This is a genomic window from Pseudomonas sp. Colony2, assembly GCF_019382755.1.
In the GTDB taxonomy this organism is placed as follows: Bacteria; Pseudomonadota; Gammaproteobacteria; order Pseudomonadales; family Pseudomonadaceae; genus Aquipseudomonas.
The window spans coordinates 6,326,681-6,375,880 of the sequence record NZ_CP080030.1; the positions used below are offsets into that span (position 1 = coordinate 6,326,681).

The window sequence follows — 49,200 nt, forward strand, 5'->3', positions numbered from 1 at the left end:
AAGCCTTACTTCTCAGGCATCGGCATCGGAAACGGCATGACATTGCTCATGCCCCGGGCCTCGCTGATTTTCGGCGTGCCCAGGCGCTCGACTTCGTCGATGCGCACGATCGAATGCATCGGCACAAAACTGCGCACTACGCCTTCGAACTGAGCCTTGAGTTTTTCCTCGCCCGGGTCGACGACCAGCTGCGTGCGCTCGCCAAAGACGAACTCTTCCACTTCCAGGAAGCCCCACAGATCACTTTGATAGATCTGCTTGGCGTACATTTCGAACACCTGGCCCTGGTTAAGGAAAATCACCTTGTAGATTGGAGCTTCACGTTTGGTCATGGTGGGCGGGTAACACATCGGGGGATTTAAAAGAGGGCGCGAACTATAGCATGGCGTCCGATGCACAGTGCTAGGAACCTATCGGCATGCCCCCTATAATGCGCGGTTCTTTACCACCAGTTGACGATCCCCATGGCCAAGAAGCTTTACATCGAAACCCACGGTTGCCAGATGAACGAGTACGACAGCTCGCGCATGGTCGATCTGCTGGGTGAACATCAGGCCCTGGAAGTCACCGCTCGCGCTGAAGACGCCGACGTGATCCTGCTCAATACCTGCTCGATCCGCGAGCGGGCCCAGGACCGGGTCTACTCGCAGCTGGGCCGCTGGCGTGAACTGAAACTGGCCAACCCGGACATGGTGATCGCCGTCGGCGGTTGCGTGGCCAGCCAGGAAGGCGCCGCCATTCGCGACCGTGCACCGTACGTCGACGTGGTCTTCGGCCCGCAGACCCTGCACCGCCTGCCGGAAATGATCGACGCCGCGCGCATCACCAAGCTGCCGCAAGTCGACGTCTCGTTCCCGGAAATCGAAAAATTCGACCATTTGCCCGAACCGCGCATCGACGGCCCAAGCGCTTATGTGTCGGTAATGGAAGGCTGCAGCAAGTACTGCACCTTCTGCGTGGTGCCATACACCCGCGGCGAAGAAGTCAGCCGCCCGTTCGACGACGTGCTGGCAGAGATCATTCACCTGGCCGAGAACGGCGTGCGTGAAGTGACCCTGCTGGGGCAGAACGTCAACGGCTACCGTGGCCAGACCCACGACGGGCGCCTGGCGGACCTCGCGGAGTTGATCCGCGTAGTGGCTGCCGTCGACGGGATCGAGCGGATTCGCTACACCACCTCGCACCCGCTGGAGTTCTCCGACAGCCTGATCCAGGCCCACGCCGAAGTGCCGGAGCTGGTCAAGCACCTGCACTTGCCGGTGCAATCGGGCTCGGACCGCATTCTCTCGGCCATGAAGCGCAACCACACCGCCCTGGAATACAAATCCAAATTGCGCAAATTGCGTGCGGCGGTGCCGGGGATCTGCATCAGCTCGGACTTTATCGTCGGCTTCCCAGGGGAAACCGAGAAAGATTTCCAGCAGACCATGAAGTTGATCGAAGACGTAGGCTTCGACTTCTCCTACTCCTTCGTCTACAGCCAGCGCCCGGGCACCCCGGCGGCAGACCTGCTCGACGAAACCCCGGAAGCGTTGAAGAAGGAGCGTTTGAACGCCCTGCAACATCGCCTCAACCAGCAGGGTTTCGAGATCAGCCGACAGATGGTGGGCTCGACCCAGCGCATCCTGGTGACCGACTACTCGAAAAAAGACCCTGGCGAATTGCAGGGCCGGACCGAGAACAACCGGATCGTCAACTTCCGCTGTGATAATCCGACGCTGATCGGGCAGTTCGCCGACGTGCACATCGACGCGGCACAACCGCACTCGCTGCGCGGTTCGCTGGTGTAACAATAATTCGGCCACCGGGAACCAATGTGGGAGCGGGCTTGCTCGCGAAGGCGGTGTATCAGGCAACGAACAGGCTGACTGCCCCATCGCATTCGCGAGCAAGCCCGCTCCCACATTAGAACGGTGCCAGCTTCGGGATATATAAGTGCTTTCGCACGCAGCCTGCTGGCGTTATCCTTGATTTCATCTTAATTGCCCCAGGGCGGCTAAAAACGACCTTGAACGCACCCATAGAACCACATCGTTTTCTCCTCGAGCCCTTTGAGGCTCGCCGTTTCGCCAATCTGTGCGGACAGTTCGACGAGCACCTGCGCCTGATCGAACAACGCCTGAGCATCGAGATCCGCAACCGCGGCAATCAATTCGAGCTGATTGGTGAACCCCAGCACACCACCTCGGCAGAAAACCTTCTGCGCCGCCTCTACCGGGAAACCAAAGGTAGCGAGCTGTCGCCGGAAACGGTGCACCTGTACCTGCAGGAATCCGCCGTGGAGGACCTGGCCAATAACCCGGTAGCCGAAGCCAGCGTCGCGTTGCGCACCAAGAAAGGCATGATTCGCCCTCGCGGCTTGAACCAGCAGCGCTACGTCAAAGAGATCCTGGGCAACGACATCAACTTCGGCATCGGCCCTGCCGGTACCGGCAAGACCTACCTGGCCGTGGCCTGCGCGGTCGACGCCCTGGAGCGCGAGCAGGTGCGACGCATCCTGCTGGTGCGTCCGGCGGTGGAAGCCGGCGAGAAGCTGGGCTTTTTGCCCGGCGACCTGGCCCAGAAGATCGACCCGTACCTGCGCCCGCTCTACGACGCGCTCTACGAGATGCTCGGCTTCGAATACGTGGCCAAGCTGATCGAGCGCCAGGTGATCGAGATCGCCCCGCTGGCCTACATGCGTGGCCGTACGCTGAACAACAGCTTCATCATTCTCGACGAAAGCCAGAACACCACCGTCGAGCAGATGAAGATGTTCCTGACCCGGATCGGTTTCGGCTCCACCGCCGTGATCACCGGCGACGTCACCCAGGTCGACCTGCCCAAAGGCACCAAGTCGGGCCTGGCCCAGGTGATCGACGTACTCAAGGACGTGCCGGGGATCAGCTTCACGCACTTCATGCCCAAAGACGTGGTACGTCACCCGTTGGTGCAGCGCATTGTCGAAGCCTACGAGCGCTTCGAACACCGCGACGACCAACCGGCCAAGGACACTCGCCGCGATGCTTGAGCTTGACCTGCAGTTGGCCACCGAAGCGCCCGCCCCCAGCGAAGAACAGTTCCGCCAGTGGTGCACCCTGGCCCTGCGCCAGCGCACCGCCGACTCGGAGCTGACCATTCGCCTGGTGGACGAGCCCGAAGGCCGTGAACTGAATCACACCTGGCGACAAAAAGACTACGCGACCAACGTGCTGTCGTTTCCCGCCGACGTACCCGATGAGCTGCTGGATATCCCGTTGCTGGGCGACCTGGTGATCTGCGTCGAAGTGGTCGAGCGTGAAGCAAAGGAACAGGGCAAGGAACTTGAGGCCCATTGGGCCCATCTAGTCATCCACGGCTGCTTGCATCTCTTGGGTTACGACCATATAGACGATGACGAAGCCGAAGAAATGGAAGCACTGGAACGAACGTTGCTTGCAGAACTGGGTCATCGTGACCCGTATGCAGACGACGAAATTGCAACTACACCTAACTGAAACAATAAAGGATTTAGAGTAATCGCTATGAGCGAAGACCGATCGAGCAACGGGCAAAAGTCATGGCTGGGGAAACTCACCCAGGCCTTTGCCCACGAGCCGAAAAACCGTCAGGAGCTGCTGGAGCTGCTGCGCGAGGCGCATCAGAACAAGTTGCTGGACAGCGAAGCGCTGGCCATCGTCGAAGGCGCTATCCAGGTCGCTGACTTGCAAGTGCGGGACATCATGGTTCCGCGCTCGCAGATGGTCAGCATCAAGGCGACCCAGACCCCACGGGAATTCCTCCCGGCCGTCATCGATTCGGCGCACTCGCGCTACCCGGTGATCGGCGAAAGCCATGACGACGTCATGGGCGTCCTGCTGGCCAAGGACCTGCTGCCGCTGATCCTCAAGGAGAACGGCGACAGCTTCAACATCAAGGACCTGCTGCGTCCTGCCACTTTCGTCCCCGAATCCAAGCGCCTGAATGTGCTGCTGCGCGAATTTCGTGCGAACCACAATCACATGGCCATCGTCATTGACGAATACGGCGGTGTGGCCGGCCTCGTGACCATCGAAGACGTGCTGGAACAGATCGTCGGTGACATCGAAGACGAACACGATGTGGAAGAAGACAGCTACATCAAGCCGCTGCCCAGCGGTGATTTCCTAGTCAAGGCCCTGACGCCGATCGAGAACTTCAACGAGTTCTTCGACAGCGAATTCTCCGACGATGAATTCGACACGGTTGGCGGCCTGGTGATGAGTGCGTTCGGGCACCTGCCCAAGCGTAACGAGACCACCGAGATCGGTGCCTATCGCTTCCGCATCCTGAATGCCGACAGCCGCCGTATTCACTTGATCCGTTTGACACCTATTGCCCGCTAAGGACTGACATGCGCCGTATGATTGCACCCGGCTGGCCCGGTAACTTGCTGGCCGTGGTGGCCGGCGCCATCACCACCCTGGCGCTGGCGCCGTTCGACCTCTGGCCGTTTGCGCTGGTGGCGGCCGGGTTCTTTTATGCGGGATTGCGTGAACTGACACCGCGCCAGGCCTTGTGGCGCGGCTGGTGTTTCGGTTTCGGCCTGTTTGGTGCCGGTACCAGCTGGATCTACTACAGCATTCACCACTTCGGCGGCGCTTCGGTGTTGCTGGCGGGCATGCTGATGCTGGCGTTTACGGCGGCCATTGCCTGGTTCTTTGCCCTGCCCGCCTGGCTGTGGGCGCGCTGGCTGCGCCGCAACGAAGCGCCACTGGCCGATGCCCTGGCCTTCGCGGCCTTGTGGGTTGGCCAGGAAGCGTTTCGCGGCTGGTTCCTCACCGGTTTTCCCTGGCTCTATTCCGGTTACAGCCAGCTCGACGGTCCTCTCACCGGCCTCGCGCCGCTGGGCGGGATGTGGCTGATATCCTTTGCCCTGGCGCTGACCGCCGCACTGATCTGCAACCTGCCGCGTCTGCTGGCGGCTAAGCGCAACCTGTTCATCGGTGCCGGCTTGCTGTTGTTGTTGGCGCCATGGGCCATCGGCCTGGCACTCAAGCATCATGCATGGACCACCCCCGCCGGCGCGCCGCTGACCGTGGCAGCCGTCCAGGGCAACGTCGAACAAAGCATGAAGTGGGACCCGGAGCAGCTCAATGCGCAGCTCGCGCTGTACCGCGACATGAGCTTCAGCTCCAAGCCTGTCGACCTGCTGGTATGGCCGGAAACCGCCGTGCCGGTGCTCAAGGAATCCGTGGAGGGTTACCTGGGCATGATGGGCAAGTTCGCCGCTGACCGGCACACTGCGCTGATCACCGGTGTACCGATCCGCCAGGAAGTGCATCACCACAAGCGCTTCTTCAACGGCATCACGGTGGTGGGCGAAGGCGACGGCACCTACCTGAAGCAGAAGCTGGTGCCGTTTGGCGAGTACGTGCCGCTGCAGGACATGTTGCGCGGCTTGATCGCGTTCTTTGACCTGCCGATGTCGGACTTCGCCCGCGGGCCGTCCGACCAGGCTTTGCTGCAAGCCAAGGGCTATCAGATTGCGCCGTTCATTTGCTATGAAGTGGTGTACCCGGAGTTCGCCGCCGGCCTGTCGGCCCGCAGCGATTTGTTGCTGACCATCAGCAACGACACCTGGTTCGGCCGCTCCATCGGCCCGCTGCAACATTTGCAGATGGCCCAGATGCGCGCCCTGGAAGCCGGGCGCTGGATGATCCGCGCCACCAACAACGGCGTCACTGGCCTGATCAACCCGTACGGGCAGATCACCGTGCAGATCCCGCAGTTTGAACGCGGGATTCTCTACGGCGAGGTCGTGCCGATGCACAACCTCACCCCGTACTTGGAATGGCGTTCCTGGCCGTTGATCATCCTGTGCCTTGGCCTGTTTGGCTGGGCGCTGTTGGCGGGCCGGATGTCGAAAACGGTTTAAAAGAAATACTCGGACGACAATGTGGGAGCGGGCTTGCTCGCGAATGCGATCTGTCAGTTAAAGCACCAGTGACTGACACACTGTATTCGCGAGCAAGCCCGCTCCCACATTTGACCTGCGGTATTACCTGTAAAACATCCGGTAACCCACCTGCCCCACCGCCTCATTCAGCAACTGCCCGCTCTGCCATACCGACTTGAACTCCGGCATCCAGCCCCCCAATGGCCGGGCATTGTCCAAACCAAGAAACCCCACTGGCGCCGGAACAACCGTGAACCCGGCCTTTTCGAAGCTCCAGCGCGAGCGCGGCATATGCCAGGCCTGAGTCACGACCACCACACGCTTGATCCCCTGCGGCAGCAGAATCTCGGCACTCATCTGCGCGTTTTCCCACGTGGTACGGCTGCGCTCTTCCTTCCAGCGCACGCTCACGCCAAAGTCATCCTGCATCGATACCGCCATCAACTCCGCCTCGCTGGGCGGTGTGCCGTAGTGCAAGCCGCCGGTGGTCAGCACCGGCAAGCCCGAAGCCTTGGCCAGGCGGGCTGCATAGCGCTGGCGCTCAAGGCCGATACCCGTCGGCTGATCGGAGCCCCACGCCGGATCCCCGCGCTCACGCCCCGAGCCCAACACCACGATGGCATCAGCCCGCTGCGCCAGGGTCGCCCGTTCATCACGGGCCAGAGGCGGCTCGGTCTCCAGGGCCTTTGCGCCCCATTGAACCGCCACCGGCAGGCTCATCAGCAACATCCCGCCAAATCCCAGGGCAAAGCACACGGCCGCAAGCCGCGGTCGGCTGCGACGAAACCACCAGGCAAGGGCCAGCAACAGCAACAGGATGCCGGGCGGCAACAACAATTGTTTAATGAAATAGCGAATAGGCATCGGGCATCTCCAAAGATGCCCGAAGCCTAAGGTGTAACGGGGTTAAGCGACAATCTTTACAGGAACAGACGCTGAGAAGGCTACAGATCACTAACGCGGTACTTCACTTGAAACGCACGGACCGGAGTTTTTCCGGGCTGCGACCGGCCGAAAAATCCTTGAGCCATACCACCTTGGCCGATCGCGAAAACTCCTGGGCTGGCGGGGAGGCCATGCCATGGGACGCGCGATGCTCATTCAACTCCAGATACACCCTGATCACGTCCAGCTCTGCCTGGCTCAAGCCACGCAGTTCCAACTCCAGAGGCCGTTCATCACACAATCGGCCTGCGGTTTTTGCTGCATCCAGTGCTCGACCCAAACGGTCGATCAGTCCTTCGTACACCTGCGGTTTCGTTAAAGTTCGCTGCGAATCAACCATCCCTCACCTCATTGAAGATAAGACTCACTCCCCACTAAACAGCGTAGTCCTGCTTGCCCTGCCTGCCTGGCGCCGCGACCAACGGCCTCGGCGGCGCAATCAGGGTTTCCCTCGATAGAGTGGGGTCATGTATGCTACGGCGCTTCCTGTAACTCCACTTCCCGCAGGGTTTGGGCACGGACGCGCCGCTTTTTGGTGTCGATCAACCTGAACGTTGCACCGAAGAGGATTAGGCCACCCCTATTCAGTTCAAAAGTAGCCATGCACGAACAATATCAGCCCCGTGAAATAGAAAATGCCGCCCAGTCGTTCTGGGATGAGCAAAAGTCCTTTGAAGTCAGTGAACAGCCAGGCAAGGAGACTTTCTATTGCCTATCGATGTTCCCTTACCCCAGCGGCAAGCTACACATGGGGCATGTGCGCAACTACACCATCGGCGACGTCATCTCCCGCTACCAGCGCATGCTGGGCAAGAACGTCCTGCAACCCATGGGTTGGGACGCCTTCGGCATGCCGGCGGAAAACGCCGCGATGAAGAACAACGTAGCGCCCGCCAAGTGGACCTACGAAAACATCGCCTACATGAAGACCCAGCTGCGCAGCCTGGGCCTGGCGGTGGACTGGTCCCGCGAGGTGACCACCTGCAAGCCTGATTACTACCGCTGGGAACAATGGCTGTTCACTCGCCTGTTCGAAAAAGGCGTGATCTACAAGAAGAGCGGCACCGTGAACTGGGACCCGGTGGACCAGACCGTACTGGCCAACGAACAAGTGATCGACGGCCGCGGCTGGCGTTCCGGCGCGCTGATCGAAAAGCGCGAAATCCCGATGTACTACTTCAAGATCACCGCCTACGCGGATGAACTCCTGTCGAGCCTCGATGATTTGCCGGGCTGGCCCGAGCAGGTCAAGACCATGCAACGCAACTGGATCGGCAAGTCCCGTGGCATGGAAGTGCAGTTCCCCTACAACGTCGACTCCATCGGCGCAGAAGGTGTACTGAAAGTCTTCACCACCCGTCCGGACACCCTGATGGGCGCGACCTACGTCGCCGTGGCCGCCGAACACCCGCTGGCCACCCAGGCCGCACAGAACAACCCTGAGCTGCAGGCGTTCATCGCCGAATGCAAGGGCGGCAGCGTCGCCGAAGCCGACGTCGCCACCCAGGAGAAAAAAGGCCTGCCGACCTCGTTGCTCGTCGAGCACCCATTGACCGGCGAGAAGCTGCCGGTGTGGGTCGCCAACTACGTGCTGATGCACTACGGTGATGGCGCAGTAATGGCTGTGCCGGCCCACGACGAGCGCGATTTCGAATTCGCCGTCAAGTACAACCTGCCGATCAAGTCCGTGGTGCGCACCAGTTCGGGCGACACCAACCCGGCTCCGTGGCAGGACGCGTACAACGAACACGGCACACTGATCAATTCCGGCGAGTTCGACGGCCTGGATTTCGAAGGCGCCTTCGACGCCATCGAAGTCGCGCTGATCAAGAAAAACCTCGGTGCCTCGCGCACCCAGTTCCGTCTGCGTGACTGGGGCATCAGCCGCCAGCGCTACTGGGGCTGCCCGATCCCGATCATCCACTGCGAAACCTGCGGTGACGTGCCGGTACCGGAAGACCAACTGCCGGTCGTATTGCCCGAAGACGTGGTGCCGGACGGTGCTGGCTCGCCATTGGCGCGCATGCCCGAATTTTACGAGTGCACCTGCCCGAACTGCGGTGCCCCGGCCAAACGCGAAACCGACACCATGGACACCTTCGTGGAGTCTTCGTGGTACTACGCCCGCTACGCCTCGCCGCACTATGAAGGCGGCCTGGTGGAAAAATCCGCGGCCGACCACTGGCTGCCGGTAGACCAGTACATCGGCGGTATCGAACACGCCATCCTTCACCTGCTGTACGCGCGCTTCTTCCACAAGCTGATGCGTGATGAAGGCCTGGTGAGTTCCGACGAGCCGTTCAAGAACCTGCTGACCCAGGGCATGGTGATTGCCGAGACTTATTACCGCCGCGAAGCCAATGGCGCCTACACCTGGTTCAACCCGGCAGATGTCGAGCTGGAGCGTGACAGCAAGGCCAAGGTGATCAGCGCCAAGCTGAAATCCGACGGCCTGCCGGTGGAAATCGGCGGCACCGAGAAGATGGCCAAGTCGAAAAACAACGGCGTCGACCCACAGTCGATGATCGACCAGTTCGGCGCGGACACCTGCCGCCTGTTCATGATGTTCGCCTCGCCGCCTGACATGAGCGCGGAATGGTCGGACTCCGGCGTCGAAGGTTCGCATCGCTTCCTCAAGCGCGTCTGGCGCCTGGCGCACGCCCATGTCAGCCAAGGCTTGCCGGGCAAGCTGGACGTGGCGGCCCTGAGCGATGAGCAAAAAGTCATTCGCCGCAGCACCCACCTGGCCATCAAGCACGCCAGCCAGGACGTGGGCCAGCACCACAAATTCAACACCGCCATCGCCCAGGTGATGACGCTGATGAACGTGCTGGAGAAAGCGCCGCAGGCCACCGAACAGGACCGCGCACTGGTACAGGAAGGCCTGGAAACGGTCACCCTGCTGCTGGCGCCGATCACGCCACACATCAGCCACGAACTGTGGAACCAGTTGGGCCACAGCGGTGCCGTCATCGATGCCGGCTGGCCGGTACAGGATGACAGCGCCCTGGTACAGGACACGCTGCAACTGGTGATTCAGGTCAACGGCAAGCTGCGTGGCCAGATCGACATGCCGGCCAGCGCCAGCCGTGAAGACGTCGAAGCCGCCGCCCGTATCAATGAGAACGTGCTGCGCTTCACCGAAGGCCTGACGATCCGCAAAGTGATCGTGGTGCCCGGCAAACTGGTCAATATCGTCGCTAGCTAATCGGATCGGGCGCCGAGGGAATAACCCTGGCGCCGAACAAAACCTCCAGGGCCTCGATAAGGCCCACATGGTTTCAAGGGGAGCATCAAAATGATCAAACGCAATCTGCTGGTTATGGGCCTTGCCGTGCTGCTGAGCGCTTGCGGCTTCCAGCTGCGCGGCACCGGCACCACCGAACTGGCGATCAAGGAACTGGACGTCACCGCCCGCAACTCCTACGGCGAGACAGTGCAACAGCTGCGCCAGGTCCTGGAAAACAGTGGCGTCAAAGTCTATTCAGGCGCGGCTTACAAACTGAACCTGGTGGATGAGAAAGAAGAGCAGCGCAGCCTCAGCTACGCCAGCGCCGGGCGTGCTTCGGACATTGAGCTGAGCACCACGCTCTTCTTCGAAATCCAGGGCCACGACCACCTGCCGTTGATGGGCGACAAGATCCAGATACAGAAAGTCGTGAGCCACGACGGCAACAACCTGGTGGGTTCGGACTCCGAAACCATCCAGGTGCGCAAGGAAATGCGTCGTGAACTGGTGCAGCGCATGGTCCTGCGCCTGCAACTGATCACGCCGGAGCAACTGGATAAGCTGCAGCAAACCGCGGATGCCAAGGCCAAGGCAGATGCCGATGCGCTGAAAGCGGCGCAAGAGTATGAAGACAGCCAACCTAAACAGTCGCCTGTCGAAGTTCCTGTCGAGTAAGCCAGACGGGGCGCCCCAGGCGCCCCGTTCACCCTGCCTATGAAACTCGCCCCCGCCCAACTCGCCAAGCACCTGCAAGGCAGCCTTGCGCCCGTCTACATCGTCAGCGGTGATGACCCGCTGCTGTGCCAGGAGGCTGCGGACGCAATTCGCACCGCCGCCCGCCAACAGGGCTTCGATGAACGCCAGGTATTCAGCGCCGACGCCAGTTTCGACTGGGGTACGCTGCTGCAAGCCGGGGCGAGCATGTCGCTGTTCGCCGAAAAACGCCTGCTGGAACTGCGCCTGCCTTCGGGCAAGCCCGGCGACAAAGGCGCGGCGGCTTTGATGGAATACTGCGCACGCCCTGCCGAAGACACGCTGCTGCTGATCAGCCTGCCCAAGCTCGATGGCAGTGCGCAGAAAACCAAGTGGGGCAAGGCGCTGGTGGAAGGTGGCCAGACTCAGTTCATACAGATCTGGCCGGTGGACAGCAGCCAACTGCCGCAGTGGATTCGTCAGCGCCTGTCGCAATCCGGGCTGAGTGCCAGCCAGGATGCGGTGGAGCTGATCGCGGCGCGGGTGGAAGGCAACCTGCTGGCCGCCGCCCAGGAAATCGAAAAGCTCAAGCTGATGGCCGAGGGTGGCCAGATCACCGTCGAAACCGTACAAGGCGCCGTGGCGGACAGCGCGCGCTTTGACGTATTTGGCCTGGTGGATGCGATCCTCAACGGCGAACCCGCCCACGCCCTGCGCATGCTCGAAGGGCTGCGCGGCGAAGGCGTCGAGCCGCCGGTGATTCTCTGGGCCCTGGCGCGAGAATTACGGCTGCTGGCCAATATTGCCCTGCAGTACAGCCAGGGCATCCCACTGGACAAGGCCTTCAGCCAGGCGCGGCCACCGGTATGGGACAAGCGCAAACCACTGATCAGCAAAGCCCTGCAACGGCACTCGGCGCAACGCTGGGCGCAACTGCTGCTGGAGGCCCAGCGCATTGACGCGCAGATCAAGGGCCAGGCGGCTGGATCGCCGTGGATGAGCCTGAGTCGTTTGTCACTTTTGATGTCAGGACAGCGCTTGGCGCTGCCTGCTGAATAGTCCTACGTATCGCTGGGCTGGACAGAATCCAAACTTCGGCAGATGATTCGCACCGCATCATCAACCCGCCAGAGAGTACCCATCATGAGCAAAAAGCCATCCAAGCATGGCCCCAACAAGGCCAAATCCATCATCGCCCAGCCGTTGTTCCGCAGTCGCCAGGAACGAGCCGGCAAAGGCAAAGGCAGCTACCGCCGCGAAGCCTTCCAGTCTAATAGCTGGGAGGCTTCTTACTTTCTGGCTGCCTGAAGGCAAGCGCCCCTCCGGCATGATAAGGTCTGTACCTGATTCGTATTCCCTGGACCTGTGCATGCCCTCTAGTCTTTCCCGTCGTTGGCACCTTCGCCAACTGATCGCTGCCTCCAGCCTCATTCTGTTAGTCGCCTGCGCGGAAAAACCCACCGCTGCCGATGCCCAACCCCTGCCCCCGCTCCAGACTGCACCGGTAGCTGCGCCTGCCGTCGTTGCGCCACTGGTGGCAGACAATCTTGATATCCAGCCGACCCAGACCTTTGCCGAATGGCAGGCGGGGTTTCGCGTGGAAGCCTTGAAGGCCGGTATCACGCCGCAGGTTTTCGACACGGCCTTTGCCAATGTCGTACCCGACATGGCGGTGATCCGCGCCGACCGCAGCCAGCCGGAGTTCTCCCGCCCGGTATGGGAATACCTCGACGGCGCGCTGTCGCCGCTGCGGGTGCGCAATGGCCAGTCGCTGCTGGTGAAGTACGCCGACATTCTGCAACGCATTGAGGACCGTTACGGCGTCGACCGCCAGGCGCTGGTCTCGGTGTGGGGCATGGAGAGTAACTTCGGCCAGTTCCAGGGCAACAACTCGGTGATCCGCTCACTGGCGACCCTGGCCTATGAAGGCCGTCGCCCGGCCTTCGCCCAGGCGCAGCTGCTGGCGGCGCTGCAAATCATCCAGCATGGCGATATCGCCGCCGACCAGATGAAAGGCTCCTGGGCCGGGGCCATGGGCCAGACCCAGTTCATCCCGACCACCTATAACACCCACGCCGTAGACTTCGACGGTGACGGCCGCCGCGATATCTGGAACAGCCCGGCCGACGCCCTCGCCTCCACCGCGCACTACCTGCAAAGCTCCGGCTGGCAGAAAGGCCAGCCCTGGGGCTTCGAGGTGCAGCAACTGCCGTTGAATTTTGATTACGCCCTGGCCGATGGCAGCGTACGCAAGACCGTTGGCGAGTGGCTGAAACTGGGAATCCAGGTGCCGCCGGGCGCCAGTGTCCCGGCCAACGTCGACCAGCTTTCCGCCGCCCTGTTGCTGCCGGCCGGCTATCGTGGCCCGGCGTTCCTGGTGCTGGATAACTTCCGCGCGATCCTCAAGTACAACAACTCGTCGTCCTACGCGTTGGCAGTTGGCTTGTTGTCGGAACGCTTCGGGGGCGGTGGCTTGATTCGTGGGAGCTGGCCGAAAGATGAACTGCCGTTGACTCGCTCGCAGCGAATTGACTTGCAGACGGTGCTCAGTGCCAATGGTTACGACGCGGGCAACCCGGACGGGATCATCGGTGCGAATACCCGCAAGGCGATTCGTGCCGCGCAGCAGTCCCTGGGCTGGCCGGCGGATGGGTATCCGACGGTGAAGTTGCTGGAGTCGCTGCAAAGCCGATAGATCGGCGTATGGCTGCTACCGCATTCGCGAGCAAGCCCGCTCCCACATTTTGACCGTGCACTTCCTGAAGGAACGCGATCGAAATGTGGGAGCGGGCTTGCTCGCGAAGAGGCCTTTATCGGCGCTACAAAGTTCAGGCCTTAAACACCACATCCTGTTCCAACACCAACCGCTTCTCCCCCGCATCCAGCCGCACCCTGGCGCCCAACGGCAAGGTCAGGTTCGGGTTGCAGTGCCCGCTGCGCCAGCCGGACAGCACAGGAATGCACAACGGCTCGAAGGTCTGCTTCAGCAAGCGCTCAAGCGCAAGGCTATCAACCCCAGCCACATCCCCCACCACCACGCCCGCCACCTGGGCCAGCTTGCCCGCCAGGCGCAAATGGGTGAGCAACCGGTCAATGCGGTACAACGGCTCGTTCACGTCTTCGATAAACAGAATGATGCCCTCGGCATCAATCTCGTAAGCCGTGCCCATCACTGCTGCGATCATCGATAGATTGCCGCCCAGCAGCCGCCCACAGGCGATGCCTGGCTCGACGGTGGTCAGCGGGTAGGCCACAGGGTGAGCCAGCTGGCTACCGGCTTTCACTTGCCCACGCAGCATGCTGAACAGCGACGACTCGGTAGGCTGTTGCTTTTCACCTAACAGGTCAGCGTTGAACATCGGACCATGGAAGGTGACGAAACCGGCGTACCGGTTGATCGCCAGGTGCAGGGCGGTGATATCGCTGTAGCCTACGAATGGCTTGGGGTTGGCCCGGAGCAGGTCAAAGTCCAGGCGGTCCAGCAGGCGTGGCGTGCCGTAGCCGCCGCGCAGGCAGAAAATCGCGTCGATGGTCGAATCGGCGAACGCAGCGTGCAGGTCATCAAGGCGTACCTCATCACTGCCGGCCAGATAGCCATCCCGCTGGCTCACGCCCGGAAAGATCCGCAGTGTGTAGCCCCGGGCGCGCATCCATTGCGTGGCCGTGTCGATATCCAGCTCGGCCGGCCCGGCAGGGGCAATCAGCCCGATCACGCCTTCGGCGCGCAGCGCAGGTACCGCACAAGTGGTCAATTGAGTCGTCATCCATGGTTCTCCTCGCGTGGATTGCCCAAGGCACTCTAAACAGCAATGGTTGCAAACAGAAGAGGAAGAGTCAGTAGCAAATGTGGGAGCGGGCCTGGGTGGGAGCGGGCTTGCTCGCGAAGACGGTCAGTCAGTCACCGGACAGGTCAACTGATCCAACGCATTCGCGAACAAGCCCGCTCCCACTCAAGCCGGCTCCCACATGGGTCCTGCAGTGTCCGGCGTTCCGCGTATCAGGACACCAGGCTGGCCTTGACCAGTTTCGCCTGCTCGTCGGCGTGGTACGAGGAACGTACCAGCGGGCCGGAAGCGACGTTCTTGAAGCCCATCTTGTAGCCTTCTTCGGCAAACCAGGCGAACACATCCGGGTGCACGAAGCGCTGTACCGGCAAGTGGCTGCGGGACGGCTGCAGGTACTGGCCGAGGGTCAGCATGTCGATGTCGTGTTCGCGCATGCGCTTCATGACTTCGATGACTTCTTCGTCGGTTTCGCCCAGGCCCAGCATCAGGCCGGATTTGGTCGGAATGTGCGGCATCATCTGCTTGAATTTCTGCAGCAGGGTCAGCGACCACTGGTAGTCCGAACCCGGACGCGCAGCCTTGTACAGGCGCGGTACGGTTTCCAGGTTGTGGTTGAACACGTCAGGCGGCTCGGCGGCGGTGATTTCCAGCGCCACGTCCATACGGCCACGGTAGTCCGGCACCAGGGTCTCAAGCATCACGTTCGGCGACAGCTTGCGGATCTCGCGGATGCAGTCGGCAAAGTGCTGGGCACCGCCGTCACGCAGGTCGTCGCGGTCTACCGAGGTAATCACGACATACTTGAGTTTCAGGTCGGCGATGGCGATGGCCAGGCTTTCCGGCTCGTTGACGTCCAGTGGCTTCGGCCGGCCGTGACCAACGTCGCAGAACGGGCAACGACGGGTGCAGATGTCACCCATGATCATGAAGGTCGCGGTGCCACCGGAGAAGCACTCGCCCAGGTTCGGGCAGGACGCCTCTTCGCACACGCTGTGCAGCTTGTGTTTGCGCAGCAGGGCCTTGATGCGGTCGACTTCCGGCGAAACCGGGATACGCACGCGAATCCAGTCAGGCTTTTTCGGCAGTTCGGTGGTCGGAATGATCTTCACCGGGATGCGTGCAACCTTCTCGGCGCCGCGCAGCTTGACGCCGGCTTCTACCTTGGCACGCGGGGCCGGACGCTCGGTAACATCCAGCGTCGGGATCATGGTTTGCACTGCATCAGTAGTCATAATCAGTCGATTCCGCCCGTTAGGGTCGTCTGCTCAGCATAGTCGAGGTGTTTGACGAGCTGCGCGCGCAGCCGGGCACTTACCTCGGCAAATTCTAGTGGTGTTGCGTGATCGCTCAACTGGGTCATCGCCAAACCGGCGTAGCCGCAGGGATTGATCCGTCGAAACGGCGCCAGGTCCATGTCCACATTCAAGGCCAGGCCATGAAAGGAACAACCGTGGCGAATCCGCAAGCCCAGGGAGGCGATTTTCGCGCCATCAACATAAACCCCCGGTGCATCCGGCTTGGCCGCGGCGGTCACACCGTAGCTGGCCAGCAGCTCGATCAGGCATGACTCCATGCGACTGACCAGCTCACGTACGCCAAAACCCAGCCTGCGCACGTCCAGCAACAGATAAGCCACCAATTGACCTGGGCCATGGTAAGTCACCTGCCCGCCGCGGTCGACCTGCACCACCGGGATTTCTCCCGGCAGCAGCAAATGCTCGGCCTTGCCGGCCTGGCCCTGGGTGAAAACCGGCGGGTGCTCCACCAGCCAGATTTCATCCGGGGCTTCAGTGCCGCGCTCGTTGGTGAACCGCTGCATGGCGAGCCACACCGGTTCGTAAGCCATTTGGCCGAGCTCGCGAAAGCCCAGGGTCTGTGACATCACAACACCATGTGCACGAAGCCGGTAGCCCGCAGTTCGCTGTTGATGTTGTAGAGCTGGTCCTGGTCAGTCGCCACGATGTGCAACTGAATAGTGGTGTACTTGCCGTTGGTGCTTTGACGCTCATCCACACGGTCATGGTTGATCGTTGCGTGTTTCTTGACGATCTCGATGATCTTGTCCTTGTTGCCCACACCCGTATCGCTGATCACCTTGACGGGATAGTCCACGTTTGGGAATTCGATCTTTGGCGCCTTTACTTCGGTATCGGTCATGGCGTAACGGCCTCGTAAGCGTAAGCCGTGGCGACGGGCATAACCCCGCGCCGGATCAGCGCGGGGTCATGCAGGTGCACACTATCAGTTGAACAAGCTGTAGAAGAATAGACGGATGCTATCCCACACGCGTCGGAAGATACCACCTTCGTCGACGGCGTCCAGAGCGATCAGATCGGCGCTGTGCACCACCTTGTCGTCCAGCTTCACTTCGACTTTACCAATCACGTCGCCCTTGGCGATCGGTGCGACCAGTTGCGGGTTCATGGTCATGCTGGCCACCAGCTTCTTGAGCTGGCCTTTAGGCATGGTCAGGGTCAGGTCTTCAGCCAGGCCAGCCTTGACTTGATGGGTCGCGCCTTTCCACACAGGGGCTTGAGCCAGCTCGGTGCCTTTCTGGTAGAAGGTCTGGGTTTCGAAGAAACGGAAGCCATAGGTCAGCAGCTTTTGCGTCTCGGCCGCACGGGCCTGCTCGCTGTTGGTACCGAATACCACGGCAATCAGGCGCTGGCCGTCACGGACAGCGGACGACACCATGCAGTAGCCGGCTTCTTCGGTGTGGCCGGTTTTCAGGCCATCGACGGTCTTGTCACGCCACAGCAACAGGTTGCGGTTAGGCTGCTTGATGTTGTTCCAGAAGAACTCTTTCTGGGAGTAGATCGCGTAGTGCACCGGGTCGACACGAATGATCGCGCGAGCCAGGATCGCCATGTCGTGAGCCGACGAGTAGTGCTCAGGGTTCGGCAGGCCGGTCGGGTTCATGAAGTGGCTGTTGGTCATGCCCAGGTCGGCCACAGTTTTGTTCATCATGTCGGCGAACGCATCTTCGCTGCCGGCGATGTGCTCGGACAGGGCTACGCTGGCGTCGTTACCCGACTGGATGATGATGCCGTGCAGCAGGTCGCTGACGGTCACTTGCGATCCGACCTTGATGAACATCCGCGAACCGCCGGTGCGCCAGGCGTTTTCGCTGACGGTCACCGGATCGTTTTCGCCGATCTGGCCGCGACGGATTTCCAGGGTCGCGATGTAGGCGGTCATCAGCTTGGTCAGGCTGGCTGGGGGCAGGCGCTGGTCACCGTTGTTCTCCACCAGCACGTTGCCGCTGGCGGCGTCCATCAGGACCCAGGCCTTGGCAGCCAGTTGCGGGGAAGCTGGCACCATTTCAACCGCCCAGGCGGCCGGGGTGATGATCAGCGAAAGAAGCAGGCACGTGCGTTTGGCTAAGGTGGTGATGTTCATCCGTCTCTCGAAATTGCTTATGGAAACTTGCCCTCGCGGGCAAAACTATTCAGACAGCCCGTCGCCAGACTGTCGCGTGTTCGGTTGCATGCCCACCCCTTGCCCCTGGGTTTTTATTGTTCAACGAGCCAACAACCAGGGCTCAAACCCGCATGCGAGCCTGAGCCATCAATCCTTTGTACTGCTTACTCGGCGGTGACCACGCTGGGTTGCCCCAGGTTGGCCAGGCGCACGCTGTTCTGCACTTGCGCAACTTCACTCGGCGAGCCGATCGGCCCCATGCGCACACGGTGCAGGGTCTGCTGGTTACGCACAATAGAGCTGATAAAGACTGGCGCGCTGACCATCCCGCTGAGCTTGGACCTTAGCAGCTCTGCCGCGTCCGGGTTGGCGAAAGCGCCGACTTGCAGGTACTGGCCGCCCACGGTAGAGGCTCCCGGTGCTGCATGCGGAATGACCACCGTGTCCGGGGCGTGCTGCGCCGGCGGCGGGGTCCACTGTTCGATCTTGCCGGCCGAGGCCGTGACTTGCGGTTGCGGGGTTTGCGGTTCGTTGAGCATCAACGGCGCCGGCTTGCCACGCTGGGCCCAGTACTGGGCCGGGTCGATACCTTCGACCTTCACCCGGGCGGTGCCGATTTCGGCATACCCGAGTTTCTTGGCGGCGGCGTAGGACAAGTCGATGATCCGGTCCGAATAGAACGGCCCACGGTCATTGACCCGCAGGATTACCGAGCGGTTGTTGTCCAGGTTGGTCACGCGTACATAGCTGGGCAGCGGCAGGGTCTTGTGCGCCGCGCTCATGCCGTACAGGTCATAGACTTCGCCGTTGGCGGTGTTCTGGCCGTGGAACTTGGTCCCGTACCAGGACGCCGTACCTGATTGCACGTAGGTCTTGGAGTCTTGCAGCGGGAAGTAGTTTTTGCCCAGCACGGTATAGGGATTGGCCTTGTAAGGGCCGGTGTGCAGGGTCGGCGTGGCATCCGGGATCTTCGAAACATCCACATCCCACCACGGCGCGCCGTCTTTGTGGGCGCGGTTGATATCCAGCCCCGGCTGGGAGCGGATCGCCGTGCCAGCGGTTTTTTGCACCGGTGCACGACTGGTGGAGCAACTGACCACCAATAACGACAATGCGGCGTACGCCAACAGCTTCAGGGGTTTGTACATCGGTGATACCGGCATTACTTGACGCCCCGTGCTTGGACCAGCATGTCTGACAGTTGATGCACGGCCATGGCGTACATCACACTGCGGTTATAACGCGTGATTGCGTAGAAATTCTTCAGGCCCATCCAGTATTCGGGGCCATTTTCGCCTTCGAGGCGGAACGCCGTCACCGGCATATCATCGCGTGGCGCATTCTGACTCGACCAGCCCAGCGCCCGCAACTCCCCGACCGTCTTGACCGGCTCGATACCCTGGGTCAGGCCTTCATCGGCGCGCTCACCGGTCACATCGGCGCGAATCACCACCGGCTCGCCGGCTACCCAGCCGTGGCGCTTGAAATAGCTGGCGACGCTGCCGATAGCGTCATCGGGGTTGCTCCAGATATTGATATGGCCGTCGCCGTCAAAATCCACGGCGTAGGCGCGAAAGCTGCTCGGCATGAACTGCGGCAAGCCCATGGCCCCGGCGTAGGAGCCCTTGAGGGTCAACGGGTCGACCTGCTCTTCACGGGCCAACAACAGGAACTCGCGCAGCTCTTTGCGGAAGAATTCGGCGCGTGGCGGGTAGTCAAAGCCCAGGGTCGACAAGGCGTCGATCACCCGGTAGCTGCCGGTGTTGCGGCCGTAGAAGGTTTCGATGCCGATGATTGCCACGATCACCTGGGCCGGTACGCCGTATTCCTGCTCGGCGCGGGCCAGCACCGCTTCGTGCTGGCGCCAGAAGTCCACGCCCCGCGCCACGCGGGCGTCGGTCAGGAACATCGGGCGATATTCCTTCCACTGCTTCACGCGCTCGGCGGGCCGGGAGATGGCGTCGAGGATCGCCTGCTTGCGCTGGGCCTCGCGGAACACGCCCATCAGCTGTTCACCGGCGAAACCATAGTCACGGGTCATCTCACCGACAAACTCGGCGACCTGGGGCGAACCGTCGTAGTCGCCGGCCTGCGCTTCCTGCACAGCGGCTCCCAGCAGGCCCAACAGGCCCATCCAGGACACGTGCCGGGCAGCCCAGCCGCGCATTACTTGCATTGACATCTTCACCTTATTCAAACCTGTGCGATCCACTTACGATGGGTATGGATCGACATCAAAACCCCAAACGCTGACAGCAATGTCACCAGCGAAGTTCCGCCGTAGCTAATGAACGGCAACGGCACCCCAACCACCGGCAACAGGCCACTGACCATACCGATGTTGACGAAAACGTAAACAAAAAACGTCATGGTGAGGCTGCCGGCGAGCAATTTGCCAAACAGGGTTTGCGCCTGGGCAGTAATCACCAGGCCGCGCCCGATCAGCAGCAAGTAAATCAGCAACAGTGCGCAGATGCCCACCAGGCCGAACTCCTCGCCCATCACCGCGATAATGAAGTCGGTGTGGCTTTCCGGCAAAAAGTCCAGGTGCGACTGGGTGCCCAGCAGCCAGCCCTTGCCGAATACGCCGCCGGAACCGATGGCCGCCTTGGACTGGATGATGTTCCAGCCGGTGCCCAGCGGATCGCTCTCCGGGTCGAGGAACGTGAGGATTCGCTGCTTCTGGTAGTCGTGCATGAAGAAGAACCACATGGCCACGGCCACCGGCACGGCCGCGGCCAGCACGCTGAGGATCCAGCGCCAGCGCAGCCCCCCCATGAACAGCACGAACGCGCCGCCCGCCAGGATCAGCAGCGAGGTGCCGAGGTCGGGCTGGCGCACGATCAGGATGAACGGCACGCCGATCAATATCAGGCTGATGCCCACGTGCTTGAGCTGGGGCGGCAGTGTGCGTTTTGACAGGTACCAGGCGATGGTCGCAGGCATCAAAATCTTCATGAATTCCGACGGCTGGAAGCGAATCACCCCCGGGATGTTGATCCAGCGCGTCGCGCCCATGGCGTTGTGACCCATGACATCCACCACCACCAGCAGCAACACGCCGGCGACATACCCCAGCGGCACCCAGCGCGCCATGAAGCGCGGCTCCAGCTGGGCGATCACCACCATCGACAACAGGCCCAGGCCAAACGACGACGCCTGTTTGATCAGCAAGTCCCAGTTCTTGCCACTGGCCGAATACAACACGAACAGGCTGCCGGCGGCCAGGGTCAGCAGCAGGATCAGCAACGGGCCATCAATGTGCATGCGCTGCAGCAAAGTGGCGCGGCGGCGCATCACATCCTCGCTGGAGAGGATGCGGTCAAAATTACTCTTCAAGGGCCGTAGCCTCCACACTGGATGGGGTGCCGCCATATTCGGGCTTGAGCTTGCCGTCTTCGGTCAACAGCCAGGCATCCATGATCTGCCGCACCACGGGCGCTGCTACGCCGGAACCGGATTCACCGTTCTCGACCATCACCGCCACGACGATCTTCGGGTTGTCGGCCGGGGCAAAGCCGACGAACAAGGCGTGGTCACGGTGGCGCTCCTGAACCTTGGAGCGGTCGTATTTCTCGCCCTGCTTGATCGCGACCACCTGGGCCGTACCGCTCTTGCCGGCAATCCGGTATTGCGCGCCGGCTGCCGCTTTACGAGCAGTACCCCGGGCGCCGTGCATCACTTGCTGCATGCCGTGGTTGACCTTGGTCCAGTCGGACGGGTCGCGCAGCACAATGTCGGGAATCGGGTTTTCGTCCACCGGGCGTTCGCCCTCGATGGTCTTGGCCAGGTGCGGGCGGTTCCACACACCCTTGTTGGCCACCAGCGCGGTGGCCTGGGCCAGTTGCAGCGGCGTGGCCTGCATGTAGCCCTGGCCGATCCCCAGGATCAGGGTTTCGCCCGGGAACCAAGCCTGGCGCCGCGTCGCACGCTTCCACTCGCGGGACGGCATCAGTCCCGGGGATTCTTCGAACATGTCCAGGGAGACTTTCTGACCAAGGCCGAACTTGCCCATGTAGGCCGACAGCCGATCAATCCCCAGCTTGTGGGCCAGGTCATAGAAGTAGGTGTCGTTGGAACGCATGATCGCCGTATCCAGGTCCACATAACCGTCGCCGGTGCGGTTCCAGTTACGGTATTTGTGATCGTAGTTGGGCAGCATGTAGTAGCCGGGGTCGAACACCCGGCTCGATGCCGTGACCACGCCCGAGTCCAGGCCGGCAATCGCCACCGCCGGCTTGATGGTCGAGCCCGGCGGATACAGGCCGCGCAATACGCGGTTGAACAGCGGCCGGTCGATGGAATCACGCAGCTCGGCGTAGGCCTTGAAGCTGATCCCGGTGACAAACAGGTTGGGGTCAAAACTTGGCTGGCTGACCATCGCCAGCACTTCGCCAGTGCTCGGGTCCAGTGCCACCACGGCACCCCGGCGACCGCCCAGGGCCATCTCCGCCGCTTCCTGCAACTTGATGTCCAGGCTCAGCACGATGTCCTTGCCCGGCACCGGGTCTGTACGCTTGAGCACCCGTAGCACGCGGCCACGGGCGTTGGTCTCGACTTCCTCATAACCCACCTGGCCGTGCAGTTCCGGCTCGTAGAAACGCTCGATGCCGGTCTTGCCGATATGGTGGGTGCCGCTGTAGTTGACCGGGTCGAGGGTCTTCAGCTCTTTCTCGTTGATCCGGCCCATGTAGCCGACCGAATGCGCGAAGTGCGCCCCTTGCGGGTAGTGCCGCACCAACTGCGCCACCACTTCCACACCTGGCAGCCGGAACTGGTTCACCGCGATCCGGGCGATCTGCTCTTCGGTCAGCTCGAACAGGATCGGCACCGGCTCAAACGGCCGGCGCCCCTGTTTCATGCGCTTTTCGAAAATCACCCGGTCTTCCGGCGTCAGTTGCAGCACCTCGACGATCACATTGAGGATCTGCTGCCAGTCCCCGGAGCGTTCGCGGGTCATGCTCAGGCTGAAGCTGGGCCGGTTATCCGCTACCACCACGCCATTGCGGTCGAAAATCAGCCCACGGGTCGGCGGAATCGGCTGCACGTGCACCCGGTTGTTTTCCGACAATGTGGAGTGATAGTCGTACTGGATCACCTGCAGGAAATACAGGCGCGCAATCAGCACCCCCAGCAATGCCACCACCAAAATCGCGCCAAAGACCACCCGCGCGCGTACAAGACGTGCGTCTTTCTCGTGGTCCTTGATGCGGATCGGCTGGGTCATCAGGCAGGGCGCAGATTATTTGTGGTAAGGGTGCCCGGACAGAACTGTCCAGGCGCGATACAGCTGTTCACCGATCAGAATTCTTACCAGCGGGTGCGGCAGTGTCAGGGGCGACAGCGACCAGCGCTGGTCCGCCCGCGCGCACACTTCCGGCGCCAGCCCCTCGGGGCCGCCGACCATGAAGTTGACCGTGCGCGAATCCAGGCGCCAGCGATCCAGTTCCACCGCCAACTGCTCGGTGCTCCAAGGCTTGCCGTGCACTTCGAGGGTCACGATCCGCTCGTTGGGTCCGACCTTGGCCAGCATGGCTTCGCCTTCCTGACGGATAAAGCGGGCCACGTCGGCGTTCTTGCCCCGGGTGTTGAGCGGTATTTCCACCAGTTCCAGCGCCAATTCGGATGGCAGGCGCTTGGCATATTCATGCCAGCCTTCTTCCACCCACTTGGGCATGCGTGAACCGACAGCGATCAGACGCAGGCGCACAGCCGTTCCTTATTCCTGGTCTTTGTTGAGCTTGTCGAAGTGCGCGTGGCCGACTTCAGGGCTGTGGTGCTTGCCATCGGCGGCACGGCTCTGCTCGGCGCCTTTCCACAGACGCTCCAGGTCGTAGAACTGACGGGCGTTGCTGGTCATCATGTGAACGATCACGTCGTCCATGTCCAGCAGTACCCAGTCGCTGTCGCCCTTGCCTTCTTCACCCAATGGCTTGACGCCCTGGGCTTTGACCGCTTCGCGAACCTTGTCCAGCATCGCGCCGATCTGGCGGTTGGAGGTACCGGTGGCGATGATCATGAAGTCGGTGATGCTCTGCTTGTCGCGCACGTCCAGGACCTGGATGTCCTGGGCCTTCACGTCTTCCAGGGCAGCCACGGCAACCTTCACCAGCTCTTCGCCGGCCAGCTCAGGGCCGGTGTGGGCTTCTACTGGCAGAGGAGCGCTCTTGAACGTGCCTTTGCGCTTAACTTTGCTTACGTCTTTGTTCGTCATATAAAACTCGTTTTGCTCGTATGTTCGGGCGCTCGCTGCACGACTGTTCGTGCGTTCAAGCGCGCCTTTTCAGTTCGACGCACGGTAAAGCCCGTGCGCATCGATGTAGGCCAGGACCGCGTCAGGCACCAGGAAACGTACCGACTTCCCGCTGGCCAGCAGTTGACGGATCTGGGTGGCAGACACCGCAAGCGGGGTTTGCCAGACGAATGCAATATTCCCGCTCGGCCCGGTCAGGGCCAAAGGGTCACTTACCGACCGCGCCGCCAGCAGGTTGCGCAAGGCATCCGGCGATTCTGCGTCGGCATCCGGGCGTTGCAGCACCAGGATGTGGCAATGCTGGAGCAACTCTTCCCAGCGATGCCAAGTGGGCAGGCCGCAAAACGCGTCCCAGCCCAAAAGTAGAAATAACTGGTCATCCGCGGCCAACTCGGCCCGCATCAGTTCCAGGGTGTCGACAGTGTAGGACGGTTTGTCGCGCTTGAGTTCGCGGTCGTCCACCACCAGCGGTGCAATGCCGGCCACAGCAAGGCGGACCATCTCCAGGCGCTGCTGCGCAGACACCTGCGGCGTATCGCGATGCGGCGGCCGGGCATTCGGTGCCAGGCGCAGTTCATCCAGCCCGAGGGCGTCCGCGACTTCCAGTGCACTGCGCAAATGGCCGATGTGCACGGGGTCGAAGGTGCCGCCGAGCAGCCCGATGCGTTTACCCATCAAGTGCGCACATGACCGTCACCGAACACCACGTACTTCTCGCTGGTCAGCCCTTCCAGGCCAACCGGGCCGCGTGCGTGGAGCTTGTCGGTGGAGATACCGATCTCCGCCCCCAGGCCGTACTCGAAGCCGTCGGCAAAGCGCGTCGAGGCGTTGACCATCACCGAAGCGGAATCCACTTCGTTGAGGAAACGCCGGGCATCACTGAAATGCTCGGTGACAATGGCGTCGGTGTGCTTGGAGCCGTATTGATTGATGTGTTCGATGGCCTGGTCCAGGTCGTCGACGATGCGGATCGACAGGATCGGCGCCGTGTATTCGGTGTACCAGTCCTGCTCGGTGGCCTCGATCACGTCGCTGCCGAGGATCGCCCGGGTACGCTCGCAACCACGCAGTTCAACGCCCTTGTCGCGGTAGATGGCAGCCAGCGGCGGCAGCACGCGATCGGCAATGCCGACGTGCACCAGCAGGGTTTCCATGGTGTTGCACGGGGCGTAGCGGTGAGTCTTGGCGTTGTCGGCAATGCGGATCGCCTTGTCGAGGTCGGCGGCGATGTCGATGAACACGTGGCAGACGCCGTCCAGGTGCTTGATAACTGGCACCTTGGCATCACGGCTCACGCGTTCGATCAGGCTCTTGCCACCCCGTGGCACGATCACGTCGACGAACTCAGGCATGGTGATAAGCGCACCAACGGCAGCGCGGTCAGTGGTCTCGACCACTTGCACCACTTCGGCCGGCAGTTCAGCCACGGCCAGGCCCTGCTGAATGCACGCGGCGATGGCACGGTTGGAATTGATGGCCTCGGAACCGCCCCGCAGGATGGTGGCGTTGCCCGACTTGAGGCACAGGCTCGCGGCGTCGATGGTCACGTTCGGGCGTGACTCATAGATGATGCCGATCACGCCCAGGGGCACGCGCATCTTGCCGACTTGAATGCCGGAGGGCAGGTAGCGCATGTCGCGGATTTCACCGATGGGGTCAGGCAGCTTGGCCACCTGACGCAAGCCTTCGATCATGTCGTCGATCCGCGCCGGCGTCAGCGCCAGGCGATCCAGCAATGCAGGCTCCAGGCCATTGGCGCGACCGTTGGCCAAATCCTGTTCATTGGCGGCGCTCAGCTCGGAGCGCGAAGCATCCAGAGCGTCGGCGGCCGCCAGCAAGGCGCGGTTCTTCTGCGCAGTGCTCGCACGGGCGATCAACCGCGAGGCCTGACGGGCAGCGCGACCCAGGCGGGTCATGTAGTCAAGAACGGACTCAGTCATGGTCTGGTGGGGTCTTGGCAAAGAGGAAAGCGGCAGATTATAGCTGTGACGCCGTCCTACGGACAGCGGTGAGGGGCGGATGGTCGAAATGAACTGTAAAAACCCGACGTTCAGCGGGAATTAAGGCTGGAGTTGTTATCATCCTGTCACATTTAGCCGTATTACCTTTGATCGCCATGTCCAGTTTCTCGCCGCTGATCCCCGCCAACGCCCTGCCCGACGGCTTTTTCGACCGCGACGCGCAACTGCTCGCGCGCGAATTGCTCGGAAAAGTCATTCGCCATCGTGTTGGTGATTTGTGGCTGTCGGCACGAATTATCGAAACCGAAGCGTATTACCTCGCCGAAAAAGGCAGCCACGCGTCCTTGGGCTACACAGAAAAGCGTAAGGCTTTGTTTCTGGATGGCGGGCACATCTGTATGTACTACGCCCGCGGCGGTGATTCGCTGAACTTCAGCGCCCACGGTCCGGGCAATGCGGTGCTGATCAAATCAGCCTATCCGTGGGTCGACGAAGTCTCCGGCCCGGCCAGCCTGGCGCAGATGCTGCTGAATAACCCGGACGCCAGCGGCAGGCCACGACCCTCGCAAAAGCTGTGCGCCGGCCAGACCTTGCTGTGCAAGGCGCTGGGTTTGAAGGTGCCGATGTGGGACGCCAAGCGCTTTGACCAGGAACTGCTCTACGTGGAAGACGTAGGGCTGGCGCCAGCGCAGATCATCCAGACCACCCGCCTGGGCATTCCCGGTGGGCGCGATGAACACCTGATGTACCGCTTCGTCGATGCCGGTTATGCGCCGTATTGCACACGGAACCCGCTGCGCCGGGGCCAGGTCGAAGGCCGCGACTATTTTTTGATTTGAAAACATACATAAACCTGTAGGAGCCCGGCTTGCCCGGCGATAGCGGACTCAAGGACGCCATCGCCGGCAAGCCGGGCTCCCACAAGGACGATCTACAAAAGGGAGTTGATTGTATGGGCCCATGGCTCGATAGCATTACCGGCTGGCTGACCCTGAACCCGCAATGGCTGGCCGTGGCGGTGTTTATCGTGGCGTGCGTGGAGTGTCTGGCCATTGCCGGCCTGATCGTACCTGGCACGGTATTGCTGTTTGCCATCGCCGCCCTGGCCGGCAGCGGCGCACTGTCCCTGGGAGAAACCCTGTTGCTGGGCTTCCTCGGCGGCGTGTTGGGCGATGTTGTTTCCTACTTCCTCGGTCGCCATTTCCACCAGAACATCCGGCGCCTTCCCGGCCTGCGGCATCACCCGGAATGGATGAGCGGCGCCGAGGCTTACTTCCAGAAGTACGGCATCGCCAGCCTGTTGGTAGGCCGCTTCATTGGCCCGCTGCGGCCGATGTTGCCGATGGTTGCGGGCATGTGCGACATGCCCTTCCCGCGTTTTGCCGCCGTGAGCCTGCTGGCCGGTGCAGGCTGGTCGGTGGCGTATCTGTTGCCGGGCTGGGCCACCGGCGCGGCCTTCCGCCTGCCATTGCCCGAAGGCTTCTGGCCAGAGGCCGGGATTGTCGCCGCCTGTCTCGCAGTGTTGATCGGCGTAAGCCTCAACAGCAGCCTGCGCGGCCATCGGCGCGCCACCCTATGGATTGGCTGCATCGGCGGCACACTGTTGATCGCGTTGTTTATCGGCTATCCCTACCTCAACGACTTTGACCAGGGCTTGATGGCACTGATGCAGGAACACCGCGGCCCGGCGATCGACCGGGCAATGGTGATGGTGACCCAGCTCGGCGAGTTCAAGAAGATGTTTGTCGCCAGCGCGGTGCTGACCGGCCTGCTGGTGGTGGCGCGGCAATGGCGCCAGGCAATCTTTGTCGGCGCCACCCTGCTGGGCGCGGCGCTGATCAATACCGGGACCAAGCTGTTTTTTGCGCGGATGCGCCCCGAAGTGCTGACCGACCCACTCACCAGCTTCAGCATGCCCAGCGGCCATGCGTCCGGCTCGTTTGCATTCTTCCTGGCCTTGGCAGTGCTTGCCGGTCGCGGTCAACCGACACGACTGCGCCTGACCTGGCTGATGCTTGGCTGCATTCCCGCCGCCACCATCGCGATTTCCCGGGTGTACCTGGGTGCACACTGGCCGACGGACATCCTGGCCGGCACCCTGCTGGCAATGACGGTGTGCGCCTTCAGCCTGACGTTAAGCCAGCACCGCAGCCTGTTGCCACCGATGCCGCCGAGAGTCTGGTGGCTGATCCTGCCGGTGTGTGGCGCGGTGCTCGGGTTCATTGCGTTTACCGGCACTTCCCACGCGCTGCTGAGGTATGCCTACTAGGCAGGCCCCAGCCAATCCAGGGGTGCAGCGCGGCGTTCGACGCTGCGCTCGCGCCGCTCCAGAAGCATTTCGTCAGCCATCTCCGCGGCGCGTTCGGCGATGTACTCCGCGCCGCGACCGTCGTTCATATGAAGAATTTGCGTGGTGACGGCCATAAAAAACGCATCCCACACGACTTGCTCCGATTGCGAAAGCCGAATCATCCTTTCCCCCTGATCATCGTTACGTGACTGCCAACTATTTCAGGCAACGGGATCAGGACAACCACGGAAAATCTGAAGACCGGGAAGGACAAGTCCGAGTGACACTCGCGGGTCAGGTGAACAGCTCGCCCTGCAACTCATCCAGCAGCAACTGGATCGCGTCCAGGCGCTGTTGCGGGTCATCGAGTTGCAACAGGTCGATCTTGTCGGCCTCGGTAAAGGGCAGCAGATAGGCCAACTGATTGCCCAGGGCTTGCTGGCCATCGGCGTGGGTGCCCATATCCAAAGACGCCACCATCGGATGCTCGGCCAGGGCATGAAGCAACGCCAGCAAGTCAGCGTCTTCCTCTTCCAGCGGTTGCTCGGGATGCTCGTGCAGCCATTGCACCTCGGCCACCAGTAACTGGTCCTTCTGCACACCGGCATCACGCACGCGGAAACGCCGGCCACCCTCGACCCGAATCCCCAGCAGGCCATTGTCCTGCTGCTTGAAGTCGCGGATCAGCGCCTCGCAGCCAATCAACGCATAGCCATCCGGCGCCAGCCCCACTTCCTTGCCGTCGAGGATGCACACCACGCCAAAGCTTTCGCCCTTTTTCATGCAGCGGCTGATCATGTCCAGGTAACGCGCCTCGAACAGCTGCAGGTCGAGGGTGCACCCGGGAAACAGCACGGTATTGAGCGGGAAAAGCGCCAGACTCATAAAGGTTTCCTTAAACCCGACTTAAATAACCAGCGACACAGCCAACGGCAGGAGCACCGCCGTGGCCACGCCCATCAGACTCATGGCCAGCGCCGCAAAGGCGCCGGTCTCTTCGCTTTCCTGCAAGGCCACCGACGTACCTACGGCGTGGGCGGTCATGCCCAGCGCCATACCGCGCGCTTCGGGGCTGTGCACGCCCAACCGTGACAGATACGCCGGACCGATCATCGCGCCGATCACCCCGGTGATCAGCACGAACACCGCCGCCAATGCCGCCACGCCGCCGATCTGCTCGGCCACCAGCATCGCAATCGGTGAGGTCACGGACTTGGGTGCCATGGTCATCAGCATCATGTGTTCGGCGCCAAACCACCAGCCCAACAGCACGCACAGGCCGGTGGCCAATACGCCTCCCACCACCAGCGTAGTAAAAATCGGCCAGAACAATTGGCGAATTCGTCGCAGATTCAGGTAAAGCGGCACCGCCAGGGCTACCGTCGCCGGGCCCAGCAGGATGCTCATGATCTCGGTGCTCTTGCGGTACTCGACGTACGTCAGGCCACAGCCGAGCAACACGCCGATCACCAACAGCATCGACACCAGCACCGGTTGCAGGAAAATCCAGCGGGTTTTCTCGAAACCGGCCAGCACCAGCTGATAGGCGCCGAGGGTGATGCCGATGCCGAACAACGGGTGATGAATCACGGCGGCCCAGGCGCCCTGCCAGTCCAGTGTCATTGGCCGTCCTCCCGCTGCGCCTGGCGCTTGACCAGTTTCTGCATCAGCACGCCGACAAAGCCCATGGCGATCACCAGCGACAACACCAGCGCGCCGACGATGGCCCAGAAGTCGGCGGCAATGTCCTTGGCATACACCATCACGCCGACCGCAGGCGGCACCAGCAGCAATGGCAAATAACGCAGCAGGCTGCTGGCCGCCAGGCTCAGGGGTTCACCGACTTCGCCGCGCCACACCAGGAAGGCCAGCATCAGCAGCAGCCCGATAATCGGCCCCGGCAGCACCGGGACAAACAAATGATTGATCGCCGTGCCGAGTAATTGAAACAGCACCAGCCATGTCAGACCGCGTAACAGCATCCGTTCTTCCCCCCAAAAGCGTGTCGGCATTATAAGCACGCTGCCTCTATGGAGCGGCATTCGCCAAAAGCATGGTGGGTTGACCGGGCCAAGTGCCCGTGATGATCTACATTGGTTCTCTGGACCTGTCCAAAACTACAAAAACGATGAAGCCAACCGAGCAAAGAAGGAGAGTCGCAATGCCCTCAGTACCCGTAGCGCAACTCAAAGAATATGTCGGCAAGGAACTGGGACGTTCTGCATGGCTCACCATCGACCAGGAACGTATCAACCTGTTCGCGGAAGCCACCGGCGATTTTCAGTTCATCCACGTCGACCCGGTGAAAGCCGCCCAGACCCCGTTTGGCGGCACCATCGCCCACGGTTTCCTGTCGCTGTCGCTGATACCCAAGCTGATCGAAGACATCCTGATCATGCCCGAAGGCCTGAAGATGGCGGTCAACTATGGCCTGGACAGCGTGCGTTTCATCCAGCCCGTGAAGGTCGACTCCAGGGTGCGCCTGGCCGTGACCCTGACCGACGCCACCGAGAAAAAACCTGGGCAATGGTTGCTTAAAGCCACCTGCACCCTGGAAATCGATGGCCAGGAAAAACCGGCCTACATTGCAGAATCGTTGTCACTCTGCTTCGTCTGAAGCTTGGCTGTGGTGAGCGCGTCCGCTCACCACAATTCATGTAAATTTATGTATAGATCTCGCAGCTGCGGCATACTCGGCGCTCAATTATCCGGATCCCGCTATGCGCCCACTCGCTCCCCTTGCTCTTGTCCTGTTGCTCACCGCGTGCGGCGACGGCGAATCGCTGTTGCCGCCCGATGCGCGGCTGCCCGATGGCGGTCGTTACCGTGGCGACGTGGTCAATGGCTTGCTGCAAGGCCAGGGCCGGGTGGATTACCCCAATGGCAGCTGGTACGCGGGCCAGTTCGATAAAGGCCAGTGGCACGGCCAGGGCGAATGGCATGGCAGCAACGGCGAGGTCTATAAAGGCCAGTTCCAGCAGGGCCTGTTCGACGGCCAGGGCAGCCTGACCACGTCGGGCAACAGCTACGTCGGCGGTTTCAAACAAGGTAAGCGCAACGGCGAAGGCACCCTCAAAGAGGGGCAGATGACCTATCGCGGCGAATTCAAGGACGACCAGTATTCCGGCCTCGGCCGCCTCGAGTTGGCCGACGGCAGCCAGTACCAGGGCCAGTTCGCCCACGGCAAGCCCAACGGCGAAGGCCAGCGCAACGACGACAGCGGCAACCAGTTCAGCGGCCGCTTCGTCGATGGCCAACTGGAGGGCAACGGCACCTTCAACAGCGCCGACGGCGACATGTACATCGGCCATTTCAAACAAAACCAGCTCAACGGCAAGGGCCGCTACGAAAACGCCGACGGCGACGTATGGATCGGCGAATTCAAGGAAGGCGCCCTCAGCGGCAAGGGCGAACTGATCGGCGTCGATGGCAGCCACTACGTCGGCCAGTTCGTCGACTGGCGCTTCACAGGCACAGGCCGCCTGAACCTCACCGACGGCAGCTTCTATATTGGCGGCTTCGACAGCGACAGCTATCAAGGTCGTGGCACTTTGGTGCTCACCGACGGCACCGTGCAGGCCGGCACCTGGGTCAACGGCATGCGCGTGCGCGACGCCGAGGGCAAATTGTTGCCTGACCCGCTGGAAATCGGCCTGTTTGCCCAGGGCCACTTGCTGGATGCCGCCCTCGCCGCCGTGCCCGCGTCCAAATCGGGGGTGGAGCTGTACACCCTGGTGGTGGCCGGCGACGGCAAACAAAGCGTGTTCCTGCGCGAAGCCGACTACGTCAGCAACATGCTCGCCACGCGCTTCGGCGCCTACGGCCAGATCCGCCTGGTGAACCATCGCGACCATATTGCCGACCGCCCGATGGCCACTCGCGAAAGCCTGCGCCGCGCAGTCCAGACCTTGGCCGAACGCAGTGGCCCGCAAGACCTGGTGTTTATCTACCTGACCAGCCACGGCACCCACGAGCACGAACTGGTGCTCGACCAGCCGCGCATGGAGCTGGCCGACCTGCCGGCCGATGAGCTGGCCGCCGTGCTGGCACCGCTGAAGAACCGCGACAAGATCATCGTGATTTCGGCCTGCTACTCCGGCGGGTTCATCCCGGCCCTGAAGGACGAACACACCCTGATCATGACCGCCTCACGGGCCGATCGGGTGTCGTTCGGCTGCTCCGAAGAGGCCGACTTCACCTACTTCGGCGACGCCCTCTTCGCCCAGGCCTTCAACCAGACCGACGACTTGCAGCAAGCCTTCAAGCTGGCACAGACCCACGTGGCCGAACGCGAACAGGCGGACAACTTCGAAGCCTCCGAACCGCAGATCTGGGCCCCCAAAGGCGTAATCGCCCATTGGCAATTATTACGCAAACAGCAGGCACGAAAGGCGCTCGAAAGCGTCTCAATGAATAGCAAGGAAGCCAAGAGCAACTAAGCTGAATCTGTATCAAGGGGGAAACATCATGTACCTGACGCCTCAGCATATCTTGCTCGCCGGAGCCTCCGGCTTGACCGGGGAGCACCTGCTGGACCGCCTGCTCAACGAGCCGACCGTGACCCGCGTGCTGGCACCCAGCCGCAAGCCTCTGGCCGAGCATCCACACCTGGAAAACCCGGTGGGCGACCCGGCAGTATTCCTGCCGCAACTGAGCGGCCAGGTGGACATCGCCTTCTGCTGCCTGGGCACCACCATCAAGCAGGCCGGCTCCGAAGAAGCGTTCCGCGCCGTCGACCTGGACATGGTCGTGGCCTTTGCCAAGCGCGCCCGGGAAATGGGGGCGCGGCACCTGATCGTGATCAGCGCAATCGGCGCCGACCCGAAATCCTCGATCTTCTACAACCGCGTCAAGGGCGAGATGGAACAGGCGTTGAAAGCCCAGGATTGGCCGCAGTTGACCATCGTCCGACCTTCGCTGTTGTTGGGTGAGCGATTGGAACCGCGGCTGGCCGAGCAACTGGCCGGGCCATTGTCGCGGCTGATTCCGGGCAAGTACCACGGCATTGAAGTGTGCGAACTGGCGCGGGCGATGTGGCGACTGGCGCTGGAAGAGCAGGATGGGGTGCGGGTTATAGAGTCGGACGAGCTGCGCAAGCTCGGCAAGTAACCCGTAATTCCAGGCCGAACACAATCAAAATGTGGGAGCGGGCTTGCTCGCGAATGCGGTGGATCAGTCAATGATACAGTGACTGATCCACCGCATTCGCGAGCAAGCCCGCTCCCACATTGGATTTCTGTTAATACTGGGATAAGTACTACAGCCCGCCCGTCGCATTGAACCCAACCCCCAGCACCGTCAGCACCGACAGCGGCAACAGCAGCGTGTCGAGCAAGGCACTGGCCGGCAGGTCGACATGGGGATAGCTCGGCGCCTCGGCCCCAAAACGGTCCATCGCGCAGCACCCGCCCTGAATCGCATACATGTCCAGCCGCGTGCCGGCATACACCACCGGCGCGCCGGGCTGGGCGGCGTCCAGGGTTCGCGCAGTCGCACACCCGGTCAGTTGCAGCGCCAGCAGCACCATCAATAGTTTATTCATCACTGCTCAAATGGTGCTCGCCCCAGCGCGGCAGCATGTCCTGGGGAATGTTCAGCAGGTTGAGAATCCGCGCCACCACAAAGTCCACCAGGTCATCGATGGTCTGCGGCTGGTGATAGAAGCCCGGCGACGCCGGCAAGATAGTCACGCCCATGTTCGACAGCTTGAGCATGTGCTCCAGATGGATGCTCGAATACGGCGCTTCGCGCGGCACCAGAATCAACTGGCGACGCTCCTTCAAGGTCACGTCCGCCGCGCGCTCGATCAGATTGTTGCAGGCGCCCGTGGCAATCGCCGACAGGGTCCCGGTGGAACACGGCACCACCACCATCGCGGCCGGTGCACCGGAGCCCGACGCCACCGGTGACATCCAGTCTTCCTTGCCATAGACCTTGATCTGCCCCGCCGCCGCACCGGTGTACTCGGTGAGGAAGGCCTGCATCATCTGCACTTTGGGCGGCAACGCCACATCGGTCTCGGTGGCCAGCACCAGTTGCGCGGCCTTGGAGATCAGGAAGTGCACCTCGCGGTCTTCGCGCACCAGGCAGTCCAGCAGGCGCAAGCCATAGGGCGCGCCGGACGCACCGGTCATCGCCAGGGTGACGCGTTCCGGGCCGCTCACTTCAGGGCCTCGGCGAGTTTGCCATGCAGGCCGCCAAAGCCGCCGTTGCTCATGATCACCACGTGAGTGCCGGGCCTGGCCTGGTGTTTCACGTGCTCGATGATGCCTTCCAGTGAGTCGCGGCAAATCGACGGCACCGTGCACAACGCGGCGATGGCAGGCAGGTCCCAACCGAGGTTGGCCGGCGCGTACCACACAACCTGGTCGGCATCGTTGACGCTTTCCGGCAAACCATCACGGTGGGCGCCCAGCTTCATGGAGTTGGAGCGCGGCTCGATAATCGCGATCACCTGGGCATCACCCACACGCTTGCGCAAGCCATCCAGGGTGGTGGCGATGGCCGTCGGGTGGTGGGCAAAGTCGTCATAGATGGTAATCCCATTCACTTCGGCGACCTTTTCCATCCGGCGCTTGACGCTTTTGAACGCGCTCAAGGCCGCAATGCCCATGGACGGCACCACGCCGACATGCCGCGCAGCCGCCAGGGTGACCAAGGCATTGGCGACGTTGTGCTGGCCGGTCATGTCCCAATCGACGATGCCTTGGGCGACGCCTTCGAACAGTACTTCAAATTTGGAGCCATCTTCGCTCAGCAGTTTGACCTGCCATTGGCCGCCAGCACCGGTGGTTTGTACCGGGGTCCAGCAGCCCATCTCGATAACTCGCTGCAGGGCAGGTTCGGTGGTGGGGTGAATCACCAGGCCTTCGCTGGGAATGGTGCGCACCAAGTGGTGGAACTGCCGCTCGATGGCCGCCAGATCAGGGAAGATGTCCGCGTGATCGAACTCCAGGTTGTTCAGGATCGCCGTACGCGGGCGGTAGTGAACGAACTTGGAGCGTTTGTCGAAGAACGCGCTGTCGTATTCATCGGCTTCGATGACAAAAAACGGGGTGTCGCCGAGGCGCGCCGACACCGAGAAATTCTGCGGCACGCCACCAATCAGGAAGCCCGGGCTCATGCCCGCATGCTCCAGCACCCAGGCCAGCATGCTGCTGGTGGTGGTCTTGCCATGGGTACCGGCAACGGCGAGTACCCAACGGCCTTGCAACACATGGTCGGCTAGCCATTGCGGGCCAGACACGTACGGCAAACCTTTATTCAGTACATATTCGACTGCCGGGTTACCGCGCACCATGGCATTGCCGATCACGACAAGGTCCGGGACCGGGTCGAATTGCGCCGGGTCATAACCTTGGGTCAGCTCAATGCCCTGGGCCTGCAGTTGCGTGCTCATGGGTGGGTAAACGTTGGCATCGGAGCCAGTAACATGATGGCCCAGTTCTTTGGCGAGCACCGCCATCGAGCCCATGAACGTGCCGCAAATACCGAGAATATGAATGTGCATAGTCGACCTCGTAAAACATCGAGGCAGGTTAGCGCAGGGAATGGAAAATCGCACTCTTTAGCTGTAGCACGCAGGCCTTGGGGGGTAGCCGCCATTATTTGTCAGAGCGTAGGGGAATATTCGATAAGTCCGGTACCACAGGATGCATGCATGGCATCGGACCCATCGCCAGTTTGACTGAACATCATCCATGACTCGAAAGTTTACGCGGGGTTATGTCACACGACTTTTGTTTCGGCAGACTCTGCCGGTAATGACATCGTGCCCATGTGCAACAACTTCCCTATGAACTTGTTTAATGCGTCGAATTTTTTATCAATAACATCCAGACGGCCTTTGTCATCGGTGCCGTCTGCGGGAGTGGCAATGTAAGGCCGGAATACCATGTCGTTTTCGTCCCCCAGTTTTTTAAGCTGTTCCTCCGCAGTTTTATACAAGGCCTCAAGCGTTTCGAGGCGCTCGCTTGGCGTACGCGACGAGGAGTCGCTCATTTTAAGTGCCGGAGCATTCGTTCCTTGACGCATTGCCATAATATTGTTGGCAATGACTTCCATGCGCAACTCGGCCAGGCCCAAGCGCGCGGTCGTGGCACCCGTGTCGGTGTCCTGCGTGGCGACGACCGATGTTGTCCCGTCGGTTTTCGCGGCAGGCACCTGCGTGCTTGGAGCCGGCTGGTGAGCCGGAGGGAGCAGTGGCGTATTGTTTGTAAACTGCGCCTTGATTGTCTCGCCAGACCAAACCGAGCCTGCGTAGGTACCAATACTCAGGGGAGCGCTGACCAATCCGCTTATACCCGCACTGACAAAGGCGTCGCGGGCTACCGTTGCCGCCTGGGGCGAGGTGTTGAACACCCCGGCCTTGACCAGCCGATCAGCAACCATCAGGTTTTGAGTCACCTGTGCCAAATCTTTAGGATCTGCGCTGGCCTGAGGCTTGAACGGCCGGTTGGCAGGCCCTTGGTTCATCAATTTTTGTTGTGTCAGCGTTTGAAAATTATTGGGTTTCTCGGGCTTGGGTAGCGTTGTGGAGGTATCTGTGGCCGGATTTTTCCCTAACCGGGGTTTAGGTTGGGGAGCTATTGGAGGGGAGCTGCCCTGGCCACCGGGACGTACTATCAGAGGCGTTACACCGCCATTGCGCGGGGCCGGTGGTGTATTCACTGGAGGTAGATTGACCGTGTTGGGCCGAATTCTAATACTATTCATGATTATTATCTCACTTGTTGTTACTATTTACGCATAAGCGCTATTAGCGAGTTATCGAGACAATCGACAACCGCCAACTTAGTAACTAAACAGATAATGAACGTTCCAGAAGACAGTCACCCACACACGAAAATACATGACAAAACATTAATACGGTGCGACGCCAATTATTTAACGCACAGTCGCCCACAACACAGATTGATCACTCACAGCCAGAACAGGTAACGTCATCATTAAACCTGACGCGCTATACCATACTTACGTAACTTTCTATAAAGCGTATTTCTACTGACTCCAAGCACGGTCGCCACGTGCGTCATATGCCAGCGTTGCTGCACCAATGTTGCCAGCAATGCCTGGCGCTCGGCAGCATCCAGCAATGAGTTTGCCGGTTCACTCATCGCCACCGGCAGGGTTTGCACGGCACGAATCTGTGCAGGCAGGTCATCAAGCCTCACCCGCCCGTCCTCACACAGTGCGGCAAGGGTGCGCAACACCGTGCGCAACTGCCGCACGTTGCCCGGCCACGCGAACGCCAACAGGGCCTGGCGGGCCTCTCCGTCAAGCTGCACCGCCTGATCTCCCGCTTCTTCGGCCAACAGGAAGTCCAGCAGTTGCAACTTGTCACTGCGCTCGCGCAACGGCGGCAAGGCCACTTCCAGGCCATTGAGCCGGTAATACAGGTCTTCACGAAAACTACCGTCCTGCACCCGATCAAGCAGATTACGGTGGGTAGCGCTGATAATTCTGACGTCCACCGCTTGCGGTTCACCGCCGATGGGCACTACCAAGCGGTCTTCAAGCACCCTTAATAGCCGGGTTTGCAAAGCCAGCGGCATATCGCCGATTTCATCCAGAAACAACGTGCCACCATCTGCCTGCTGCAGCTTGCCGCGCATGCCTTCCTTGCGGGCGCCGGTAAAACTGCCGCCGCGATAACCGAACAGCTCGCTTTCGATGAGGCTTTCCGGGATGGCTGCGCAGTTGAGGGCCACAAAGGCTTTATCTGCGCGCAGGCTTGCATGGTGCACGGCCTTGGCAAACGCCTCTTTGCCAGACCCGGTTTCCCCCTGGATCAGCAAAGGCACATCACGCTCGAACACCCGCAAGGCTCTGCGGAAATCGTTTTGCAGCGCCGCGTCTCCAAGGCAAATGCCCGGCAATCGCGGCCGCTCCGGCAAGGCGTGGGCCACCGGCACCGGTACGCTGCGTGGCTGGCCGCGCAACACCGCGAACAAGCCACGGCCATCGCGGGTACGCAGGGGCCAACTGGCGCTGGCGTTCGCGCTGGCACGCCCGAGCAACTCATCGAGCGAACAATCGAAAAACGCCTCGACCGGCTGCCCCAACAACCCGCCACGGATTTGCCCGAGCAGGTTCAGCGCACTCTGGTTAACCGCACAAATGCGCCCTTCACCATCGAACGCCAGCAGCCCTTCGCTGAACAGGCCCACAGACTCTGCCTGCAAATGAAAGCGCAGCAACCAGTGGTGCTCAAAATGGCGCAGGAAGTAACAGCTCTCGATCATCTTCGCCGAAAGATTGACCAGCGCCATGGTGTGGAACTGGCTCTGGCGCGACACCGCCTCCCGGGCCGAAGACACATCCAGCACCGCCAGCAGTTCGCCATGAGGGTCGAACACCGGGCTGGCCGAGCAGGTCAGGCCGGTATGTCGGCCACGAAAATGTTCATCGCGATGAATCGTCAGGGACTGGCGCTCCACCAGGCAGGTGCCGATGCCGTTGGTGCCTTCGCAGGCCTCGCTCCAATCGGCACCCAGCCACAGCCCGGCACCCTCGAAGATCTTGCGCTCGCTGGGGGCGGTGACGCAGTTGAGGATCACCCCACGGGCGTCGGTCAGCAGCACCGCATGGCCGGCGCCGGAGAGCTGTTGATGCAGGCTGTTCATTTCATTGCCGGCGATGCTCAGCACTTGTTGCAGGCGTTCGCGGCTTTCCAGCAGGCGGCCATGTTCGAGCACCGTGGGCGCGATGGTCAGTGCGGGGTCGAGGTGATAGTCCTCAAGACAACGCAGCCAGGAGCGGGCGATGGACGGATCGCTGCCGGGGCCATGCAGCGGGTCCTGCCCACGGGTGACCGTCAGGACTTGTTGGGCATGGCGACTGAAATGATCGTTTTGCATGTTCTTATTATTCTCCCTGCGTGAAGTACACCGCGCGCGAGTGTCCAGCATCCTCCAGGCTCCCAACCAATGCAATCCCGGGAAGACCCACCGGTCACAGCCTGTACCGTTTGTGGCACAAAATGTCACCATGGCTGTATCAACCCTGCCACAGCAACCACTTGCAACAATCGCATAAGCCTTGATTTACGGGGGTTGCAAGGCACTGGCCCGACCTTTGCTCTACGCTTTAACAAGCACAACCGTGCGTCCTCCAATAAACACAAAAAGCCAGGAGATACCCACCATGCGTTACGCACACCCCGGTACTGAAGGCGCGATCGTTTCGTTCAAGGCCAAGTACGGCAACTACATCGGCGGTGAGTTTGTCGCGCCGGTCGATGGCAACTATTTCACCAACACCTCGCCGGTCAACGGCAAGCCCATCGCCGAATTCCCGCGCTCCACTGCCAAGGATATCGACAAGGCCCTGGACGCCGCCCACGCCGCCGCTGACGCCTGGGGCAAGACCTCGGCCCAGGACCGCTCGCTGGTGCTGCTGAAAATCGCCGACCGCATCGAACAGAACCTCGAACTGCTAGCCATCACCGAAACCTGGGACAACGGCAAGGCCGTGCGCGAAACCCTGAACGCCGACATCCCGCTGGCCGCGGATCACTTCCGCTACTTCGCCGGCTGCATCCGCGCCCAGGAAGGCAGCAGCGCCGAGATCAACGAACACACCGCCGCTTACCACTTCCACGAACCGCTGGGCGTGGTCGGCCAGATCATCCCGTGGAACTTCCCGCTGCTGATGGCCGCCTGGAAACTCGCGCCAGCCCTGGCCGCCGGTAACTGCGTGGTGCTCAAGCCTGCCGAGCAAACCCCGCTGGGCATCAACGTGCTGATGGAACTGATCGGCGACCTGCTGCCGCCGGGCGTGCTGAACGTGGTGCACGGCTACGGCAAAGAAGCCGGCGAAGCCCTGGCCACCAGCAAGCGCATCGCCAAGATCGCCTTCACCGGCTCCACGCCGGTGGGCTCGCACATCATGCACGCAGCCGCCGAGAACATCATTCCGTCCACCGTTGAGCTGGGCGGCAAGTCGCCGAACATCTTCTTCGCCGACATCATGAAAGCCGAACCGCAATTCATCGAGAAGGCCGCCGAAGGTTTGGTGCTGGCGTTCTTCAACCAGGGCGAAGTGTGCACCTGCCCTTCCCGCGCGCTGGTGGAAGAGTCGATCTACGACGACTTCATGAAAGTGGTGATGAAAAAGGTCGAGTCGATCAAACGTGGCGACCCGCTGGACACCGACACCATGGTCGGCGCCCAGGCGTCCGAGCAGCAATTCGACAAGATTTTGTCCTACCTCGAAATCGCCAAGGGCGAAGGCGCCGAGCTGCTCACCGGCGGCAAGGTCGAGAAGCTGACCGGCGATCTGGCCACCGGCTATTACATCCAGCCGACCCTGCTCAAGGGCACCAACAAGATGCGGGTGTTCCAGGAAGAAATCTTTGGCCCGGTGGTGAGCATCACCACGTTCAAGGATGAAGCCGAAGCCCTGGCGATTGCCAACGACACCGAGTTCGGCCTGGGTGCCGGCCTGTGGACCCGCGACATCAACCGCGCGTACCGCATGGGCCGGGCGATCAAGGCCGGGCGTGTATGGACCAACTGCTACCACCTGTACCCGGCGCATGCCGCGTTCGGTGGTTACAAGAAGTCCGGTGTGGGCCGTGAGACTCACAAGATGATGCTTGATCACTATCAGCAGACCAAAAACCTGCTGGTGAGCTACGACATCAACCCACTGGGCTTCTTCTAACTCACAACCCGCTCCCACATTTAAAATGCAATAAAAATGTGGGAGCGGGCTTGCTCGCGAATGCGGTGTATCAGTGACTGAATTTTCAACTGACTACCGCATTCGCGAGCAAGCCCGCTCCCACACTTGATCTTCACAAGACCTTGCTACTCATTCGGCTTACTTAAGTAAGCCGGGATAAAACAATAAGAAAGGGATTCCATCATGCCCAGCGAACCGAATGGCGCTCCGGCGTCCGGGTCTTCCGTCGACTTTGAAAAGGTCGGCACCGAATACTTCCAACAACGGGAACTGAAAAAAGGCGCTGCCGGCTGGGTACTATTAGTCGGTCTCGGTGTTGCCTACGTCATCTCCGGCGACTACGCCGGCTGGAACTTCGGCCTGGCCCAGGGTGGCTGGGGCGGTATGTTCCTCGCCACACTGCTGATGGCCACCATGTACCTGTGCATGTGTTTCTCCCTGGCCGAACTGTCTTCCATGATTCCTACCGCCGGCGGCGGCTACGGCTTTGCCCGCAGCGCGTTCGGCCCCTGGGGCGGGTTCCTCACCGGCACCGCGATCCTTATCGAATACGCCATCGCCCCCGCCGCCATCGCGGTGTTTATCGGCGCCTATTGCGAGTCGCTGTTCGGCATTGGCGGCTGGATGATCTACCTGGCGTTCTACATCATCTTTATCGGCATCCACATCTTCGGCGTGGGTGAAGCGCTGAAGCTGATGTTTGTGATTACCGCCGTCGCCGCGATTGCCCTGGGTGTGTTCCTGGTGTCGATGGTGCCGCACTTCAGTGTCGCCAACCTGCTGGACATCCCGGTGACCGAGGCCAAGGGCGCCAGCTCTTTCCTGCCCTTCGGTTATGTCGGCGTGTGGGCGGCGATTCCCTATGCGATCTGGTTTTTCCTTGCGGTCGAAGGCGTGCCCCTGGCCGCCGAAGAAACCAAGAACCCCAAACGCGACCTGCCTCGCGGCCTGATCGGCGCCATTGTGGTACTGACCAGCTTCGCCCTGCTGATTTTGGTGATCGCCCCCGGCGGTGCTGGCGCCTACGCGTTGATGGCATCGGGCAATCCGCTGGTGGAAGCCTTGTCCAAAGCCTACGGCGGCTCCACGTGGATGGGCCACTTCGTCAATCTGGTGGGCCTGGCCGGGCTGATCGCGAGCTTCTTCTCGATCATCTACGCCTACTCCCGGCAGATCTTCGCCCTCTCCCGGGCCGGCTACCTGCCGCGCAAGCTGTCGCAGACCAACAAAAGCAAGGCACCGGTACTGGCCCTGGTGATCCCCGGCATCATCGGGTTCGGCCTGTCGCTGACCGGCCAAGGCGATTTGCTGATCCTGGTCGCCGTATTCGGCGCAACCATTTCCTACGTGCTGATGATGGCCGCGCACATCACGTTGCGCATCCGCCGCCCCAAAATGGACCGCCCTTACCGTACTCCGGGCGGCATCTTCACCTCGGGCGTCGCCCTGGTACTGGCCTGCATCGCTGTTGTGGCGGGCTTTCTGGTGGATCCGCGCGTGGTGATTGGCGCCGCGATCATCTATGGAGTATTAATTGCTTACTTTGCTTTCTACAGTCGGCATCACTTGGTAGCAGGCACGCCGGAAGAAGAATTTGCGGCGATCCAGGCCGCAGAGGCCGCCTTGCACTAACTGCCATAAACCTCGACGCGGGCGCTTTACTCACATTCAGCCCGCGTCGACAAGGAGACTCTGTATGGCAAGCTTTTCCCACGCGGTCGGTGCATTGACCTACCGCTTCGACAGCCTCAAGGACGTGATGGCCAAGGCCAGCCCGGCCCGCTCCGGGGATTTTTTGGCGGGTGTTGCCGCCCAGAACGATGGCGAGCGGGTCGCGGCGCAAATGGCCCTGGCCAACATTCCGTTGAAGCACTTTCTCGAAGAAGTGTTGATCCCGTACGAAAGCGACGAAGTCACCCGGCTGATTATCGACACCCACGATAAACAGGCGTTTTCCGTGGTCAGCCACCTGACCGTCGGGGGTTTGCGGGATTGGCTGCTCAGCGACGCGGCCGACGAACAGAGCCTGCGCGCCCTGGCGCCCGGGCTGACACCGGAAATGGCCGCCGCCGTATCGAAGATCATGCGCGTGCAGGACCTGGTACTGGTGGCGCAGAAAATCCGCGTCGTCACACAGTTCCGCGGCACGATGGGCCTGCGCGGGCGCCTGTCCACCCGCCTGCAGCCCAACCATCCCACCGATGAGCCGGCCGGTATCGCCGCGAGCATTCTTGACGGCCTGCTCTACGGCAACGGCGACGCCATGATCGGCATCAACCCGGCCACCGACAGCATCGCCTCGATCTGCGCGATGCTGGAAATGCTCGACGCCATCATCCAGCGTTATGAAATCCCGACCCAGGCCTGCGTGCTGACCCACGTCACCACCTCCATCGAAGCCATCAACCGTGGCGTGCCGCTGGACCTGGTGTTCCAGTCGATCGCCGGCACCGAGGCGGCCAATGCCAGCTTCGGCATCAGCCTGAGCGTGCTGCAGGAAGGCTACGACGCGGGCCTGAGCCTGAACCGCGGCACCCTCGGGCAAAACCTGATGTATTTCGAAACCGGCCAGGGCAGCGCCTTGTCGGCCAACGCACACTTTGGCGTCGACCAGCAAACCTGCGAAACCCGCGCCTATGCCGTTGCCCGGCATTTCAAGCCGTTTTTGGTGAACACGGTCGTAGGATTTATCGGCCCCGAGTACCTGTACAACGGCAAGCAGATCATCCGCGCCGGCCTCGAAGACCACTTCTGCGGCAAGCTGCTGGGCGTGCCCATGGGGTGCGACATCTGCTACACCAACCATGCCGAAGCCGACCAGGACGACATGGACACCCTGCTCACCCTGCTGGGCGTGGCCGGAATCAACTTCATCATGGGCATCCCAGGCTCCGACGACATCATGCTCAACTACCAGACCACTTCATTTCACGACGCGCTGTACGCCCGCCAAACATTGGGTTTAAAGCCGGCACCGGAGTTTGAACAGTGGCTGGCGAAAATGGGCATCTTCACGCAAGCCGACGGCAAGGTGCACTTCGGCAACAGCCTGCCACCGGCATTCCGCCACGCCTTGGCGCAACTGGGATGAAGAAGGAACCGCCCGTGCACATCGACACCCCGGAAAACAACGTGGACAACCCGTGGCTTGAGCTGCGGCGCCTGACCCCGGCGCGGATTGCCCTGGGCCGCACCGGCACCAGCATGCCTACCGGCGCGCAGCTGGATTTCCAGTTCGCCCACGCCCAGGCCCGCGACGCGGTACACCTGCCGTTTGATCATGCAGGACTCAGCAGCCAATTGGCGGAGCGTGGCCGCGACAGCCTGCTGCTGCACAGCGCCGCCGTCGACCGTCACAGCTACCTGCAACGCCCGGACCTTGGGCGCCGCCTCAGTGATGAATCCGCCCAGGCCCTGCGGGACTATGCCGAAGCCAACCCCGGCGGCGTGGACTTGGCGGTGGTGGTGGCCGATGGCTTGTCGGCCCTGGCGGTGCATAAACATACGTTGCCTTTTCTTACACGCATGGAGGAACAAACCCACGCTGAAGGCTGGTCGCTGTCACCGGTGATTCTGGTGGAGCAGGGCCGTGTCGCCGTCGCGGATGAAGTCGGCCATTTGCTCGGGGCAAAAATGGTGGTGATCCTGATCGGCGAGCGGCCGGGGCTCAGCTCGCCGGACAGCCTGGGGCTGTATTTCACCTACAACCCCAAGGTCGGTCTCACTGACGCCTACCGCAACTGCATCTCCAATGTGCGCCTGGAAGGCTTGAGCTACGGCATGGCCGCTCACCGCCTGCTTTACTTGATGCGGGAGGCCTGTCGCCGGCAGTTGTCGGGGGTCAACCTCAAGGATGAAGCCCAGGTACAAACCCTCGAGTCGGATGATCCCGACCTGATGAAAGGAAACTTCCTGCTCAGCCCACCGAAGGACTGATCCCTGCACGATTGCGCTTTTTCTCTGCTTTAGGCAGCATCGAGACACGGCCGCTTGTGTGGTCATACCCCATTTGGAAGTTGAGGCCTGGCATGCGGATTACTCAAGCGACCCTGGAACACCTGGACCTGTTGACCCCGCTTTTCGTCAAATACCGCGAGTTTTACGGCGCGCTGCCGTTTCCTGATTCGAGCCGCGCCTTCCTGGAAAAACGCCTGCGCCGCAAGGAGTCCGTGATCTACCTGGCGCTGGCCGACGATGACGACAAGAAACTGCTTGGCTTTTGCCAGCTGTATCCAAGCTTTTCATCGTTGTCCCTCAAGCGGGTGTGGATCCTCAACGACATCTACGTCGCCGAAGACGCACGCCGGCAGTTGGTGGCCGACAACCTGATGCGTACCGCGAAGAAGATGGCCAAGGAAACTCAAGCCGTGCGCCTGCGTGTGTCCACCAGCAGCGACAACCAGGTGGCGCAGAAAACCTATGAGTCCATCGGTTTTCGGGAAGACACCGAGTTCAAGAATTACGTGCTTGCGATCAGCGATGACTGACAACTATTAACCAAACCTCATACATCTGTTGTGGGAGCCCCCTCCCACACTGACGCTGTGTCTACAATCAGATCGAAGTCGCGACATTCCCCGCTACAAAACCAGCACGCTTTTCACAACTCTATCCGTATAATGCGGACCTTTCAGGGTCGTAAGAAATACGCCACTACCTTGTAGCCCTTATTACCCGAAGCCTCCGCACAGGCCCGCTGAGCCAGGCCATTCACACAGGTGCCCTCCATGGATTTCAACCCGCTCGACCTTATCCTGCATCTCGACGTGTACCTCGACATGCTGGTGAGAAACTACGGAGTGTGGATCTACGCCATTCTGTTCCTGGTTATCTTTTGCGAAACCGGCCTGGTGGTCATGCCGTTTCTGCCGGGTGATTCCTTACTGTTCATCGCCGGCGCTGTTGCAGCGGGCGGCGGCATGGACCCGATATTGCTGGGCGGCCTGCTTATGCTCGCGGCCATCCTGGGTGACAGTACCAACTACGTGATCGGACGAACGGCCGGGGAACGCTTGTTCAGCAACCCCAACTCGAAGATCTTCCGCCGCGACTACCTGCAAAAAACCCACGATTTCTACGACAAGCATGGCGGCAAAACCGTGACCCTGGCGCGCTTCCTGCCGATCCTGCGGACCTTCGCACCGTTCGTCGCCGGCATCGCCAAGATGCCTTACCCGCGCTTCTTCGGTTTCAGCGTGTTCGGCACCGTCCTCTGGGTCGGCGGCCTGGTAACCCTGGGCTACTTCTTCGGCAACGTGCCGTTCATCAAGAAAAACCTGTCGCTGCTGGTGGTGTTCATCATCCTGCTGTCGCTGGTACCGATGATCATCGGTGTGTTCCGCAGCCGCTTTGGCCGCAATTCCACCGAAGCCAAGCCGCAGTAACCTGCGATGTGGTCCCTCAGCGCCTGGCGTCGCCGGCGCCTGCTGGCCAAGCACCCGATTGCCGATGAAACGTGGCAGCGGGTGCGCCATCACCTGACGTTCCTCGACGGCATCACTGCCGAGCAAGACCAGTGGCTGCGGGAAGCCTGCGTGGTGTTCCTCGCCGAAAAACACCTCACCGCCCTGCCCGGCGTCGAACTGCACCAGGAACAGCGCCTGCTGCTCGCCGCCCAGGCACAGCTGCCGCTGATGAACCTTGGCGACCTCGACTGGTACCAGGGCTTCCACGAGATCGTGCTGTACCCCGACGACTTCCTCAGCCCGCAGCGCCATCGCGACGCCAGCGGCGTGGAACACGAGTGGGACGGCGAGCACAGCGGCGAAGCCTGGCAACAGGGCCCGGTGATCCTTGCGTGGCCCGGCGTACTGGCCAGCGGCAACTGGGAAGGCTACAACCTGGTCATTCACGAACTGGCCCACAAGCTGGACATGCTCAACGGCGACGCCAACGGCCTGCCACCCCTGCACCACGACATGCGCGTGCAGGAATGGGCCAGCGTCATGCAAAGCGCCTTCGACGACCTCAACCGCCAGCTCGACCGCAACCCTGACGCCGAAACGGCCATCGACCCCTACGCCGCGGAAAACCCGGCCGAGTTCTTTGCCGTCACCAGCGAATATTTCTTCAGTGCCCCGGATTTACTGGTCAGCAGTTATCCACAGGTGTACGAGCAACTGAGCCACTTCTACCGTCAGGATCCCCTGGCGCGCCTGCACCAACTGCAGGCCGGCGACGTGCGGTATCAGACGGAACGCCAAGCGCACTACGACGTCTGACACATGGCATCGGCGTCAGAATATGCCTATAATCGCCGCCACTTTTAGGCCAATCCGGCCATGTTCCATGGCCAACTACGGGGGCAACGCCCAATGAGCTACAGCAAGATTCCGGCTGGCAAAGACCTGCCGAACGACATCTACGTCGCCATCGAGATTCCGGCCAACCACGCGCCGATCAAATACGAAATCGACAAAGACAGCGACTGCCTGTTCGTTGACCGTTTCATGGCCACCCCGATGTTCTACCCGGCCAACTACGGTTTCATCCCCAACACCCTGGCAGACGACGGTGACCCCCTCGACGTGCTGGTCGTGACCCCTTACCCGGTTACCCCAGGCTCGGTTATCCGCGCCCGCCCGGTCGGCATCCTGAACATGACTGACGACGGCGGCGGCGATGCCAAAGTTATCGCAGTACCACACGACAAGCTGTCCCAGCTGTATGTCGACGTGAAGGAATACACCGATCTGCCGCCACTGCTGCTGGAACAGATCAAACACTTCTTCGAGAACTACAAAGACCTCGAAAAAGGCAAATGGGTGAAGATCGACGGTTGGGGCAATGCAGACGCCGCCCGCGCCGAGATCCTGAAGTCGGTCGCTGCCTACAAAGGCTGATACCGCTATTCGCTCTGAAAAAGCCCCGATTAAACGGGGCTTTTTTTGTGGGAAAAATATAAACATCCGGCTACTTTAATAAACATATTTACAGCAATTGTTTAACTAGCTTAATCAACTAGCAGAATAGTCCTGCGATAAGGAAACACCTACATACAGCAACTCAACGCATGGTTTATTTGATCTGATTTTACGGCCAGTAAACTCTGCGTTTATGAATACATCAGGTGATCGCTTAAGAGCGCTATTACGGGAAGTTCATCTTTCCGCTTCCGACTTCGCCAAGAACCGCGATGTTACGCCTCAACACGTAAACAACTGGTTCAAACGCGGCGTCCCCATGGGCCGGCTCAACGAGTTCGCAGAATTGTTGTGCGTCACCAGCCGTTGGCTGCGCACAGGCGAAGGCCCCAAACATCCACCCGCCAACTACCTGCTGGAAGGATCCGATGCAGACACCTCCCACCGTATCGCCCGCGAGACCAGCGGCAACTACATCACCCACCCGGTCTCGGGCCCGGTAAAAATCGACGTGGAGATCCCCCTCCACCCCACCTTCACCTCGACCGAAAGCATCCGCCTCTCCCTGCACACCCTTGAAGCCATCGGTGTAAGCCCGGAGCGGGCACTCGGGGCCTACATGGTCGGCAACAGCATGATCGACATCATCCAGGACGGAAGTACCCTTGCCATCGACTGTGGTCGCAAACAGATCATCGATGGCGAAATCTACGCGGTAGAGCACGACGGAATGCTGCGGATCAAATACCTCTACAACCGTCCAGGAGGTGGCCTGCGGATGCGCAGCCACAACAGCGCCGAGCATCCGGACGAGTTTTTGACCTATGAGCAGCGGCATGAGCAGAACTTTGAGATTCTGGGTTGGGTGTTCTGGTGGGCGACACTGAATAACCGCCGCCCGCCGGTGCCGCTGGATGAGCATTTATTGGGCTACGAAGGCTCTAAATCGGATCCGGAGCTGGGAAATTGAGGCGAATGTGGGTATTATCCGCCGCACATTTGGCAGGGGGTTGGCGTGAAGCCGGTCCGCCCTGCCTGGCGATGCGGAGGAGTTCCCGCTGATGCCCCTTATCACCTGAGTGTGAGCCTGGGTGAACGATTTGAAGGCTGGTGAGGTTTACCAAAAATAAGCTGAACCAGTCCCCGAGAAGCCGGCCACAAGCCGGCTTTTTAATACC

General features: G+C 61.1%; 49 protein-coding genes. 24 read left to right on the plus strand and 25 right to left on the minus strand.

Annotation, left to right across the window (positions count from 1 at the left end; all coding sequences use genetic code 11):
* Positions 1 to 5: 5 nt before the first annotated feature.
* Entirely contained in the window at positions 6 to 332 is a 327-nt protein-coding gene (locus JV201_RS25735) for a DUF1820 family protein (RefSeq protein WP_003215457.1), read from the minus strand.
* Positions 333 to 464: 132 nt separating this feature from the next.
* On the opposite strand from JV201_RS25735, the gene miaB reads away from it, so the two are divergent.
* The 5 genes from miaB (at position 465) to lnt (ending at position 5,875) form a co-directional block, all read left to right on the plus strand.
* Positions 465 to 1,790 carry a tRNA (N6-isopentenyl adenosine(37)-C2)-methylthiotransferase MiaB gene (gene miaB / locus JV201_RS25740; protein WP_102369960.1) on the plus strand — a complete coding sequence of 442 codons (1,326 nt, stop codon included), beginning with the start codon at positions 465 to 467 and terminating at the stop codon, positions 1,788 to 1,790.
* A gap of 218 nt (positions 1,791 to 2,008) precedes the next feature.
* Positions 2,009 to 3,010 (plus strand): PhoH family protein, encoded by a 1,002-nt coding sequence (locus JV201_RS25745; RefSeq protein ID WP_003215453.1) that lies wholly within the window; start codon positions 2,009 to 2,011, stop codon positions 3,008 to 3,010.
* Positions 3,003 to 3,476, plus strand: coding sequence for an rRNA maturation RNase YbeY (ybeY, locus tag JV201_RS25750; RefSeq protein WP_003215452.1), 474 nt, complete (start codon positions 3,003 to 3,005; stop codon positions 3,474 to 3,476). Before JV201_RS25745 ends, ybeY begins: the two co-directional genes overlap by 8 nt.
* Positions 3,477 to 3,503: 27 nt before the next feature.
* Positions 3,504 to 4,343, plus strand: a complete 840-nt coding sequence (locus JV201_RS25755; protein ID WP_003215451.1) for an HlyC/CorC family transporter — start codon at positions 3,504 to 3,506, stop codon at positions 4,341 to 4,343.
* Between the two features lie 8 nt (positions 4,344 to 4,351).
* Complete coding sequence (lnt, locus tag JV201_RS25760) at positions 4,352 to 5,875, plus strand: apolipoprotein N-acyltransferase (protein ID WP_219406185.1); 1,524 nt, start codon at positions 4,352 to 4,354, stop codon at positions 5,873 to 5,875.
* 123 nt (positions 5,876 to 5,998) lie between these two features.
* On the opposite strand, the gene JV201_RS25765 is transcribed toward lnt, so the two are convergent.
* Both JV201_RS25765 and JV201_RS25770 read right to left on the minus strand, forming a co-directional pair.
* A complete protein-coding gene (locus JV201_RS25765; RefSeq protein WP_219406186.1) occupies positions 5,999 to 6,760 on the minus strand; it encodes a YdcF family protein in 762 nt (253 codons plus the stop codon).
* Between the two features lie 103 nt (positions 6,761 to 6,863).
* Positions 6,864 to 7,181, minus strand: a complete 318-nt coding sequence (locus JV201_RS25770; protein ID WP_008436575.1) for a hypothetical protein — start codon at positions 7,179 to 7,181, stop codon at positions 6,864 to 6,866.
* Positions 7,182 to 7,442: 261 nt separating this feature from the next.
* Between JV201_RS25770 and leuS the strand changes: the two genes are divergently transcribed.
* The 5 genes from leuS (at position 7,443) to JV201_RS25795 (ending at position 13,458) form a co-directional block, all read left to right on the plus strand.
* Positions 7,443 to 10,049: a leucine--tRNA ligase gene (gene leuS / locus JV201_RS25775; RefSeq protein WP_219406187.1), complete on the plus strand. Its 2,607-nt coding sequence runs from the start codon at positions 7,443 to 7,445 to the stop codon at positions 10,047 to 10,049.
* A 90-nt stretch (positions 10,050 to 10,139) separates the two neighbouring features.
* Positions 10,140 to 10,745 carry an LPS assembly lipoprotein LptE gene (lptE, locus tag JV201_RS25780; protein ID WP_008436571.1) on the plus strand — a complete coding sequence of 202 codons (606 nt, stop codon included), beginning with the start codon at positions 10,140 to 10,142 and terminating at the stop codon, positions 10,743 to 10,745.
* A gap of 39 nt (positions 10,746 to 10,784) precedes the next feature.
* The gene (gene holA / locus JV201_RS25785; protein WP_008436560.1) at positions 10,785 to 11,822 is read left to right on the plus strand and encodes a DNA polymerase III subunit delta; all 1,038 of its coding nucleotides are present in this window, start codon (positions 10,785 to 10,787) and stop codon (positions 11,820 to 11,822) included.
* An 84-nt stretch (positions 11,823 to 11,906) separates the two neighbouring features.
* A complete protein-coding gene (arfA, locus tag JV201_RS25790; RefSeq protein ID WP_003176285.1) occupies positions 11,907 to 12,071 on the plus strand; it encodes an alternative ribosome rescue factor ArfA in 165 nt (54 codons plus the stop codon).
* A 61-nt stretch (positions 12,072 to 12,132) separates the two neighbouring features.
* Positions 12,133 to 13,458 (plus strand): lytic murein transglycosylase, encoded by a 1,326-nt coding sequence (locus JV201_RS25795; RefSeq protein ID WP_003215443.1) that lies wholly within the window; start codon positions 12,133 to 12,135, stop codon positions 13,456 to 13,458.
* A 133-nt stretch (positions 13,459 to 13,591) separates the two neighbouring features.
* Here JV201_RS25795 and JV201_RS25800 read toward each other — a convergent pair whose 3' ends face one another.
* From JV201_RS25800 to JV201_RS25860, 13 genes are all read right to left on the minus strand, one after another.
* The gene (locus JV201_RS25800) at positions 13,592 to 14,527 is read right to left on the minus strand and encodes an LD-carboxypeptidase (RefSeq protein WP_008436546.1); all 936 of its coding nucleotides are present in this window, start codon (positions 14,525 to 14,527) and stop codon (positions 13,592 to 13,594) included.
* A gap of 233 nt (positions 14,528 to 14,760) precedes the next feature.
* Entirely contained in the window at positions 14,761 to 15,780 is a 1,020-nt protein-coding gene (gene lipA / locus JV201_RS25805) for a lipoyl synthase (RefSeq protein ID WP_003215441.1), read from the minus strand.
* A gap of 2 nt (positions 15,781 to 15,782) precedes the next feature.
* Positions 15,783 to 16,430 carry a lipoyl(octanoyl) transferase LipB gene (gene lipB, locus JV201_RS25810; RefSeq protein ID WP_219406188.1) on the minus strand — a complete coding sequence of 216 codons (648 nt, stop codon included), beginning with the start codon at positions 16,428 to 16,430 and terminating at the stop codon, positions 15,783 to 15,785.
* On the minus strand, positions 16,430 to 16,705 hold the full coding sequence (locus JV201_RS25815) for a DUF493 domain-containing protein (protein WP_003215438.1): 276 nt from the start codon (positions 16,703 to 16,705) through the stop codon (positions 16,430 to 16,432). The genes lipB and JV201_RS25815 overlap by 1 nt, the downstream gene beginning before the upstream one ends.
* An 84-nt stretch (positions 16,706 to 16,789) precedes the next feature.
* A complete protein-coding gene (locus tag JV201_RS25820) occupies positions 16,790 to 17,947 on the minus strand; it encodes a D-alanyl-D-alanine carboxypeptidase family protein (RefSeq protein WP_003215437.1) in 1,158 nt (385 codons plus the stop codon).
* A 185-nt stretch (positions 17,948 to 18,132) separates the two neighbouring features.
* Positions 18,133 to 19,131, minus strand: coding sequence for a septal ring lytic transglycosylase RlpA family protein (locus JV201_RS25825; RefSeq protein WP_003215436.1), 999 nt, complete (start codon positions 19,129 to 19,131; stop codon positions 18,133 to 18,135).
* Positions 19,131 to 20,144, minus strand: a complete 1,014-nt coding sequence (mltB, locus tag JV201_RS25830) for a lytic murein transglycosylase B (RefSeq protein ID WP_003215435.1) — start codon at positions 20,142 to 20,144, stop codon at positions 19,131 to 19,133. Before mltB ends, JV201_RS25825 begins: the two co-directional genes overlap by 1 nt.
* Before the next feature lie 17 nt (positions 20,145 to 20,161).
* On the minus strand, positions 20,162 to 21,265 hold the full coding sequence (rodA, locus tag JV201_RS25835; protein ID WP_050442794.1) for a rod shape-determining protein RodA: 1,104 nt from the start codon (positions 21,263 to 21,265) through the stop codon (positions 20,162 to 20,164).
* A gap of 31 nt (positions 21,266 to 21,296) precedes the next feature.
* Positions 21,297 to 23,195, minus strand: coding sequence for a penicillin-binding protein 2 (gene mrdA / locus JV201_RS25840; RefSeq protein WP_219406189.1), 1,899 nt, complete (start codon positions 23,193 to 23,195; stop codon positions 21,297 to 21,299).
* Between the two features lie 15 nt (positions 23,196 to 23,210).
* Entirely contained in the window at positions 23,211 to 23,678 is a 468-nt protein-coding gene (rlmH, locus tag JV201_RS25845; protein ID WP_003185785.1) for a 23S rRNA (pseudouridine(1915)-N(3))-methyltransferase RlmH, read from the minus strand.
* 9 nt (positions 23,679 to 23,687) lie between these two features.
* Entirely contained in the window at positions 23,688 to 24,182 is a 495-nt protein-coding gene (gene rsfS / locus JV201_RS25850) for a ribosome silencing factor (protein WP_003215432.1), read from the minus strand.
* A gap of 69 nt (positions 24,183 to 24,251) precedes the next feature.
* Entirely contained in the window at positions 24,252 to 24,896 is a 645-nt protein-coding gene (gene nadD, locus JV201_RS25855; protein ID WP_003215431.1) for a nicotinate-nucleotide adenylyltransferase, read from the minus strand.
* Entirely contained in the window at positions 24,896 to 26,161 is a 1,266-nt protein-coding gene (locus tag JV201_RS25860; protein ID WP_003215430.1) for a glutamate-5-semialdehyde dehydrogenase, read from the minus strand. The genes nadD and JV201_RS25860 overlap by 1 nt, the downstream gene beginning before the upstream one ends.
* 176 nt (positions 26,162 to 26,337) lie before the next feature.
* On the opposite strand from JV201_RS25860, the gene JV201_RS25865 reads away from it, so the two are divergent.
* On the plus strand, positions 26,338 to 27,021 hold the full coding sequence (locus JV201_RS25865; RefSeq protein WP_219406190.1) for a DNA-3-methyladenine glycosylase: 684 nt from the start codon (positions 26,338 to 26,340) through the stop codon (positions 27,019 to 27,021).
* Positions 27,022 to 27,134: 113 nt separating this feature from the next.
* Positions 27,135 to 28,451: a bifunctional DedA family/phosphatase PAP2 family protein gene (locus JV201_RS25870; RefSeq protein WP_219406191.1), complete on the plus strand. Its 1,317-nt coding sequence runs from the start codon at positions 27,135 to 27,137 to the stop codon at positions 28,449 to 28,451.
* Here JV201_RS25870 and JV201_RS25875 read toward each other — a convergent pair.
* From JV201_RS25875 to JV201_RS25890, 4 genes are all read right to left on the minus strand, one after another.
* The gene (locus JV201_RS25875; RefSeq protein ID WP_003215427.1) at positions 28,448 to 28,654 is read right to left on the minus strand and encodes a hypothetical protein; all 207 of its coding nucleotides are present in this window, start codon (positions 28,652 to 28,654) and stop codon (positions 28,448 to 28,450) included. The two genes, JV201_RS25870 and JV201_RS25875, sit on opposite strands and share 4 nt — an antisense overlap.
* 112 nt (positions 28,655 to 28,766) lie before the next feature.
* Entirely contained in the window at positions 28,767 to 29,357 is a 591-nt protein-coding gene (locus JV201_RS25880; protein ID WP_003215426.1) for an LON peptidase substrate-binding domain-containing protein, read from the minus strand.
* Between the two features lie 21 nt (positions 29,358 to 29,378).
* On the minus strand, positions 29,379 to 30,095 hold the full coding sequence (locus JV201_RS25885) for an LrgB family protein (RefSeq protein ID WP_177081812.1): 717 nt from the start codon (positions 30,093 to 30,095) through the stop codon (positions 29,379 to 29,381).
* A complete protein-coding gene (locus JV201_RS25890) occupies positions 30,092 to 30,454 on the minus strand; it encodes a CidA/LrgA family protein (protein WP_003215424.1) in 363 nt (120 codons plus the stop codon). The genes JV201_RS25885 and JV201_RS25890 overlap by 4 nt, the downstream gene beginning before the upstream one ends.
* Before the next feature lie 179 nt (positions 30,455 to 30,633).
* Between JV201_RS25890 and JV201_RS25895 the strand changes: the two genes are divergently transcribed.
* The 3 genes from JV201_RS25895 (at position 30,634) to JV201_RS25905 (ending at position 33,581) form a co-directional block, all read left to right on the plus strand.
* Positions 30,634 to 31,089, plus strand: coding sequence for a MaoC family dehydratase (locus tag JV201_RS25895; protein ID WP_003215423.1), 456 nt, complete (start codon positions 30,634 to 30,636; stop codon positions 31,087 to 31,089).
* A gap of 103 nt (positions 31,090 to 31,192) precedes the next feature.
* A complete protein-coding gene (locus JV201_RS25900) occupies positions 31,193 to 32,911 on the plus strand; it encodes a C13 family peptidase (RefSeq protein WP_008436527.1) in 1,719 nt (572 codons plus the stop codon).
* 28 nt (positions 32,912 to 32,939) lie between these two features.
* Positions 32,940 to 33,581 (plus strand): oxidoreductase, encoded by a 642-nt coding sequence (locus JV201_RS25905; protein WP_003215421.1) that lies wholly within the window; start codon positions 32,940 to 32,942, stop codon positions 33,579 to 33,581.
* Between the two features lie 148 nt (positions 33,582 to 33,729).
* On the opposite strand, the gene JV201_RS25910 is transcribed toward JV201_RS25905, so the two are convergent.
* The 5 genes from JV201_RS25910 to JV201_RS25930 all read right to left on the minus strand — a co-directional run bounded on the left by JV201_RS25910 (position 33,730) and on the right by JV201_RS25930 (position 39,331).
* The gene (locus JV201_RS25910; RefSeq protein WP_023659172.1) at positions 33,730 to 34,014 is read right to left on the minus strand and encodes a YceK/YidQ family lipoprotein; all 285 of its coding nucleotides are present in this window, start codon (positions 34,012 to 34,014) and stop codon (positions 33,730 to 33,732) included.
* Complete coding sequence (gene ubiX / locus JV201_RS25915) at positions 34,007 to 34,636, minus strand: flavin prenyltransferase UbiX (protein WP_003219402.1); 630 nt, start codon at positions 34,634 to 34,636, stop codon at positions 34,007 to 34,009. The genes JV201_RS25910 and ubiX overlap by 8 nt, the downstream gene beginning before the upstream one ends.
* Positions 34,633 to 35,982: a UDP-N-acetylmuramate:L-alanyl-gamma-D-glutamyl-meso-diaminopimelate ligase gene (gene mpl, locus JV201_RS25920; protein ID WP_003219401.1), complete on the minus strand. Its 1,350-nt coding sequence runs from the start codon at positions 35,980 to 35,982 to the stop codon at positions 34,633 to 34,635. Before mpl ends, ubiX begins: the two co-directional genes overlap by 4 nt.
* Positions 35,983 to 36,200: 218 nt before the next feature.
* The gene (locus tag JV201_RS25925; RefSeq protein WP_257903270.1) at positions 36,201 to 37,187 is read right to left on the minus strand and encodes a hypothetical protein; all 987 of its coding nucleotides are present in this window, start codon (positions 37,185 to 37,187) and stop codon (positions 36,201 to 36,203) included.
* A 233-nt stretch (positions 37,188 to 37,420) separates the two neighbouring features.
* The gene (locus JV201_RS25930) at positions 37,421 to 39,331 is read right to left on the minus strand and encodes a sigma-54-dependent Fis family transcriptional regulator (RefSeq protein WP_008436524.1); all 1,911 of its coding nucleotides are present in this window, start codon (positions 39,329 to 39,331) and stop codon (positions 37,421 to 37,423) included.
* A 286-nt stretch (positions 39,332 to 39,617) separates the two neighbouring features.
* Between JV201_RS25930 and JV201_RS25935 the strand changes: the two genes are divergently transcribed.
* From JV201_RS25935 to JV201_RS25975, 9 genes are all read left to right on the plus strand, one after another.
* Positions 39,618 to 41,138 (plus strand): aldehyde dehydrogenase family protein, encoded by a 1,521-nt coding sequence (locus JV201_RS25935; protein WP_003219398.1) that lies wholly within the window; start codon positions 39,618 to 39,620, stop codon positions 41,136 to 41,138.
* 204 nt (positions 41,139 to 41,342) lie between these two features.
* A complete protein-coding gene (eat, locus tag JV201_RS25940) occupies positions 41,343 to 42,791 on the plus strand; it encodes an ethanolamine permease (RefSeq protein WP_003219395.1) in 1,449 nt (482 codons plus the stop codon).
* 64 nt (positions 42,792 to 42,855) lie between these two features.
* A complete protein-coding gene (locus JV201_RS25945; RefSeq protein ID WP_003219393.1) occupies positions 42,856 to 44,250 on the plus strand; it encodes an ethanolamine ammonia-lyase subunit EutB in 1,395 nt (464 codons plus the stop codon).
* The gene (gene eutC / locus JV201_RS25950; protein ID WP_219406192.1) at positions 44,247 to 45,095 is read left to right on the plus strand and encodes an ethanolamine ammonia-lyase subunit EutC; all 849 of its coding nucleotides are present in this window, start codon (positions 44,247 to 44,249) and stop codon (positions 45,093 to 45,095) included. Before JV201_RS25945 ends, eutC begins: the two co-directional genes overlap by 4 nt.
* A 92-nt stretch (positions 45,096 to 45,187) precedes the next feature.
* A complete protein-coding gene (locus JV201_RS25955) occupies positions 45,188 to 45,646 on the plus strand; it encodes an N-acetyltransferase (RefSeq protein WP_003219389.1) in 459 nt (152 codons plus the stop codon).
* Between the two features lie 240 nt (positions 45,647 to 45,886).
* A complete protein-coding gene (locus tag JV201_RS25960) occupies positions 45,887 to 46,543 on the plus strand; it encodes a DedA family protein (RefSeq protein WP_008436520.1) in 657 nt (218 codons plus the stop codon).
* A gap of 6 nt (positions 46,544 to 46,549) precedes the next feature.
* Positions 46,550 to 47,380 carry a zinc-dependent peptidase gene (locus JV201_RS25965; RefSeq protein ID WP_008436519.1) on the plus strand — a complete coding sequence of 277 codons (831 nt, stop codon included), beginning with the start codon at positions 46,550 to 46,552 and terminating at the stop codon, positions 47,378 to 47,380.
* Positions 47,381 to 47,473: 93 nt separating this feature from the next.
* On the plus strand, positions 47,474 to 48,001 hold the full coding sequence (gene ppa, locus JV201_RS25970) for an inorganic diphosphatase (RefSeq protein ID WP_003219382.1): 528 nt from the start codon (positions 47,474 to 47,476) through the stop codon (positions 47,999 to 48,001).
* A gap of 214 nt (positions 48,002 to 48,215) precedes the next feature.
* Positions 48,216 to 48,992, plus strand: coding sequence for an XRE family transcriptional regulator (locus JV201_RS25975; RefSeq protein WP_177021485.1), 777 nt, complete (start codon positions 48,216 to 48,218; stop codon positions 48,990 to 48,992).
* Positions 48,993 to 49,200: the final 208 nt, after the last annotated feature.

What these genes read in the sequence shown, in the direction of transcription:
- JV201_RS25735 (WP_003215457.1), bottom strand. Translation starts at nt 332, where the DNA reads ATGACCAAACGTGAAGCTCCAATCTACAAGGTGATTTTCCTTAACCAG.
- miaB (WP_102369960.1), top strand. Translation starts at nt 465, where the DNA reads ATGGCCAAGAAGCTTTACATCGAAACCCACGGTTGCCAGATGAACGAG.
- ybeY (WP_003215452.1), top strand. Translation starts at nt 3,003, where the DNA reads ATGCTTGAGCTTGACCTGCAGTTGGCCACCGAAGCGCCCGCCCCCAGC.
- JV201_RS25755 (WP_003215451.1), top strand. Translation starts at nt 3,504, where the DNA reads ATGAGCGAAGACCGATCGAGCAACGGGCAAAAGTCATGGCTGGGGAAA.
- lnt (WP_219406185.1), top strand. Translation starts at nt 4,352, where the DNA reads ATGCGCCGTATGATTGCACCCGGCTGGCCCGGTAACTTGCTGGCCGTG.
- JV201_RS25765 (WP_219406186.1), bottom strand. Translation starts at nt 6,760, where the DNA reads ATGCCTATTCGCTATTTCATTAAACAATTGTTGTTGCCGCCCGGCATC.
- JV201_RS25770 (WP_008436575.1), bottom strand. Translation starts at nt 7,181, where the DNA reads ATGGTTGATTCGCAGCGAACTTTAACGAAACCGCAGGTGTACGAAGGA.
- leuS (WP_219406187.1), top strand. Translation starts at nt 7,443, where the DNA reads ATGCACGAACAATATCAGCCCCGTGAAATAGAAAATGCCGCCCAGTCG.
- lptE (WP_008436571.1), top strand. Translation starts at nt 10,140, where the DNA reads ATGATCAAACGCAATCTGCTGGTTATGGGCCTTGCCGTGCTGCTGAGC.
- holA (WP_008436560.1), top strand. Translation starts at nt 10,785, where the DNA reads ATGAAACTCGCCCCCGCCCAACTCGCCAAGCACCTGCAAGGCAGCCTT.
- arfA (WP_003176285.1), top strand. Translation starts at nt 11,907, where the DNA reads ATGAGCAAAAAGCCATCCAAGCATGGCCCCAACAAGGCCAAATCCATC.
- JV201_RS25795 (WP_003215443.1), top strand. Translation starts at nt 12,133, where the DNA reads ATGCCCTCTAGTCTTTCCCGTCGTTGGCACCTTCGCCAACTGATCGCT.
- JV201_RS25800 (WP_008436546.1), bottom strand. Translation starts at nt 14,527, where the DNA reads ATGACGACTCAATTGACCACTTGTGCGGTACCTGCGCTGCGCGCCGAA.
- lipA (WP_003215441.1), bottom strand. Translation starts at nt 15,780, where the DNA reads ATGACTACTGATGCAGTGCAAACCATGATCCCGACGCTGGATGTTACC.
- lipB (WP_219406188.1), bottom strand. Translation starts at nt 16,430, where the DNA reads ATGTCACAGACCCTGGGCTTTCGCGAGCTCGGCCAAATGGCTTACGAA.
- JV201_RS25815 (WP_003215438.1), bottom strand. Translation starts at nt 16,705, where the DNA reads ATGACCGATACCGAAGTAAAGGCGCCAAAGATCGAATTCCCAAACGTG.
- JV201_RS25820 (WP_003215437.1), bottom strand. Translation starts at nt 17,947, where the DNA reads ATGAACATCACCACCTTAGCCAAACGCACGTGCCTGCTTCTTTCGCTG.
- JV201_RS25825 (WP_003215436.1), bottom strand. Translation starts at nt 19,131, where the DNA reads ATGCCGGTATCACCGATGTACAAACCCCTGAAGCTGTTGGCGTACGCC.
- mltB (WP_003215435.1), bottom strand. Translation starts at nt 20,144, where the DNA reads ATGCAAGTAATGCGCGGCTGGGCTGCCCGGCACGTGTCCTGGATGGGC.
- rodA (WP_050442794.1), bottom strand. Translation starts at nt 21,265, where the DNA reads ATGCGCCGCCGCGCCACTTTGCTGCAGCGCATGCACATTGATGGCCCG.
- mrdA (WP_219406189.1), bottom strand. Translation starts at nt 23,195, where the DNA reads ATGACCCAGCCGATCCGCATCAAGGACCACGAGAAAGACGCACGTCTT.
- rsfS (WP_003215432.1), bottom strand. Translation starts at nt 24,182, where the DNA reads ATGACGAACAAAGACGTAAGCAAAGTTAAGCGCAAAGGCACGTTCAAG.
- nadD (WP_003215431.1), bottom strand. Translation starts at nt 24,896, where the DNA reads ATGGGTAAACGCATCGGGCTGCTCGGCGGCACCTTCGACCCCGTGCAC.
- JV201_RS25860 (WP_003215430.1), bottom strand. Translation starts at nt 26,161, where the DNA reads ATGACTGAGTCCGTTCTTGACTACATGACCCGCCTGGGTCGCGCTGCC.
- JV201_RS25865 (WP_219406190.1), top strand. Translation starts at nt 26,338, where the DNA reads ATGTCCAGTTTCTCGCCGCTGATCCCCGCCAACGCCCTGCCCGACGGC.
- JV201_RS25870 (WP_219406191.1), top strand. Translation starts at nt 27,135, where the DNA reads ATGGGCCCATGGCTCGATAGCATTACCGGCTGGCTGACCCTGAACCCG.
- JV201_RS25875 (WP_003215427.1), bottom strand. Translation starts at nt 28,654, where the DNA reads ATGATTCGGCTTTCGCAATCGGAGCAAGTCGTGTGGGATGCGTTTTTT.
- JV201_RS25880 (WP_003215426.1), bottom strand. Translation starts at nt 29,357, where the DNA reads ATGAGTCTGGCGCTTTTCCCGCTCAATACCGTGCTGTTTCCCGGGTGC.
- JV201_RS25885 (WP_177081812.1), bottom strand. Translation starts at nt 30,095, where the DNA reads ATGACACTGGACTGGCAGGGCGCCTGGGCCGCCGTGATTCATCACCCG.
- JV201_RS25890 (WP_003215424.1), bottom strand. Translation starts at nt 30,454, where the DNA reads ATGCTGTTACGCGGTCTGACATGGCTGGTGCTGTTTCAATTACTCGGC.
- JV201_RS25895 (WP_003215423.1), top strand. Translation starts at nt 30,634, where the DNA reads ATGCCCTCAGTACCCGTAGCGCAACTCAAAGAATATGTCGGCAAGGAA.
- JV201_RS25900 (WP_008436527.1), top strand. Translation starts at nt 31,193, where the DNA reads ATGCGCCCACTCGCTCCCCTTGCTCTTGTCCTGTTGCTCACCGCGTGC.
- JV201_RS25905 (WP_003215421.1), top strand. Translation starts at nt 32,940, where the DNA reads ATGTACCTGACGCCTCAGCATATCTTGCTCGCCGGAGCCTCCGGCTTG.
- JV201_RS25910 (WP_023659172.1), bottom strand. Translation starts at nt 34,014, where the DNA reads ATGAATAAACTATTGATGGTGCTGCTGGCGCTGCAACTGACCGGGTGT.
- mpl (WP_003219401.1), bottom strand. Translation starts at nt 35,982, where the DNA reads ATGCACATTCATATTCTCGGTATTTGCGGCACGTTCATGGGCTCGATG.
- JV201_RS25925 (WP_257903270.1), bottom strand. Translation starts at nt 37,187, where the DNA reads ATGAATAGTATTAGAATTCGGCCCAACACGGTCAATCTACCTCCAGTG.
- JV201_RS25930 (WP_008436524.1), bottom strand. Translation starts at nt 39,331, where the DNA reads ATGCAAAACGATCATTTCAGTCGCCATGCCCAACAAGTCCTGACGGTC.
- JV201_RS25935 (WP_003219398.1), top strand. Translation starts at nt 39,618, where the DNA reads ATGCGTTACGCACACCCCGGTACTGAAGGCGCGATCGTTTCGTTCAAG.
- eat (WP_003219395.1), top strand. Translation starts at nt 41,343, where the DNA reads ATGCCCAGCGAACCGAATGGCGCTCCGGCGTCCGGGTCTTCCGTCGAC.
- JV201_RS25945 (WP_003219393.1), top strand. Translation starts at nt 42,856, where the DNA reads ATGGCAAGCTTTTCCCACGCGGTCGGTGCATTGACCTACCGCTTCGAC.
- eutC (WP_219406192.1), top strand. Translation starts at nt 44,247, where the DNA reads ATGAAGAAGGAACCGCCCGTGCACATCGACACCCCGGAAAACAACGTG.
- JV201_RS25955 (WP_003219389.1), top strand. Translation starts at nt 45,188, where the DNA reads ATGCGGATTACTCAAGCGACCCTGGAACACCTGGACCTGTTGACCCCG.
- JV201_RS25960 (WP_008436520.1), top strand. Translation starts at nt 45,887, where the DNA reads ATGGATTTCAACCCGCTCGACCTTATCCTGCATCTCGACGTGTACCTC.
- JV201_RS25965 (WP_008436519.1), top strand. Translation starts at nt 46,550, where the DNA reads ATGTGGTCCCTCAGCGCCTGGCGTCGCCGGCGCCTGCTGGCCAAGCAC.
- ppa (WP_003219382.1), top strand. Translation starts at nt 47,474, where the DNA reads ATGAGCTACAGCAAGATTCCGGCTGGCAAAGACCTGCCGAACGACATC.
- JV201_RS25975 (WP_177021485.1), top strand. Translation starts at nt 48,216, where the DNA reads ATGAATACATCAGGTGATCGCTTAAGAGCGCTATTACGGGAAGTTCAT.